Source organism: Pseudomonas sp. ADAK7 (genome assembly GCF_012935675.1).
GTDB lineage: Bacteria > Pseudomonadota > Gammaproteobacteria > Pseudomonadales > Pseudomonadaceae > Aquipseudomonas.
The window spans coordinates 1-56,899 of record NZ_CP052861.1 but is presented as its reverse complement, the minus strand read 5'-3'; the positions used below and the strand labels follow the sequence as shown (position 1 = coordinate 56,899).

Below are 56,899 nucleotides of genomic sequence, written 5' to 3'. Positions count from 1 at the left end.
CGGTGCGCGCCTTGAATCGCCGCTGTATCGCCTGGCCGGGGTCACGCCCGAAGCGCAGATGAGTTGGCTGCAATACGCCCTCGCCCTGATCCTGTTCAACGCGCTGGGATTGCTGCTGGTCTACGCGCTGCAACGCTTGCAAGGCGTGCTGCCATTCAACCCGCAAGGCTTCGGCGCCGTGACGCCGGACTCCTCGTTCAACACCGCCGCCAGTTTCGTCACCAACACTGACTGGCAAGGTTATGGCGGTGAATCGACGATGAGCTACCTGACACAAATGCTCGCGCTGACTGTGCAGAATTTCCTCTCGGCGGCTACCGGCATCGTCGTGGCGGTGGCGCTGATTCGCGGCTTCGCCCGCCACAGCGCCAGCAGCATCGGCAATGCCTGGGCCGACCTGACTCGCATCACCTTGTGGGTGCTGCTGCCGCTGTCGCTGATCTTCGCGCTGTTCCTGGTCAGCCAGGGCGCCATCCAGAATCTTGACCCCTACAAGGAAGTCACGACGATGGAAGTCATGCAGTACCAGGCACCGGTATTGAACGACGCCGGCCAACCGAAGCTCGATGCCCAAGGCAGCCCCGTTACCGTGGCCGCCAACACCGACAAGCAGACCATCGCCATGGGCCCGGTCGCCTCGCAAGAAGCGATCAAGATGCTCGGCACCAATGGCGGCGGATTCTTCAATGCCAACTCGGCGCACCCTTACGAAAACCCCACCGCCCTGACCAATTTCTTGCAACTGATCGCGATCTTCCTGATCCCGACCGCGCTGTGCTTCGTCTTCGGCCACGTCGTCGGTGACATCCGCCAAGGCTGGGCGCTGCTGGCGACGATGACCATCATCTTCGTCATTGCGGTGGTCGCGGTCACTCACTACGAACAACTGGGCAATCCACAGTTTTCCTCGCTGGGCATCGACACGGCGGCGGGCAACATGGAGGGCAAGGAACTGCGCTTCGGCATCAGCGCCTCCAGCCTGTTCGCCGCCGTGACCACCGCCGCTTCCTGCGGTGCGGTCAACGCCATGCATGACTCGTTTACCCCACTGGGCGGCGCGGTGCCGCTGATATTGATGCAACTGGGCGAAGTGGTGTTCGGCGGCACCGGCTCGGGGCTGTACGGCATGTTGGTGTTCGCGATTCTTGCGGTGTTTATCGCCGGGTTGATGATCGGCCGCACCCCCGAATACCTGGGCAAGAAGATCGAAGCCTACGAGATGAAAATGGTCGCCATCGCGATTCTGGTGACGCCATTGCTGGTGCTGTTCGGCACCGCCATCGCGGTCATGGCCGAGGCCGGCCGGCTGGGGATCGCCAACCCGGGTGCCCACGGGTTTTCGGAAATCCTCTACGCCCTCTCCTCGGCCGCTAACAACAACGGCAGCGCCTTCGCCGGGTTGTCGGCCAACACGCCGTTCTACAACACGATGCTGGCGATCGTCGCCTGGTTCGGCCGCTTCGGCGTGATCGTGCCGGTGCTCGCCATCGCTGGCAGCCTGGCGGCGAAGAAACGCCTGGCGGTCACCGGCGGCACCATGCCCACCCACGGGATGCTGTTCGTGGCGCTGCTGATCGGCACGGTGTTGCTGGTCGGTTTGCTGAACTACGTGCCGGCGCTGGCGCTCGGGCCGGTCGTCGAACACCTCAACCTGATCAAGTGAGACCACGACCATGACCCGCCAAGCGTTCTCCTTGTTCGACCCCAAACTCATCACCCCAGCCATGCTCGAGTCGGTTCGTAAACTCAGCCCCAGAATCCAGTGGCGCAACCCGGTGATGTTCGTCGTCTACATCGGCGCAATCATCACCAGTGCCTTGTGGGTCCAGGCCTTGCGTGGACAGGGCGAGGCCAGCAGCGGATTCATCCTGGCGATTGCCTTGTGGCTGTGGTTCACCGTGCTGTTCGCCAACTTTGCCGAAGCCCTGGCCGAGGGTCGCAGCAAGGCCCAGGCCGCTTCGTTGCGCGACCTGAAAAAGGAAACATGGGCCAAAAAACTTCGCGAGCCGCACTACGGCGCCGAGTGGCAATTGGCGCAATCGAGCGGCTTGTGCAAAGGCGATGTGGTGGTGGTCGAGGCCGGCGATCTCGGCGACTCGATCATCCCCGCCGACGGCGAAGTGATCGAAGGCGCGGCCTCGGTGGATGAGTCGGCGATCACCGGCGAATCGGCGCCGGTGATTCGCGAATGTGGCGGCGACTTTTCGGCCGTGACCGGCGGCACCCGCGTGCTCTCGGACTGGATCGTGGTGCGCGTCACCACCAACCCCGGCGAAACCTTCGTCGACCGCATGATCGCCATGGTCGAGAACGCCAAACGGCAAAAAACCCCGAATGAAATCGCCCTCTCCATCCTCTTGGTGGCGCTGACTATCGTGTTCCTCGGCGTGACCGTGACGCTGCTGCCCTTCTCGCTGTTCGGAGTCGCGGTGGCCCAGGCTGGGACGCCGGTTTCCATTACCGTGCTGATTTCGCTGTTGGTGTGCCTGATCCCCACCACCATTGCTGGTTTGCTGTCGGCGGTCGGCGTGGCGGGCATGAGCCGCATGATGGAAGCCAATGTCATCGCCACCTCCGGCCGTGCGGTGGAGGCTGCCGGTGATGTGGACGTTCTGCTGCTCGACAAGACCGGCACCATCACCCTCGGCAATCGTCATGCCTCGGCGTTTTTACCGGCGCCGGGGATCAAGGAAGCGGAACTGGTGGACGTGGCGCAACTCGCCTCCCTGGCCGATGAAACCCCTGAAGGCCGCAGCATCGTGGTGCTGGCCAAACAACGTTTCAACCTGCGCGAACGCGATATCGGCGCACTTGACGCTCACTTCGTGCACTTCTCGGCCCAGACCCGCATGAGCGGCGTCGACATGGGCGCGCGTCAACTGCGCAAGGGCGCCGGTGAAGCGATCCTGCGCCATGTGCAAAGTCTCGGCGGCCACTTCCCCGACGCGGTGCAAACCATCGTCGAAGACGTGGCACGCCGGGGCAGTACGCCGCTGGTGGTGGCCGATGGCGCCAAGGTGTTGGGCGTGATCGAGCTCAAGGACATCGTCAAGGGCGGGATCAAGGAGCGTTTTGTCGAACTGCGGCGCATGGGGATCAAGACCGTGATGGTCACCGGCGACAACCGCGTCACTGCTGCGGCCATCGCCGCCGAGGCCGGGGTCGATGACTTTCTGGCGGAGGCCACGCCGGAGCAAAAACTCGAGCTGATCCGCCGCTACCAGGCCGAAGGTCGCTTGGTGGCGATGACCGGCGACGGTACCAACGACGCCCCGGCGCTGGCCCAGGCCGATGTCGCGGTGGCAATGAACTCAGGGACCCAAGCGGCGAAGGAAGCCGGGAACATGGTCGATCTGGACAGCAACCCGACGAAACTGATCGAGGTGGTGGAAACCGGTAAACAAATGCTGATGACCCGGGGCTCGCTGACCACGTTCTCGATTGCCAACGACGTGGCCAAGTATTTCGCCATCGTGCCAGCGGCGTTTGTCACCACTTATCCTTCGCTCGCGGCGCTGAACATCATGGGCCTGACCAGTCCGAATTCGGCGGTGCTGTCGGCGGTGATTTTTAATGCGCTGATCATCATTTTCCTGATTCCCCTGGCACTTAAAGGCGTCAAATACCGCCCGGTCGGCGCCGCCCTGTTGCTGCGGCGCAACCTGTTGATCTACGGGCTGGGCGGGGTTGTCGTTCCATTCATCGGCATCAAAATCATCGACATGGCCCTGGCCGCTGTCGGTCTGGTTTGAGGGAGCACTGTCATGACCACTCTGTTGCGTCCGGCGTTGACCCTGTTGATTGTCTTTTCCCTGCTCACCGGTTTGGCTTATCCCTTGGTGACTACCGGCATTGCGCGGCTGGTGTTTCCGCATCAGGCCGCTGGCAGCCTGATCGAACGCGACGGCAAAACCGTGGGTTCGCTGTTGATCGGTCAGGGCTTCAGCGATCCGAAATACTTCTGGAGCCGCCCGTCTGCCACCAGCCCCATGCCCTATAACGCGCAAGCCTCCAGCGGTTCGAATCTTGGCCCGTCGAACCCGGCGTTGGCGGAGGCTATCAAGGGGCGGATCGCGGCGTTGCAAGCGGCCGATCCCGGCAACACCGCCACGGTGCCCGCCGACCTGGTCTACAGTTCCGCCAGTGGTCTTGATCCGCAGATCAGCCTCGCGGCCGCGTTGTATCAGGCCGGGCGCGTGGCGCGGGTGCGCAATCTGCCGGTCGAGAAGGTCCGGCAGCTTATCGGCGAGTATGCTCAAGGCACGCTGCTCGGGTTCCTCGGCGAACCCCGAGTCAACGTGCTGGCCCTGAACCTGGCGCTCGACGCCGCCCGCTGAGCGGCAACTCACACACGGTGAGCGTGATGGCCGAACAACGTCCTGACCCGGACCAACTACTGGCCCGGATTCGCGAAGAGGAAGCGCAAGCCAAACGCGGTCGGCTGAAGATATTTTTCGGCGCCAGCGCCGGGGTCGGCAAGACCTACGCCATGCTCGCCGCCGCCCATACTGCGAAGTTGCAGGACATCGAGGTGCTGATTGGCGTGATCGAAACCCACGGTCGCGCCGAAACCCAGGCCTTGACCGAAGGCCTTGAGCTGCTGCCGCTCAAGCGCATCCTCGACAAACAGCGCACCGTCAGCGAATTCGACCTCGACGCCGCCCTCGCCCGTGCCCCGGGCCTGATCCTGATCGACGAATTGGCCCACTCCAACGCCGTCGGCTCGCGGCATCCAAAACGCTGGCAAGACGTGGAAGAGTTGCTCAGCGCCGGGATCGATGTCTGGTCGACGATGAACGTCCAGCACCTGGAAAGCCTCAACGACATTGTCGGCGGCATCACCGGCATTCGCGTCTGGGAAACCGTGCCCGACCATGTGTTCGATACCGCCGACGAAGTGGTGATCGTCGACTTGCCGCCCGACGATCTGTTGCAGCGCTTGAAGGAAGGCAAGGTCTACCTGGCGCAACAGGCCGAGCGTGCGGTGCAGAATTTCTTCCGCAAAGGCAACCTGATCGCCCTGCGCGAACTGGCGCTGCGCCGCACCGCCGACCGGGTCGACAGCGACATGTTGCAGTACCGCCAAAGCAGCGCGGTGAAACCGGTGTGGGGCACCCGCGACTCGTTGCTCGCCTGTATCGGGCCCCATGAACAGGCGGAGAAAACCGTGCGTTCGACGGCGCGCCTGGCCGCTCAGTTGAATGTGCCGTGGCATGCGGTGTTTGTCGAAACCCCGGCCTTGCAGCGCCTGCCAGAAGCTAAGCGTCGTCGGGTGTTGGCAACCTTGAAACTGGCCCAGGACATGGGCGCGCAGATCTCGACCCTGGCGGGCCAGGACATTGCCGAAGCGCTGGTGAAATATGCGCGCATGCACAATCTGTCCAAGGTGGTGCTGGGACGTGACGAACGTCCTCGGCGTAAGTTTTGGCGCCAGGTGCTGGCGGATCGGATTGGTGTGCTGGGCGCGGATCTGGATGTGATTCAAGTGTCGTTGCCTGCTTCCAGCCAGCGCCCCGAGAGCCAGCCTGAAACCCGCGAAAGCCCGATCCTGTGGTCGGCGTATCTGTGGAGCGCCGGGATCTGTGCGGTGACGACGTTGATCGCCCTGCCGCTGGCAGGCGTACTCGAACAGGCCAATATCGTCATGCTGTTCCTGCTGGCGGTCGTCGCTGTTGCGGTGCGCTTTGGTCGTGGCCCGGCGGTGATGGCGGCGTTCATGTCCGTTGGCGCCTTCGATTTTTTCTTTGTCTCACCGCGTTTTTCCTTCGCGTTTGCCGATGTGCAGTACCTGGTGACCTTCGTCGTCATGTTGGTGGTCGCGTTGGTGATCGGGCAGATGACCGCCGGCCTGACGTACCAGGCGCGGGTGGCGCAACGGCGCGAAGACCGCATGCGCGCGCTCTACGATATGTCGCGCCTGCTGTCCGCCGCGTTGCTCACCGAACAGGTGGCCGAGATCAGCGCGCAGTTTCTGTCCGCCGAATTCGGCGCCCGCTCGGCCTTGCTGGTGGCCGATGACAACAACAAATTGCTGGCGCCGATGGTCACTGGCGATGCCCCGCAGGTCGATCTGGCGATTGCGCAGTGGTCATTCGATAAAACCGAGCCGGCCGGGTATGGCACCGACACCCTGCCCTCCAGTTCAACGCTGTACCTGCCGTTGTCGGCGCCGATGCGCGTGCGCGGCATCCTCGCCGTGCAGCCCCGGGACACGACGCGCTTGGTGGTGCCGGAACAGCGGCGTTTGCTCGATACCTGCGCCTCGTTGCTGGCCATCTCCCTCGAACGGATTCACTACATCAACGTGGCCCAGGACACGACCGTGCAAATGGAATCCGAGCGCTTGCGCAATTCGCTGCTGTCCGCCATTTCCCACGATCTGCGCACGCCGCTGTCGGTGATGGTCGGGCTCGCCGAAGCGCTCAAGCTGACCCAGCCAGCGCTGACCGGCGAAGCCGCCGAGATCGCCACGGCGGTGGGCGAATCGGCGCTGCGCATGAACACCTTGGTCAACAACCTGCTGGACATGGCGCGACTGGAGTCCGGCAAAGTGGTGTTGAATCGTCAGTGGCAACCGGTGGAAGACGTGGTCGGCAGTGCCTTGCGTGCGGTGCAGCCGATACTCGGTGGACGTTTGGTGCATGTCGCGCTGGATGATGATTTGCCGCCGGTGCGCATCGACGCAGTACTGATCGAACGCATCCTGATCAACCTGATTGAAAACGCCGTCAAATACACCCCACTTGCTACCACCATCAATCTGGGCGCCTCGGCGACACCGGACACAATCGAAGTGTGGGTCGCTGACGAAGGACCGGGGCTGCCCCAGGGTCACGAAGAAGCGATCTTCAGCAAATTCATGCGCGGTAAAAAGGAAAGTTCGATCCCCGGCGTCGGCCTGGGTTTGGCCATCTGCCGGGCCATCGCCCAGGCCCATGACGGCACCATTGTCGGCGCCACCCGGCCCGAAGGCGGCGCGCGCTTCACGTTGCGCCTGCCCCGCGAAACCCCGCCCGTCATCGAATCCTTCGCCCCGCAGACTGACGAGGAACAGCCATGACCGACTCTGTGCCCCACGTCCTGATCATCGAGGACGAAAAGGAAATCCGCCGCTTCGTGCGCATGGCCCTGCAAGCCGAGGGCCTGGACGTGCATGAAGCCGACACCTTCCACCGTGGCCTGATCGACGCCGGCACCCGCCGCCCCGACCTGATCATCCTCGACCTGGGCCTGCCCGACGGCGACGGCATCGACCTGATCCGTGATGTGCGCAACTGGTCACCGGTGCCCATCATCGTCTTGTCCGCCCGGGGTGCCGAAGCGGACAAAATCCTCGCCCTCGACACCGGCGCTGACGATTATCTGGTGAAGCCGTTTGGCACTGGCGAACTGCTCGCCCGGGTGCGCGCCTTACTACGCCGGCAGGCGAAAGAGGCCGATAACAGTTCAGTGCTGAGCTTTGGCGACGTGCGCATCGATGTAGAACGCCGGGTGGTGGAACGCTCGGGTGCGCCGCTGCATTTGACGCCGCTGGAGTATCGGTTACTGGTACACCTTTGCTCGCATCCGAATCGGGTGTTGACGCATTTGCAACTGCTGAAAGCGGTGTGGGGGCCGTCGCATACGACGGATACGCCGTATTTGCGGGTGTTTATGGGCGGGTTGAGGAAGAAGGTCGAGGTGGACCCTTCGCAGCCGAGGCATCTAGTGACGGAGACGGGGGTTGGGTATCGGTTTATTCCGTGACCCTGTAGGAGCGAGGCTTGCCCGCGAAGAACGATGACGCGGTGTGTCAGGTCCGACGCCTTCGCGAGCAAGCTTCGCTCCTACAATGCCCGGTGCCTACCCAGGCTTGTGGTTGTCCAGTACCCGATTGACCGCCAGCGCACTCAACATGATCACCCGTTGCAGCACCAGCATCGTGTAGCGTCGCGGGCCGTCCGTCAGGTCAACGAGGTCGTTGACCATCTCGCGGGCCGAGGCCAACGATTCGGAGGCGTCGACGAGCAACGTTTCGTCATCCACCGCTGCGTCGATGGTGTAGAAGTTGCTGGATTTGCGGGGCGGTATCTGCGTTTTCGTCGCCCTCGGGTTGAGGTAGAAGTCGAGCGCGCGGTCGGCTGCTTCTTTCATTTTCTTGGGATCAAGATCAAAAGAGGCGTCATAGGGTATCGGATCGATATCCGGGGGGTTGGGCGTAACTTTGAACATAGATGAAACTCCAGTACTGGTTAAATAGGAGCCATCACTTTCGCTACCAAACGAAGAGGTGGAGGCCATACACAGGTTGGTAGACCGGAGTACTGGAACCGGCGCCCCGAGGGGACCCTGCGCATGGCCACCATAAAGCATTGACCTGAAAAAGCGTCTGCATTCGGCTATGCGCCAGTACAACGGGCTACCAAACCCGATCGCTGTTTTTCAGCGACGGGGAAACGATAAAGTCCCGGACCTGGACGCACAAGCCGGCGGATTCTGGCGTACGCGTAGGCAACGGCGCAAGGCGTTGTAGCCGCTTATGACGTAACACCGAGTGTCGTTAAACGCGCCATTAAACACCCGCCTTGGTGGGAGCGAGCGGTGCGGCGATCCGACTTGCCCGCGAAGAACGATAACGCGGGGCACCAGGCCTGACGCCTTCGCGAGCAAGCTCGCTCCCACAGGGGACCTGCGGCGACCACAAATCTTGCGAATGACTCTGAACAAAATGTGGGAGCGGGCTTGCTCGCGATGACAGCGGCACATTCAGCATCTATGTAACTGTCAAAGGCCTCGACACCCATCACTCCTTGACCGCCGCTATTGAATCAGTGGAGTGATAACCACCGCCCAACGCCTTGATCAAGGCCACCTCGCTTTCCAGTCGCTGCCCCTGCAACAGGACCAGGCCGCTGTGCTCGGCCAGCAGTGGCAGGTTCGCTTCCAGTGCCACGACCCGCCCCAACAGGCCGCGCTGGTAATGCGCCTCGGCGCTGTCGCGGTTGAAACGCATGTTGCCGATTCGACTCTGCTGCAACACCTCCTGCGCGTCCAGGCCCTGCAACTTGCTACCGGCCACGGCGACATCGCGTACGGCGTCAAGTACCGCTTGGTTGTATTGCTGCACAAGGCTGTTGCTCAGGCTGCGGGCGTTGGCCAGTTCGGCATTGAGGCGGCCACCGTCAAAAATCGGCAGAGTCATCCCCGGGATAAGGTTGATTTGTCGGCTGCCGTGGTCCCACAAATCCCCCATGTGCAGCGCATCGGCACCGAAAAACGCCTTGATATCGAAGCTTGGATAAAAAGCGGCTTTGGCCGCATCGATGTTCGAATAGGACGACTGCACCAGCCAACGCATGGCCTGTAAATCCGGGCGACGCGCCAGCAGTTCATAACCCAGGCTCTGCGGCACACCATAAGGGTGTTCCGGCAGGGCTCGCGGCGCCAGTGGCAGGGAGTCTTCGGCGCCGGCTCCAAGCAGCGCCCGCATCGCCTCGCGCAGTTGTTGCGACTGGCTGCGCAGGGCGACGATTTGACGATCGATCAGCGCCTGATTGCTCAACGCCTGCTGCCGTTGTGGCTGCGACTCCAGGCCACGTTCGATGAGCGCCTGATGCGCGGCCACCACTTCGGCGGCGATGGTCGACATTTGTTGCAAGTCAGCCAGCAGTTGCTGCGCCGTCTGGATCTGGAAATACAGCAGGGTCACGCCGCTGGACACTTCCAGTTCGACCCACGCCGCTTCGGCCTGACGCGCGTTGCGCACGCCCAGGGCGGCGTCCACTTGCGCGCGCTGCCGCCCCCAGAGATCGAGTTGGTACGCGCCGCCGAGGCCCACGATGCCCTCGGTATACCAAGGGCCGGTGAGGCCGAGCGATGGTTCGTTTTCAGCGAACGGGCCGAGGAAACCATTAGCGGAAACGTGCTGGCGGTTGACCAGGCCAATCAGGTCGACCTGCACGCCGGACAGGGATTTCACCGAGGCGGCCTGGGCGCGAGCCTGATCGATATGGCTGCGGGCGATGGCGATGCTTGTCGACTGGGCGAAGGCCATATCGATCAACTGGTCGAGTTGCGGGTCTTGATAACGTGCCCACCAACGCGATTCGGGCCAACCCTCGCGGGCCAGGTGCAGGTCGTCGGCGAGACGGATGCTGGCCGGGTCACGTTGGGCCGTCAGGGTGCCGTCTTCGCGGATCAACGCGCATCCGCCGACGATCAGGCACAGGCAGAGAAACGCGCACAAACGCGTGCCAGCGTTCATGGCCGCACCGCCGCCAGGGTACCGGTTTCAAACGATTGCCAATCTGGCAGCGAGCCTGCCAAACGACGTAGCTCACGCAGCTCCCGGAGTAATCCATCAGCGCCCGGCCCACCTTCCGCTGGCGGATCGATTGGCGGCAAGCCTTCCACCACAACCGCCTGATCTTGCAGTCGCGCCGCGTAGCTGGTCAGCCAAACCCCCAACCGCTCCTGCTGCCCGTCCAGCCAGTCTCGCAGCGGCATTGGCAATTGAGCATCGATCGCCGCACGGTTGCGTTGCAACTGCCCGGTGAGCAGAAGGATCTGCCGAGCCTTGGCCAGCACCGTCTGAGTGAACAGCGTCAGTTCTTCATGCTCGCCCTGTTGCCAACCAGGCTCCAGAGCGACCCGGGCGAGCATAGCCTCGCAATCGGCGAGCTGACCCCAATTGCGCACACTCTGCTCGTGCAGGTGATCGGTCGATCCGCCAGACGTTGGCGCGCGCAATAATCCGCCGATGCCCTGCAAGGTGGCGCAAAGGCGTCGACGCAAACTGTCACCCTCGCCTTCCGGCCACAACAGGCCATGCACCAGCGTGCTGACCACCACACCGAGAACGATCCCCACCAAGCGGTCGCGGATTTCCGTCAGATCGACGCTCGGGCCGAACTGTTCGAGCAAGGCCAGGGCGAAGCAGAACATGATCTGCAACCCGGCATAACTGATGCGCTCGGAGCCCGCCGCGACCCAGGCACCGAGGCCAATCACTGGCAGGCTCATGGCCAACAGACCGACCAGCGTTTCGAGGCCCGGAATGACAAAGACCATGCACAGCAGCGCCAAGGCACTCCCCACCAGACAACCGCCAATGCGCAGCAGGCCTTTCTGGGTCGAGGCGCCGAGGCTGGGCAAGGCGATGATCACGCAGGTCAGCATCACCGTGTGGATGCCGGGCCAGTCCACTGCGTTGTAGAACACATAGCAGAGCATCGCCGCCAGCCAGGTCTTGAGGGCAAATAGCAGGTAATTGGGATTGCTGAAGGCGTCACTGGCCAGCATCGGCTCTTTCACCGGTGTTTTACTGGCCGGGGTCACGCTGTCGCTGGCGGCCAGGGTGCGCAAAGCGTCGCGCATCTCCTCCAGCGCCGCCGGAACCAGCGGCCGCAACAAGGCCTCGCTGTGCAATGGCGGCAACGCCATGGGATCAAGGTCAATGGACCTGGCCAGCGCCGCACAATCCTCGCGTAACGCCGCCAGTGCCTCGACGTCCGGGACTGGCGTGCTCAAAGATGCAGTCGCGGCATACAGTCGGGACACGCCGGTGATCAGCGCCAGATGCTGCACCTCGCGGGCTCGATAGACAGCATCGCGCATGCTGGCGAACTTCAGCAGTTTATGCAGGCTCAGTACGCCGTGCTGCACGTCAGTCGGGTTGATCACGGGGAGCTTTGCGCGCCCCTCTTCCAGCGCGGCCAGGCATGCGTCGATCTGCGCCAACTGACGCTGCATCGCTTGGCGCAGCAGTTGTTGCGGCTCTTGCGGCAGCAGCAAGGTGTTGACCAGTACGGTCACCAGCGTCGGGTAGACCACGGCCATCCACACCCACAAACAGGCGCGCAGCAACAACTCGGGTTGCGCCACGCTGTCCACCAGGCTCTGCACGTAAATAGTGACGATAGCGACCACGAAAAACAGCGGGCCGAGACGCGTGGCGCGCATGCCGAACATGCTCACCAGGAACACCACGCTGGCCAACAGGATGCGCAGCAGCGGATAGCCGTAGGTGAACTTGAGCAAAAGGATGGCAATACCGATCGCGAGCGTGGCGCTGACGATGAACAAAATGCCGGCCATGCGCGTCAGCACCACGTTGGTCTGGCTGACGAAAAACACCATGATCAGCGACAGCGCCAGCAACGGCAGCTCCAGGCTCATCGCGAGGATGATCACCAGGGTGCAGGCCACCACATTGCGCAACAGCGCATTACCACGTCCGGGAAAAGGTGCCAGCTCCGCAGCAAGGAAGCGCCACTGACGCCCAGGCCCGCCCTCCACCGCTGTCATTGCCGCTGACCTTCAGCGCTGTCGGCATGGATCACCGCCACCGCCGATGCGCCGATGCGGAACAGTTGCGGATCAGGCTGATCGACGCGGATGCGCACAGGGAAACGCTGGGCCACCCGCACCCAGTTGATGGTTCGCGCGACCTTCGGCAGCCCACTGACCTGGGCGCCGCCATCGTCCGGGAAGACGCCGAAGCCAATGGAATCCACGGTGCCACTGAAGGCACGTCGGCTGTCGCTCATCAAGTAGAGGGTGCTGCGGCTGCCGGGATGGATGTGGAACAGTTCGGTCTCGCGAAAATTCGCCACCACGTACCAGCGCCGCGTATCGATCAGGCTGAACAGTGGATGCCCGGCAGCGGCGAACTGACCGTCGGACGTGGTCAGGCCGACGATCAATCCGTCGAAGGGCGCGCGCACAACACTGTGTTCAAGATCCAGTTCAGCACGGGAAACCTGCGCCTGGATCACGGCGCGTTTGGCGACCAACGCATCAACCCCACTGACCGCCGCGGCGGCTTGCTTGACCTGGAGCTGCGCGGCATTCAATTCGGCACGGGCGCTTTTGGCGGCGGTGCGTGCCTGGTCCACCTGCTCTTCGGAAACATAGCCGCGCGACAACAGCGGCTCCATCCGGCGCAAGGTGTCGGCGGTCTGGGTCGCTGCCGCTTTGGCCCGGTCGATACTGGCTTTTACCGCGTCAGAGTTGAACTGCTGGGCATCGACCTGGCGTTGGCTGAGGATGATTTCCTGGTTCAGCGCGATCAGTGACGCCTGGGTCTGGTCCAGAACATCCTGGTAGGGTCGAGCATCGATACGCAGGAGCACGTCGCCCTGCTTCACCTGCTGGTTCTCGTGCACCGGCAGTTCGATAATGCTGCCGCTGACCTCGGGAGTGACGTTGATGGTGTCGGCGTAGGCATAGGCGTCATCGGTGCGCGGCGCATTATCGAGCCGCCAGATAACCCAAACCAGCAACACCAGCGTGAGCCCCAAAAGCAGCAATAGCAGGAGGCGTCGGGGCAGCGTCTTCACAACATTGCTCATAACGGGCGACTCCCGGTCAGGACTGGAAGAACAGCAGCCAGGTGCACAGGGCAAACAGTACGGTCAGCAAGGGGTAGGTCAGCGCGGGTGGCGCCAGCCAGGCACCGAAACCACGCCGAGCCAGCAGTGCGTGGAGCACAAAGGCCAGCAGCACGGCACCGAGGATGCAGAACAACCAGTCGGGGAAATACGCGCCCAGCACGGGCACCGATGGCGCATTGGCACAGGCTGATAGTGCCAGGGTCAGCAGTACGATTCCCCACCGACTCATCAACATCCCTCCATCAAAGGGAATTTATCCGGCTCGATCCGAGTGATTCTTTATAGCCCACAAAAGCCGGAAGTTCATAGCCGTAGCCAGCCGAGAACCGTAAAGGGAGCGTATTTGTTTTTGCTGATCGAACACGATCCCCCGCAAGAGCCAAGCGGCGGCCCGACTTGCCCGCGAAGAACGATGATGCGGTGTACCAAGTCTGACGCCTTCGCGAGCAAGCCCGCTCCCACAGGGACCTGCGTCGGCCATACATCTTGCAAACGACATCAAACCAATGTGGGAGCGAGCCTGCTCGCGAAGCCGGTGGCACAGTCAGCATCCATGTCGCTGACATCCACAGGTTAACGCCCCAAAGCCGCCTCAATCGCCGCAATGTCGATTTTGCCCATCGTCATCATGGCGTCGAACGCGCGCTTGGCTTTCGCTTGATCGGGGTCGGTGACCGCAGCGGTCAGGATGCGTGGGGTGATCTGCCACGACAGTCCCCATTTGTCCTGGCACCAGCCGCAGACGTTTTCCTTACCGCCATTTCCGACAATCGCGTGCCACAAGCGGTCCGTTTCAGCCTGGTCGTCGGTCGCCACCTGGAACGAAAACGCCTCGTTGTGCTTGACCCCGGAGCCGCCATTGAGCCCGAGGCACGGGATACCCATCACAGTGAATTCGACCGTCAGGACGTCGCCCTGCTTGCCCGCCGGATAGTCGCCCGGCGCGCGATGCACCGCGTCTACCGTGCTGTCCGGGAAGGTTTTGGCGTAGAACGTCGCGGCCTCCAGCGCGGCGCCGTCGTACCAGAGGCAAATGATGTTTTTGCTGACCATTTCGGTTCTCCAACATTGAGACTGACCCCGATCATTCTAGCTGCGCATTTTCCGCACCGATGGTCACCGGTCCGGGCCAGTCGCCAAGGGCGATCTATACTCTTCAGTTGGTTATCGCTTTGTCATGCAATACGTCGACACCCGTGCGCTGTGGGCGCACCCGTGCCAATCGCCAACGTAACCAGCCCGAGTCCGTGCGTCGTGTCGCCCAGGATCGAACGACCGGTCGTACTCAATGGCTTTGTGGCTGATGGGTTATGGAGAACATCATGAAATATAAGTTTTTTTCAGGCGTTGTATTGGCGCTCGCGGCGACGGTGGTAATGCCCGGTGCCTGGGCTGCACAGCCGCAAGCCTTGGCGGCGGATGGGTCGGATCGTGTTGGTGCTAGAGCGGTGGCTGCTGATGGTTCGGATCGAGTTGGTGCTGGAGCAGTGGCAGCAGACGGTTCGGATCGAGTCGGTGCTGGTGCAGTTGCCGCTGATGGCTCGGATCGCGTTGGCGCCGGTGCAGTGGCAGCTGATGGCTCGGATCGCGTTGGCGCCGGTGCAGTGGCAGCAGACGGTTCGGATCGAGTCGGTGCTGGTGCAGTTGCCGCTGACGGCGCTGATCGAGTCGGTGCTGGCGCTGTTGCTGCGGATGGCTCAGATCGCGTTGGCGCCGGAGCGGTAGCCGCTGATGGTTCAGATCGTGTCGGCGCCGGAGCGGTGGCCGCTGATGGTTCAGATCGTGTCGGCGCCGGAGCGGTGGCCGCTGATGGTTCAGATCGTGTCGGCGCCGGAGGGGTAGCCGCCGATGGCGCGGATCGTGTGGGTGCTGGTGCAGTTGCCGCTGATGGCGCGGATCGTGTGGGAGCCGGGGCGGTTGCCGCTGATGGCTCGGATCATGTTGGCGCTGGTGCGGTTGCCGCCGATGGCTCGGATCGTGTTGGCGCTGGCGCGGTTGCCGCTGATGGCGCGGATCGCGTTGGTGCCGGGGCAGTGGCCGCTGATGGTTCGGATCATGTCGGTGTCGGGGCGGTTGCGGCTGATGGTTCGGATCGTGTGGGTGCCGGGGCGGTTGCCGCCGACGGCTCAGATCACGTTGGCGCTGGTGCAGTGGCGGCGGATGGTTCGGATCATGTCGGTGCCGGCGCGCTCGCCGCAGATGGCGCAGATCACGTCAACGCCGCTCGCCTCGCCTATTCCCGCAGTGGCATCGGTTCGGATCGAGTGGCATCCTCGCTGATGGACGGTAGTTACTCCGACCAGTTCAACGCTCCGATCAACCAGTAACGGACTCTTTCACTGAGGGAAATGACCGCTTATGACGACGCAAACCGAAACCGCCATCCTGGCCGGTGGCTGCTTCTGGGGCATGCAGGATCTGCTGCGACGCTACCCCGGCGTGTTGTCCACGCGGGTGGGTTATTCCGGTGGCGATGTGCCGAACGCGACCTATCGCAACCACGGTAACCACGCGGAAGCGATCGAGATCGTGTTCGACCCGCAGCAGATCAGCTACCGCCAGATCCTCGAGTTTTTCTTCCAGATCCATGACCCGACGACCCAGAATCGCCAGGGCAACGATATCGGCGCCAGCTATCGCTCCGCCCTCTTCTACCTCAACGATGAGCAGAAACGGGTGGCCGAGGACACCGTAGCCGACGTCGAAGCCTCCGGCCTCTGGCCCGGCAAGGTGGTCACTGAAATCACCCCGGCCGGGCCGTTCTGGGAAGCCGAACCGGAACACCAGGACTACCTCGAACGCTTACCCAACGGTTACACCTGCCACTTCATCCGCCCAGGCTGGAAACTGCCCACGCGCGGGTAATCACTGAACAGAGGCGGCTCAAATGAGCCGCCTCTTTGGTTTTACGCTTCGGCTTGGGCAACCCGTCAATCCAGCGGACGCCAGGCAGCGCCGCTCACGCTCAACGTCATGCATTAAAAAGAACGCCACAGGGATTGGGTTCAATATTTTAAACTGACACCCTTCAAGACCTGACAGGCCGAGTAACAACATGAATCGTCGTAAAAAAATAACCCAGTTATTAAAGGCGCACGCCAAAAAGGCCAGTGCCAAATTGGCACCGGCAAACAAGTCCAAATACATCAGCAAAGCCGACCGGTTGAAACTGGCTGCCGAGCCCGGCCAAGACGCAATTGTTCCAGCCAACGACGCTGTCGAGTGAAATCGCGTCCGCATAAAGAACGTGAAATTTTCAGGGCCGTGTCCGCGTTATCGAACGCTGCCTGGACAGGCGCAATACCGGCTAATCTAAATAGACACGCCCACCAACTCGCCGCCAGCCTGTTGATCCAGGGGGACATGGCATGACCGGAAAAACAGCGCGCCACGGCTTGTCATGGGGCCTTCCCTTCCTGCTCGCCATCACCCTTGCACTGATAGCAGGATGTAGCGGCCATCGCCATTCGGCCGCCAGCCTCGGCTCAAGCTGCTATGCAAAAGCGCTACCGACTTCCGGCGAAGGCGGCCTGGCCTGGGGCGACACCCTGAGCATGGCGCGCAAAAAGTCGCTGAATAATTGCATGCGTTATGCCGGCCGATCCGGTGGCACGCCGAGTACTTGCCAGGTGGTGTTGGCGGAGTGCAAAAAATAACAGCGCTCGATCCGGCAGCGACCGCTCATTGAACGGCGCCTCCGGATAACCCGCTGACTCAGGCCTTGGCCGCCATCGCGGTCACTTCCACCCGCATGCCTTCGACCGCCAACGCAGCGACGCCCACTGCGGCGCGGACCGGCCACGGCTTGGCGAAGAAGCGCTTGTAAACCTCATTGAAGGCGGCGCGGTCGGCCATGTCGGTGAGGTAGATGGTCAGGTGCAACACCCGATCCATCGAACTGCCCGCGCCTTCCAGCGCCACCTTCAGCGCCTGCAAGGTGCATTCACTCTGCTCAACGATACCGCCCAGCTCCAGGCTGCCATCCGCGTGGGTCGGAATCTGCGTGGAAACCAGCAGGCCGCCAAAACCGGCGACGTCGGAGGAGATGGATTCGGCGTCTGGATCGGGGGTGAAAGCGATGTCTTGGTTGGCCATGGGGATCTCTTGTTCGAAGTGATAAAGGGCCGCCAGTTTACAGCTCATCGACGGCTTGTTCGCTGATTGGCGCAAAAAGCGCAGTCCCGACCACTCGTCGGCCAGCACCCAACGCCCCTATTGACACCCCTTTGCGTCTGCGCGACTATTATTTCCATCGGATGCGATATAAACGTATACGATAACAAAATCACACCTAATGCAATTTTGAGGATTCATCCCATGAGCAAGATCGAAAAAGTCCTGGCCAGCGGCAAAACCCACACCACCCTGAGCAGCGCTGGCACCACTTCGCGCGGTCATAACGGCAGCGTCGACATTCAGCTCTCCTCGCCGGGCAGCGCCAAACTGGTGCACGAGTTCAAGGCCATCCAGCCGCACCCGACTGCCGAGCAATTGTTCGCCGGCGCCTGGTCCGCCTGTTTCATCGCCGCCGTCGGCCTCGCGTCCAAGCAATTGAATATCGAGTTGCCGGCCGATCATGCCGTCGACATCGAAGTCGATCTGGGCCAGACCGGCCAGGCCTACTTCCTCCAGGCTCGCTTGACCCTGCGCGTACCGGGCCTGTCGCACGATGACGCGAGCGCACTGGTGCATGCCGCCGACAGCATCTGCCCGTACTCGAAAGCGATCAAAGGCAACATCGACGTGGCCCTGAACGTGCTCACGGCTTGAGGCCCTGTGTGGGCTTGAGAACAACCGACCTCTTAAAAGCACCATATATATCGCATGCGATATAAGCGCATACGAAAACAAATCGAACCTTTCAGGAATCATCATGAGCAAGATTGAAAAAGTACTGGCCAGCGGCAAAACCCACACTACCGCCAGCAGCGCCGGCACGACTTCGCGCGGTCATAACGGCAGCCTCGACATTCAGTTGTCCTCGCCCGGCAACGCGAAACCGGCCCACGTGTTCTCGGCCGTCCAGCCGCACCCGCATGCCGAGCAACTGTTCGCTGGCGCCTGGTCGGCCTGCTACACCGCCGCTGTCGGGCTGGTGGCCGGTGAGATGAACGTGGTGCTGCCGTCCGATTTTTCGGTCGACATTGAAGTCGATCTCGGCCAGACCGGCGACGCCTACTTCCTCCAGGCGCGCTTGACCCTGCGTGTGCCGGGCCTGGCGCACGATGTGGCGACGACGCTGGCGCACACCGCCGACCAGATCTGCCCGTACTCGAAAGCGACACGAGGCAACATCGACGTGGCCCTGAACGTTCTGACGGCGTAATACTCCGGGCCGGTTTGGCGAGACTCTGCTCGTCAAACCGGCTTGCCGCCACGAACTTGAGCACTTCCGACACAATCGCACCCGATGTATATTCCACGCATTCGAGCCATCAACCGACGGCCAAAGAGGATGCCCATGAAATCCAAAGACACCACGCTGGCCGCTGACCTGAAGCTCTCCGACTTCCTGTGTTTCGCGGTCTATTCCACCAATCTGGCGTTCGGCAAAGCCTATAAGCCAGTCCTCGAGCGGGTCGGGCTGACCTACACGCAATACATCACCATTGTGGCGTTGTGGGAGGAAGATAATCAGACCGTCGGCAGCCTCGGCGAAAAGTTGTTCCTGGAATCGAACACGCTCACGCCGATCCTGAAAAAGCTCGAAGCGATGGGTTATTTACAGCGCCAACGCGACCCCGAGGACGAGCGCCAAGTGCGGATCAACCTGACGCAGGCCGGTCGCGATTTGCGTGAAGACCAGCCGCAATTGAGCCCGGACACCACGGGGCTGACCCAAGACGAATTTACCCAACTGCAGAAAGCGATCGTGCGGCTGCGCAGTAACGTCATCAAGTCGACGAAAGACGAGTGACCGCTCACCGCCCTGCCCTGACCGCCCGCGAGGTGTGCCAGTTATTGCGCGATGCCGCGCTGGGCATTCGCGCTTTGCAGTGCCTCGATCAACCCTGCGCCTCCGGCCACGTAACGGTTGATATCGAGGGTTGGCGCCTGACCCTCGACTTCGACGGCAATCATCTGCGCCACTGCCAAAGCTGTCGGGCCCCGGACGGCCGTGAAGGTGCTTTCGACACCTGGCAACGTTACGGCACCGACCCGGTCAGCTTGCTCAGCACCTGGGAATTGGCGCAGATCGAGCGCTTGCTGGCGCCTGACTAAGCGTAAGCCCCGACCACCCACTTCACTTTTTCCAGGGCCAGACGCAGTGCGCCCATTTCTGCCGAGCCCAGCGCCAGGCGGATGGCATGGGGCACATGAGCGGAAATCGCAAACGGCTCGGCGGTCGACACTGACACCTGTTCATGCATCAACTCCACGACAATCTGCTCTGCCCGCGCATCCTCGGGCAGCGGCAACCAAAGAAAATAGGATGATGGATGACCCACCCACGGCAGCCCCGCCAGCACCTCCCGGGCCATCGATTGCCTGGCTTGCGCGTCCAGACGCTTTTCCGCTTCCAGCTGTGTGACGGTGCCGTCGTCGAGCCATGTGCTCGCGATGGCCGTCAATACGCCGGGGGTGTTCCAGGTGGTCGCCCGGATCGCTCGTTCCAGTGCGGGCACCTTTTCAACGGGCGCGGCAATGAAGCCGACGCGCAGCCCGGTGGCGACACTTTTCGACAGCCCGGACACGTAAACCGTCCGCTCGGGAGCCAGGTGCGCCAACGGTGCCGGCGGGTTTTCGGCGAGAAAAGCGTACGCCGCATCTTCAATAATCAGCAGGTCATGCTGGCGCGCAATCGTCACCAGGCCTTCACGCTGAGTAGCGTCCATCACCCATCCCAGCGGGTTGTGAATCGTCGGCATCGTGTAAACGGCGCGCACCCGTCTTTGGCGGCACAGACGCTCCAGGGCTTGCAGATCAGGTCCGTGGTCGAGCACCGGAATCGGCAGCACTTCCAGATGCAGCGACTCGGCCAATACCTTGAACCCCGAATAGGTCAGCGCATCGGCGGCAATCACGTCACCGGGTTGCAGCAGCGCCATCATCGTCACCGCCAACCCATGCTGGGCACCGCTGACCACCAGCACTTGCTCGGCCTCCACCGTCAGCCCTCGCGTGCGCAGATGCCGGGCGACCGAAGCGCGTTCATGCAGACGCCCCGCGTGGGGTTGGTAGCGCAGCAACGACTCAAGATCACCGGACGACGCGAGCTGACGCAGCGCACCGCGCAGCAGGTCGGCCTGGCCGGGAAGCGAGGGGTAGTTGAAGTTGAGATCGGTCATGCCCACGGCAACGACTTTCTGGTCCATGCCCAAGCCCGGCGGCAATGAGGTTTCCCGCACGAATGTGCCGCGCCCGGTTTCCCCACTGACCAGGCCCATCGCTTCGAGCTCTGCGTAAACCCGAGACGCGGTCACCAGCGCGAGCCCTTCCGTCGTCGCCAATTGGCGGTGCGTCGGCAATCGCGTACCCGGCAACAGTTTTCCCGACCTGATATCAGCCGCAAAAGCATCCACTAATGTCTTGTACCGTGAGCGAGGCATGCGGAAATGTATCCATGACGATTTTTTGATTGTCGTGATATTCGATCATACGATGAATATCCGCAAATTGAGCCGGACCTCGCCATGGAACAGACATCGAAGCTGCAAACCCCGTTCACCGAAAGGACCGCGAGCGGATGGCTCAATGGGCTGATCGGCGTGATCATTTTCAGCGCCTCGCTGCCCGCGACACGCCTGGCCGTGCTGGAATTCGATCCGGTGTTCCTGACCGTTGCCCGGGCGACCATTGCCGGGCTGCTGGCGCTTTGTCTGTTGGTGCTGTTCAAGGAAAAGCGCCCCGCCAGACATCAACTGCTGCCCTTGGCCATCGTCGCCATCGGCGTCGTGGTGGGGTTTCCGCTGCTGACCGCGCTGGCGTTGCAATACGTGACCTCGGCGCATTCCATCGTTTTCGTCGGCCTGTTGCCGCTCGCCACCGCGGTGTTTGGCGTGTTGCGCGGCGGTGAGCGGCCGCGGCCGGTGTTCTGGTTTTTCTCTGTATTGGGAAGCCTGTTGGTGGTGGGTTTCGCGGTGTCCCAGGGGCTGACGGCTTCCCCGGCCGGCGACCTGCTCATGCTGCTGGCGATCATCGTCTGCGGCCTCGGCTATGCGGAAGGCGCGAAGCTTTCAAAAACACTGGGCGGCTGGCAGGTGATCAGTTGGGCGCTGGTGCTGTCGCTGCCGGTCATGGCGTTGCTGACCGTGCTCATGGCCCCGCCTTCGTTCGCCACCATTTCGACACCGGCGTGGCTGAGCCTGGCTTATGTATCGGTCTTCAGCATGCTGATCGGTTTTGTATTCTGGTATCGCGGGCTGGCTCAAGGCGGGATTGCCGCAGTCGGCCAGCTTCAGTTGCTGCAACCGTTTTTTGGCTTGGCGCTGGCGGCTACGCTGCTGCATGAGCAGGTCAGCCTGGGCATGCTCGGGGTGACGGTGGCGGTGATTCTTTGTGTGGCTGGGGCGAGGAAATTTTCTAAATAGACACCGGGTGCAGCCCCCCCGTATGAGCGTCATCAGAGGTTATCTATTGCTCTCTAACCCGGCGGATGCGGTAGCATTGCCCGTTTGCAGCAAAGGGAAATGCTGATGCAGCGCATCGTGATACTGGGTAACTCGGGGAGTGGCAAATCCACCTTGGCGCGTGAAATAGGCAAGCGTCTTGATGTGCCGGTGGTCCACCTCGATACGCTGTTTTGGGAACCCGATTGGGTCGAAGCGGATACCGACATTTTCCGCGCACGGGTTCGGCAAGCTGTCGCCGGGGACGCCTGGATTTGTGAGGGCAATTATTCCACGAAGACCTTCGCGCTAAGGCTGCCTCGGGCGGAGCTCATCATCTGGCTCGATACACCGCGCACCACCTGCTTACGGCGAGTCATACTGCGCAGCGTGCTGAACCGGCCACGCGCCGATCTTCCGGCAGGCTGCACCGAGAGACTGGACAAGGCATTTTTCGGTTTTCTGAAGTATGTCTGGGATTTTGACCGCACGAGACGCCCCCGCACCGAGGCTTTACGCCTGGCCATCGGGCCGCTGATTCCGGTTGTTCACCTTCGCAGTGCGGCACAGATTTCTGAGTTTCTGGTTGGTCTGGATCGACGTAGAGCTGGAGGCGCGGGCCCATTGGGACAGCTTCTCACTGCGGCTGAAAGAGCGAGTATTCAGATCGCGCTGGCTGAAGCGTTTGTGGACAGCGCTGTCGATTACGCGTCTATCGCTGAGCGAATCCGCGGCTATGACCTGAACGTCGTGGAAGACATCCTCTACTCGGAAGTCGCTCCGGTATGTTTCAGCAACCTTGAAACGCCTGTCCCCCCGGTCTGGACAGGCTTCAAGGATGAATGGCTATTAGGTGAAATTGAAACGACACTGCAAGCACGGGCACGCAGTGGTACGCGCCGCGCATTGGCCAAACTGAAAATCACTTGGCTGCGCTATAGCTACGGTTATGTCTGGAAAGAAATCATGAGATTCATAGACTGAAATCCTCAAGGGCTCTGCTTGATTCGTTGGGATAAGCGATTACTTCAAGAGCATGATTTGATCCATGAAAGATGACTTCTACACCCAGTACATGCGCTTTCAGACACCTGACGCCGCGATTGCCCCACGCGAACAGGCGCCGATGCTCGCTCAGGAGCAAGCCTGGGCGCAGCAGCACGCATCCATGCACCGCTTCAGCTGGATCACCGTGTTAGTGCCGCCGCTGTGCTTTGGCCCTATTCTGCCGGGCATCGCGTTTGTACTGGGCCTGTTGCTCTATCGAACAATATTCGCCCCCGACCTGGATATCGACCGGATCGTCGGTGCTTCCTTTGGCTGGCTCGCGCTCGCGACGCTGCTCTTCATGACTGCCTGGGGATTGCGCAACTTCTTGCGCGACACCCACGACCCAACCAAACGCTACTGGCAATCCATGCCGGATCAAGGGCTGGTCGAACTTGAGCGTCATACCCTGATATCCGGTTTCAGCCTCTGGTCGAACGATTATGATCCGGACTGCAACGCCATCATGCAATGGAGCAACGGCAAGCTTGAAAGCGTGCAAGACAGCGGCGTGGCGCAATGGCTCCTGGCCAAGACCGCTACGGGTCACTGGCTGGTGCTCAAGGAACAATATCCGGGCGACTTCAGCTACGCCCGGGTCGGAAAAATGCCCCCGCCGGACAAGCACATGCAACCCGGCCAGGAACTGGCGATCGCCTTCGCCCCCGGCACCAACCTCCCCCTCGGCCGACGTTTTGGCGGCGCGCCGATGCCCTTGATCGACACGTCGTATTGGGTGTCTGCCGATGAGCTCAAACGCCTTGTCGAGGTGGCTCATCACTGGACGTTTTTTCCGCCGGATCGCTATGCCGTGGTTAATGAGCAGGATGCCGGGTGGGTGCAACGGTTGGTGGACAAGGCACAAACCAGCGTCAGCCCCCCGCCGGAGTTGCGCGCGCCGACGGTGGTTTAGCGATGCGGAGTTAGTTGGGGGGGGGTCAGGCTCGTGACAGGTAGCAATCGGCCCTGAGCGGACAGTTGTTCCACTGCACAATTATGCAAGTGGTTCTACCCGCAAGGAGAGCTACCTTATGAAACCGTCAGAATTCGTACCCTACAAAGTACTATGCTGAGGCGTTGCTGACATTCGAACTGGACAATCGTGAATGGTTCGAGCGCCACATTGACGCACGCGGTTCTGCTTTTTACTTGGTGCAGGGCGTCACCGACTACATTGCGGCCTATTTAGCTGATTTTGCAGCCGGAACCTGGCACCCATTCATCATCGAAGATGCGACGGAAAAATAGTGGGTAGGCGTTCAATGGACAGCAAGCGATCGCCGTCGTCGTAGGTGTAATCCTAACGCGCATCGGCGTTGAGCTTGGCCAGCAGTCGACCGATGGGGTCGCGCTCGAATTCAGTGTGGCGCTGTGGCCGTTCGGCGCGGTCAGGCGAATGGCCTGGTCATATTCATAACAGATGCGCTGGCCCTTAGCGTCGGTGTGCTTCAGCACCTGGCCGAGGGGGTTGTAGGTAAACGACTCGGCGCTGCCGTCCGGGTGCTGGATGCGCAGCACTTCGCCGTCGGGTTTGCGTTCAAGGGGGGTGGTCTGGTTCAGGGCGTCGGTGACGGCGTTCGTCGAAGCGGTAATGGCTGTTTTTGCCTGAGCAATCCTGGAAACGTTCGACTTGGGCCAGGGTATTCCACCACAGGTATTATTTAATTGTTCACATTATTAAAGAGCACATCAGACACCACTATAAAATCAAAAAAAATTCATTGCTGGCAAAGATCAGAACACCCTAGACTTTCCAGACTCAAATAACGACCAACTTATTCTTGCAAAAGCCAACGGGCCAATGGCCTTTATAATACACCTCCACTATCTTTACCCACTTATCGCCTAAACCATAATACTCTTCAGACACATATTGCCTAAAGACGAAACACACACCATTTCTTGCCGCAAGGCTAAAATCATGCGGAACACATGTAAATTTATTTTTATCAAGATTTTTAGTAGCAGCCATTACCGCCTTATTTACCTTCATTCGCATAGCGACAAGATCGGAAGGCGGCTTTGGCAAATTATAAAAAGGATCTGGCTGGGTTGGAGAGGTAGGCAGCCATTCGACATCATCATAGTACCCCTCGAACTCAGACATCGACGGTTCCACGAAAACCTTTCGGACGTCTCCTATATATATTAACGCACTATCCGTTAAGCCGGCAGTTCCCATATTTGAGAAAAAATCACCTCTTTCGATTTTTATGAGCTCTTCATCAATATCAATCATACTAAAATCTCATATCAGTTATTGTTCCAGGTGGCAGAGCCTTTCTTCCTTGTTGAATCGTACTCCGAAGAACGCCGCCGGCCGCGTGTGGACCTGGGATTCCTGGCAAAGAATAATTAGGTAGCGCACCGTGTGTCGGCATCAGGTTCCACCACTTGTTCGCTCCACCACTTTCTAAAGAAATGATGTGGTGAGGAGTTGTACCCGATGGCCAAACTCTACCGGTACTTGCCTCCCATTACTTCATCAAATAATTCTGACTCCCTACAAATTCTTTTCTCGCCATCTGGTTCTGAAATACAGTGCGTCGTTGAACGACAGGTAGATTACCTTTCAGTATCTGCGCCTGTTTGGCCGTTATTTCCACTCCCGTATAGGCAATCTTGTTTGCATCATGAACTACCCGTTAATGGAGTGATGTACATCTAATCCTAATGGATCTATCCAACCTAACGGATTACTACCATATTGATAGAGGTTATCCCCTCCATTCAACCCAATCGGATCCTGCTTAACAAACCGCCCCACCTCCGGATCGTAATACCGAAACGTGTTGTAGTGCAGCCCCGTCTCGTCGTCGAAATACTGCCCCTGAAATCGCAGGTTTTGTTCGACCTTTCACTTCAAGCTTTTCTATCGCACCCCACGTCTTGTAAATCGTCTATCCCACCAAAAATTTGTTTATCGTCGAGTTTGACTTTGTAATCTCTATGTTGCCGATCCGCCGACTATTAAGTCTACGAAGTGGTCCGCGTTGAGCTTACTCAAATCGGGCGCTTACCCGAACATCCGCTCAAAGCGAGTAGATACTATGTTAGTCTCGAATAAAAGAGGTGATCAACTCCTAGTAGCCACTAACGCAACTCCGATTTTTTAAAGAGCAACAACATGACTAACCTTGACCTACAACAGCCGATGCGAGCCAAAAAAACTCAACTACTAACCCTATGGATTACTTATTAACCTCCAGACACCTCAACACCAACAGACTACAAAAGCGCTACTTAGAATTGTAAATATCATGCAAATCACCATTAGAATTCAACTTGACAGTTGTTCCACCCTCATAATAAAGAGACAGCACACCTCTATCATCGAAATCTTCGATCGCACGCACACCATCTAAAACACAAAAAAAACCAAACACTGCCTCTTCAACTGATTTTTTTATTATCATATCAACACATGCTTTATCGCCAAAACTTTGCTTATTGTAAAATTCAGACATTTCAAGAAGAAACTTGCTGGGTTTTCTACCGGGAGGTGAAGTTAAAACCGAAACTGTATCTGTGATAGCAGAATCGCTAACAACGAGTTTTATCAGTTCTACAAACTCTTGAGAATTCATTTACAACTCCTATTTTATAAAGGCGCCCGGAAACATCTCTTTATTTAAGTCTATCATTTGCTTAATAGCTGAAGGAGGTGCATTGGTGTAATCCTGAGATCTTTTGCATCTTTTGCCAAAAGGTCTCTTGGGGTTCCAGTAAATGGCCCTTTCACTGTCGGAATCAATTTGTGCTCTGCCCTAGGGAGGGCAATTGATGGAGCTGTTTTTGGATCGTAGCCCATAATTATCTGACCTGCTGGGTGTTTTTGTGCGGCATGATGAATATCCAGACCATCACCTACCTTAGAATTTTTTTGTAAGGTGTCGAATTTTCCAACTTCATATTTCTTAGTTGGCTCACAACTCAACCCCAAAGAATCGAGCCAGCCAATTGGACTAGGGGCGTACTGGTAAAGATTGTCCCCTCCCATCAACCCAATCGGATCCTGCGTAACAAACCGCCCCACCTCCGGATCGTAATACCGAAACGTGTTGTAGTGCAGTCCCGTCTCGTCGTCGAAATACTGCCCCTGAAACCTCAGATTCTGTTCGACTTTGTTGACGTCCAACCGCTCCAGCGAGCCCCACACCTTGTACGTCGCCTGCCAGACGATCTGCCCTTCCCGGTCAGTCATCTCCAGCGGCGTACCAATCTGGTCGGTATGAAAGTAGTAAAGCTTCTGTTCTTCTCCTTCGCTCTGATCGACTCTGGCTAAAGGTGCATAGCTCCCCGGCTCGTAAATGTACAGGCTACTCTGCCCCGGCGTTTCCTCACGCAACATGCGCAAGCCCTGCCACAGAAAATGCTTTTGTTGGGTTATCCCGTTAATCTGCGACACCTTGGCCATCCCACTGCGCTTTTCAATCAGGTTGCCCCACGCATCGTAGGTATATTCCTGATCCCGCCACTGCTTGATCCGGTTGTCCTTCACGTGATCGAACTGGCTGGTGTTGAAGTTCAGCCGGTTCGCCGCCGCGTCGTAGCGGAACTCTTCACTGTCCACCAACTTGCCGGTATCACGGCTGTGCAATTGGCCGTTGGCTTCGTAGTCGTACTTGATCTCGCCGCGCAATTTGTCGAGGGTGCGGGTGAGTTCGCCGGCGGGGTCGTATTGATGACGGCGGTGGATCGGGTTGTAGGCGTGCTCCACCAGCAGGTCGGGCTGGATGCCGGGGTTGTGCAGTTGCGAGAGTTTTTCCGCCGGCAGGCGCGAGGCGAACTGCCAGGCCTTGCGGCCCATGGCGTCGTAGCCGAAGCAACTGGTGAGCTGGCCCTGGGTGCGCAGGACTTCGCGGTGCAGGTCGTCGCGTTCCATGTCGCTGATCAGTTGGCCGTCGAGGTTGAGTTGGTGCAGGTGGCCGTTGCCGTAATACAGGTGATTCAAATGCTGACCAGTCGGCAGGGTCAGCGTGGTCAGGTTGCTCAGCGGATCGTAGTCGTAGGACAAGGCGCCTTGCGGCGTGGTTTCCTTGATCAGGCGGCCCAGCAGGTCGTAGGAGAAATCGAGTGTTTCTTCACTGACGCCGAGTTTTTTGCCGTGGGCGGTGGGCAGGCGCTCGATGGTGAGCAAGCGGTCTGCGTCGTCGTAGGTGTAGTCCTGGCGGGCATCGGCATTGAGTTTGGCCAGTAGGCGGCCGATGGAATCGCGTTCGAATTCGGTATGGCGCTGCGGGCGTTCAGCGCGCTCGCCGTAGCCGATTTCGTTGACCCGTGTCAGGTGCCCGCCCAGGTTGTAGCTGAACCGGCGGGTCAAGTTGTCGATGCGTTTTTCTTCAACCAACCGGTCGGACGCGTCATAGGCAAACTGGTAAGCCGCGTTGTTCTCGTTGACCAGCGCGGTCAGGCGAATGGCCCGGTCATATTCATAGCGGATGCGTTGGCCCTTGGCGTCCTGACGGCTGCTCGGCAGGCCGCGGGCGGTGCGCAGCAGGCGCGTGGTCTGGCCTTTGCCGTCGGTGTGCGTCAGCACCTGGCCGAGGGCGTTGTAGGTAAACGACTCGGCGCTGCCGTCCGGGTGCTGGATGCGCAGCACTTCGCCGTCGGGTTTGCGTTCCAGGATGGTGGTCTGGTTCAGCGCGTCGGTGACGGCGATCAGGTGATGGCGTTCGTCGAAACGGTAGTGGGTGTTTTTACCCGAGCAATCCTGGAGACGTTCGACCTGGGCCAGGGTGTTCCACCACAGGTATTTTTACTTGTGCGTTGCGTCGATGAGGGCGTGCGGCAGGCCGTCATCGCTGTTGAGGTATTCGGTTTTGTTGCCCAACGCGTCGACTTCGGCGATGAGGCAAAGCAGGTGATCTTGTTCCCCTGCGAGCCACCGTGCCATTGATGTAAACGCTGGTCGAACCCTCTGCAATTGCACCGCCCCGGATGCTTGTATCAGAAGCCAATGAGTTTACCTTGATTGTTCAGATCTCACGGATAAACACATTGCATGCGTAATCACTTAAGCTTTGAAATCCGACTTTTGAATTAGCACATCATTGCATGATTGAGTGTCTTCGAGAAAAATAGAAATCCATGTATCCATTATTTCAAATACGTCTACATCCATCGTCGGGTCCATCGGCTGCTCATGCCACCAGATAACGCCTTTATCCTGAGCCTGATTATTTAGATCTATGGCTAAATAATCCCCGCCCCCATTAGAGAAAACCGTCACCCAATTTTCGGCAAAGCTCGTTTCTTCTTCATCAATTAAATCAGCGACACATGAAATATCCTCTATTTTTTGAGGCCCCATAGATTGTGCAGGAAAAAAGGTAAATCCATTGTGCACATGGGAATAAAACCGTGAAAGCTCCCCCTTAACAGAGCTAACTTTATCTTCTTTCAACGGGCAGCTATTTAGAGGCATCCCACCGATATAATAATAGAGCCCATTTGCATCATGAAAGATATACGCTAACTCAACATTGGCCCCACCCAAGACGACTGTTCCGATCAAACAGGTTTCTAACAACGACAAAACCCAAGGCAGTTTTTCTTTAAAGGAATACCATACCAGCGGAAATTTTGGGTATTCCAGAGTGCCAATACCAAACTCCATCCACTCCACAGGTATAACTATATTTGCTGGCAACTCGCTTGGTGTGAAATACACATCCCGACCAACGAAATGCGCTCTAGCTAAAACAACAACATCATCCATAGTAATCATATCGACTCCTTCTAGGGCAAAAAGGCCATAAAATTTCTCCTGTAACTCAACCTCCAGCAACCGCCCCTGTTGAAACTCAATAATAAATCACCGAGAGTATTTCGATTACCTCTTCAGTTTTTTTATTATAAAAAAACCACTCTCCGCCTCAAAACTATCCAGCGGAAGATAGTCCAGAGGAAGTCCCAGCGTTTCGTGGGTTCGTCTTAGTGGCCTAAGCGCGCATTCTATAGTGTGCATCCATTAGCGGCAATAAACGCAGAGTTGAGTGGCTGAGGCGGTACTCCATCCACTCCAAAAACTAAATGTTAAAGAGCCTAATCGTAACATCACAGAAATCCCTACCAACAAACCTGGTTTACCCCGTTGCTCAGCGACACCCTTTTAAGTTTCCTCAATAAAACTCGGAACACCACTTACACACCCAACAACTAAATCGTAAAACTCATCGAAACTTCCAGAAACAAAGAACAAATCCCCACAATCATTTTGCTCTGGAATGTCAAAGTTATTTTTCGAGTCAGACTGGTGAAGATGAGCTCTATCCCAATAATAAACCCCTTGCTCCCCCCGCTTGCCAATCATCACGTAGGGATTTCCTCCTCCATCCTCCCCAATAGCTACAGCCTCCTTGAGGAAATCGAGTTCATCAATAAATTCATTATTAAAAAAAACCACATCATTGCACTCTTCTTCAGGCAGGAGCCCAAAAAAAACGATCGAAACTTATAGCACCTTGATCAACAGAGCTTAATGGTATCTGAACGTAGTCAGGAACTGTTAAGTAAAAGCCGTTCATTCCAGACAAGAACTTCCTATATTCAACAGAGAAAACCCTATTAAGTTCGATCTCAATATAATCGACTTCCGTTGATTTCAGACCTGGCTTATATACTATTGGCATGACCTACCTCAGCATGTGGCTTCAGCGCCATCCTCGGCGTCCTCAGCTTTGAAAGCGTTCAATCAATACAAAAGTCCCAGTCATCTGTTGTAGCATCACTTGAAAGCATTGGAAGACTTTCAACAGGTTTAAACTCGAACTCGTAACCTAGCGAAACAAATGGTCCACTCAGCCTCTTAAATCCGCTGATACTCAACGCATATGAGTCGCTTAGTATATCTAAATAATCATTATTTCCAAGACTTTCAGCATACGTATTTCTACAGTCTATAAAAAAGCACTATTCCAATCCATCAAGGCATTTAAATCAGCAACAACCAGACCAGACACTACTGTTAAAGGGATACCCGAATAACAAAATGCGTTCTTTGCACCATTAAAACTCGACCTCAGGCCTTCCCCTTTTAGAAAAATGCTGTATTCCATTTCAGGGATTTGATAGAGAGGAAAAATCACCCCATTTTCTACTGCGCTTAGCCCAACCTCTTCGTTATTAAGAATAATAATCGAACAAATCACTAGACTCTACACCATTACTTTCAACAAAATCATTTAATGCGACCGGATCAAAAATAACAATCCCAGGCTCAAATACTTCAATTTTTCTAAACTTTTCATCCATAACCTACCTCAGCCTTTAGATTGGAGATCTTTACCGATAAACTTATTCAGCGTCTCACCTACTGTGACATCCTTAGCAAGGCAAGCACTTCGCCCTACTAAATATTCTCAGCGCCTCTTATCTAGGGGATTTCATAGGCTTTGTTTAGCTCACTACCAATTTTTAAGGAGTACTGAAAAACATTTACTGAATGGCACGCCTCCTTTTTATCGAATCATGAATCCTAGTAAATCACGATCCGAACGTGCTGGCTATCTCCGATAGCGACAGGAGTAAAAACAGTAATTTTCAAAGCCTTAAACATATAAAATTTTAAATATCGATATCCGACTCATCTTTTAACCCTTTTAAGAAAACATCAAACGAATTTGCAAGCCATCGATACGCCTTAGCATGATTGGCGGCAAAACTACTTTCCGGATCAAATGAATCAGTCGTATAAAAACATACGTTACCATCAGTCAAATCCAAGCAAAAAAAGTTACCTCCATCGTCGATGGCGAAGGGCAACAAGGTCTGCGGGATAATATCTTTAGAAGTCATGGCAACATAGCACCCGCCTAAAAATCGTGTGTCTGCAGCGTCGTCCGTACCCGACACTGCAACTGATTTGAATTTTTTTACTCTTACAGGTTCGTATTCGTCACCGCTGTCCCACCAATCTTTATCGGATGCTCCGCCATTTTGCTCCACATAAAAATCTTTAAAAAATTCTGGTAATGGGTGTCCAATGTCATTTTCCAACAACTTCAAATCAGACATACAAACAGTCGGCTCGGATTTATACAGTTTAATTAAAGTCATTTTTAATTCCTATTTAACAAGTCGATGAAGCAGTCCTAGGTGCGCGCCCGTTGAGCCATCCCTTAGATTGAGATACGCCTACAGTATCATCGGTACCATATGCCTCCAGGGTGGTGGTTTGGTTTAGGGCATCGGTGACGGCGATCAGATGATGGGCTTAGAAAATTCCGGCAGTCACGTTATTTTTCGAGGAGTTATAAAAGAGCGGAGGACGTCGATAAAGAAAACTAACGCGAAGCTTGACCTACACAAGAAGCCAAAACAATTTAATAAAAACCTAATCACCTACATTTAATAGCTACCCGTAAACATTTTTCTCTTGAGCCTTTTCAATAAAAATATCCATAAGGTCACCTTGAATTTCTTCCTCGTCATAAGCGACGATAAAATTCCCGTCTATATCATCAGGAAAATGCACTCCATCCAGTGTGCCTAATATCACAGAAGCACTGTCCGCGATAACAACTTTAAAAAAAGCGAACAGATCCGCCTTGGAATCATGGTTCAACGTAGCCAAAGCATTCCTGGCTTTTGCATAAGGGTCACTATCAGTATTGAGCGGCTTACTCAACGACTCCACATACTGCTCAAGATTCTTGCCAAACAACTCATTAAAAATGGCGGTCACAAATTTTTGATCCAAGCTCATAAAAATCCTCACCAACACATTCTGACCCCATTAGAACATCACGCAGATTAGTAAAAGACAATCCTTTTTTTCCGTTGCAAAATAGAACGAGACAATGTTGCCAGCCGCTTAATATTTTTTGAAAATTTTATAAGAGCGGTTGTCGATTGGTAAACCAACCATTGCGGAATTTGCCCTCCCCAAAACAGGCCGAAAATAGGCGACTCAATCGCTGATCTCTACCCGGCGGCTAAGTATTGAACTCTTTGAAATCATCATTAATAAGATAATACAAAACCGCTTCCAAATATGTTTCTAAGTCGGCCGTACTTGCTCGCTTATCTACAACTCTTTTTATATCCAGCATCGTTGGACATTCAACAAATACGCGCTTAGAATTTTCAAAAAAAACCTCTTCCGCATCATCTTCCGCAGTATAAAATACAGCAGACTTTACAGAGTCCTTTGACGCTCTATCCATCGTAGAATCAACGAACAGCCAGCCAACATCGGGTAGGCGATCGATGTTATCCAACAGACTAGCAAAACCTTTATACTCCTTCATAACACGCTCCTATTATAGACAGACATTACCACCACTTTCTTCGCCCATCAGCTTTGGCCACTCGCGATAGTGCCTTTTAGCTGTCCAGCTCATAGTCATATGAGACGGTTGTGCCTTCGATAGCGTGCTTAATCAGAACAACCGCCGATATCACTTCGTTCAACCTCTCTAAAATTAAGTCCTTTAAGACCACTTAACTCAACAGCATCCTTGAACACTTGGCTTACATATAATAATTGCGGGCTTTCAGAAATACGAAATATTTCGCCCCTGTAACTTTCTGGAATTTTTAAAACAGCCTTATAAACCACATACCCGCCCTCCCCTTTATCATAATCGGATTTTTCAAAATCAAATACATCTGGAAGCAATTCCGTAATATATAATGCCACGTCCTCAAAACGCGGGCCGGATATCTTAACGCGAGGGAGAACACGCAAAAAGCCAAGCGCTGCATATGCTTTTTCCGAGACCACCAGGACAGGTCTGAAAAAGGTATGAAAGTCCGAAACTGCTGCCTTTTTTTCATCATCGCTGTTATATACGATGCGATACTCTCGACCATCAGACTCCAAGCTGGTCTCACCGTACGCTAGCTTTGTAGCAAAGTCCTGCAGACCTCCCACTTGATCCGCATCAATCAGAGTTTTGTATTTGTCATTTTGCGTTATCGAATAAAACTTCATAAATCACCCAAATAATCCGGACCACTGCGCATCGCGCGGACTTGCAAGTAATGTATTACGAATTCTATCAATGGTTTTCAACACCATCGGCTTACCACCGGCCTTATCTGCACTAATAATGAGCTAATTAACACTCTCGAAGTAAGAATTTGGATGCTTACCATTATGCAAAATCCCTGAAACGCCGGAGTCTACATTATTACGGTTAGGCAGAAACGCTCCATTAACCGCATCATCTACATGAATATCATGCTTTGCCAATACCGCTCTCGCAGGAGCTGCTAGCTTAGCGGTATCGCCAACAATATGATGAGCGGCGGAGTTTAAAGGTCGCGGAGTTCCACCCTTAGTCATATTGTTACTTAACGCTTTGGAACAAAGCCCTAATGGATCGACCCATCCGACTGCGCTCGGTGCATATTTATAGAGGTTGTTACCGCCAGCCAACCCAATCGGATCCTGCGTAACAAACCGCCCCACCTCCGGATCGTAATACCGAAACGTGTTGTAGTGTAGCCCTGTCTCGTCGTCGAAATACTGCCCCTGAAACCGCAGATTCTGCTCGACTTCGTTCACTTCAAGCTTTTCTACCGAACCCCACGCCTCGTACGTCGCCTGCCAGACGATCTGCCCTTCCCGGTCAGTCATCTCCAGCGGCGTACCAATCTGGTCGATGTGGAAGTAATAGAGCTGCTGCTCCCCACCTTCCGCCTGATCCACCCGCGCCAACGGCGCATAACTACCCGGCTCTTAGAGGTAGAGGCTGCTCTGCCCCGGCATCTCCTCGCGCAACATGCGCAAGCCTTGCCACAGGAAATTCTTCTGTTCGGTGACGCCGTTGACCGCTGACACCTTGGCCACACGACGCCCCAGGCTGTCATAACGATAAGCGCCACTACTTTCCAGCTTCCCGCCCACCAACGTCTCAGCCCGAACCAGCCGATTCTCACAGTCATACGTGAACGTCTGCAGCTTGCTCATGCCACTGCGTTTTTCAATCAGGTTGCCCTACGCATCGTAGGTATATTCCTGATCCCGCCACTGCTTGAGTCGGTTGTCCTTCACGTGATCAAACTGACTGGTGTTGAAGTTCAACCGGTTCGCCGCCGCGTCGTAGCGGAACTCTTCACTGTCCACCAACTTGCCGGTGTCACGACTGTGCAGTTGGCCGTTGGCTTCGTAGTCGTACTTGATCTCGCCGCGCAACTTGTCGAGGGTGCGGGTCAGTTCGCCGGCCGGGTCGTACTGGTGGCGGCGGTGGATCGGGTTGTAGGCGTGCTCCACCAGCAGTTCGGGCTGGATGCCGGGGTTGTGCAGTTGCGAGAGTTTTCCCGCCGGCAGGCTCGAGGCGAACTGCCAGGCTTTGCGGCCCATGGCGTCGTAGCCGAAGCAGCTGGTGAGCTGGCCTTGGGTGCGCAGGACTTCGCGGTGCAGGTCGTCGCGTTCCAGGTCGCTGATGAGCTGGCCGTCGAGGTTGAGCTGGTGCAGGTGGCCGCTGCCGTAATACAGGTGGTTCAGGTGTTGGCCGGTCGGCAGTATGAGTTATTAAAGAATTTAAAGCATGCATAGAAGTCGCAGAAATTTATGTGATAGCGCTAACAACCCCGCAAAACCTTATAAAACCACCAATCCGAGACAAGGCACTTATTACTTCACCATGACCATTTTCGGTTAACATATAAAATTATTTTGCACATTTTTAAAAACTCACTACCCGCCCCAAAAATAACGTTAGCGTCGCGACTGTCACAGAACTACAGACCAGACTCATACTCCAGCCCCTCAATAAAACCTTCGAAAGATATCGCGATTATTTTTTGTGCAGCAACTTGATTTGCAGCCATGCTTACATCGGAACGAAAAGTATCAACCGCGTAAAACATGACGGCACCACTCAACAAATCCAAACAAAAAAAGTTACCTCCATCATCGACCGCAAACGGAAGTAGCGTATGAGGAATTATTTGGCGCTCACACATAAGCTTGTAGCATCCACCAATGAACTGTGTGTCATCCGGATTTCCCGCCCCATCCGCATATACATTTTTAAAGTCAGCAACCTGCATCGGATCGTAACCATCGTCCGTGATAACCCAACTGCAATTAGGAACACCACCATTACTTACAAAGTAAAGCGCTTTAAATGCACTCGGCAAACTAAAGCCAATATCTTTTTCAAGCCGAGAAATATCTGCAGACTTCAACTGCAAACCAGGATGCATCAGAGAAAAATTTTTCATAGAACCACCAGTTTTAACAAGTTGAACTTGATGTGCTTGGGGCACGTCCCTTTAGCCAGCCTTTAGATTGTGAAATCCCTACTGCGTCTTTGCCCCCATAAGCCCCAGATTGTAGACCAAAATGCTTTTCAAATTGAGCTACTGATCCGGTGTGAGGCAGAGAGGCCTCATGCGCAGACCTTGTGACTAGCTGCATGGTTGTTTTTCCTGTAGCTGGATCAAAATCGTCAAGGTGATGCCAAGTGAATTTCCCTTGCGCTTTCACATCAGCCTCTTTCAACCCTGCCTGTCTATATGCTTCTGTAAAATCTCGTCCTCGAGATCCTTGCATTTGAATAGACACAATGTTTTTTTGATTTCCTAATACCGGAAATAACTCTTTTGAACCCTCAAAGTTAACGCTTTTGAAAGCTAAACCCCAAGGATCGACCCAACTGGTGGAGTTAGGAGCATATTGATATAGATTAGTCCCACCGCTGAGCCCAATCGGATCCTGCGTAATAAACCGCCCCACCTCCGGATCGTAATACCGAAACGTGTTGTAGTGCAGCCCCGTCTCGTCGTCGAAATACTGCCCCTGAAACCGCAGATTCTGTTCGACGTCGTTGACGTCCAATCGCTCCAGCGAGCCTCACGCCTTGTACGTCGCTTGCCAGACGATCTGCCCTTCCCGGTCAGTCATCTCCAACGGCGTACCAATCTGGTCGGTATGAAAGTAGTAGAGCTTCTGTTCTTCTCCTTCGCTCTGATCGACTCTGGCTAAAGGTGCATAGCTCCCCGGCTCGTAAATGTACAGGCTGCTCTGCCCCGGACTTTCCTCGCGCAACAGGCGCAAGCCTTGCCACAGAAAATTCTTCTGTTCGGTAACCCCGTTGACCGCTGACACCTTGGCCACGCGACGCCCCAGGCTGTCGTAACGATAAGTGCCGCTGCTTTCCAGCTTGCCGTTCACCAACGTCTCGGCTTTGACCAGCCGATTCTCACCGTCATAGCTGAACGTCTGCAGCCGGTTCATGCCGCTACGCTTTTCAATCAGGTTGCCCCACGCATCGTAGGTGTACTCCTGATCCCGCCACTGCTTGAGCCGGTTGTCCTTCACATGATCAAACTGACTGGTGTTGAAGTTCAGCCGGTTCGCCGCCGCGTCGTAGCGGAACTCCTCACTGTCCACCAACTTGCCGGTATCACGGCTGTGCAACTGGCCGTTGGCTTCGTACTCGTACTTGATCTCGCCGAGCAGTTTGTCGAGGGTGCGGGTCAGTTCGCCGGCTGGGTCGTATTGATGACGGCGGTGGATCGGGTAGGCGTGTTCTACAAGCAGTTCGGGCTGGATGCCGGGGTTGTGCAGTTGCGAGAGTTTTTCCGTCGGCAGGCGCGAGGCGAACTGCCAGCTCTTGCGGCCCATCGCGTCGTAGCCGAAGCAGCTGGTGAGCGTGCCTTGGGCGCGTAGGACGTCGTCACGCTCGATGTCGCTGATGAGCTGGCCGTCGAGGTTGAGTTGGCTGCGACTTTACTCTAACGAATCTATTCAGTAGCAAAATTCACCTCACGTCCCGCCCCTGTATCTGGTGGCCTATCAGGTCGTGGGTGAATTAGATTTTTTCTTAGACATTGCCAGATTGTTGTTAACCGGTTGACTTTCAGCAGCCGATCCGTATCGCCAAAAGCTAACAGGGAAATTCACCTTTGCGGTACAAATCAAGTAACTTCGCTATCCATTCACTCACATGTCCTTTTGCTATGGCCTCCCCAATCATTCCGATATCATCAGACACATAGCTTGCGGCTTCGGAATTTTGCGTTAGACGGAACACTTTCTTGAAAGAAAACTCTCTTAACGCTGAAATTTCCATTTCATCAGTAGGGATTTTATAGTCTAGTTTCTTCAAATACTCATTACTTTCAACCCACGACGCATCAAACTCCCCCCTATCTCTTTGGTCTAACGCCTCGTCCCAGTCTTTAACAGCCAAAGCAACCACTTCAAAAAAATTTTCTTCATGGATTAAAATCGATAGCTCTTTTATAGATTCAGTAGTCATCTCAAGCCACTCTCCCTCAGCCAGTTCTCAATAAGGTCTACTGCCGTACGCGGTGTCACGTTTTCGCCTAATACATGCGTTCCATTAGGTGAAACCACATCAACCTTTATATGATCCATATTTTCATATGCTTTTCTGTAAGCCGCAAACAATTCATCATCTGTTCCTGAAAAATCACCTTGGCGGGGTCCGATATGAGGTCGCTCAGCTTCATGCAAAAGCCAATGTGAATGCTCTGGATTTTTTCCACGTGGAAATATGGTGGGTCTAGTCTTATCAGATCTTGCAATCTCAAATGGTCGACCTACTGACTTTCTCACAGCGGGGACATGGTGCCCCGATTTACTGACTCCCATACCCTTTGTTTCACACCACCCCCACGGGTCGATCCTAGAAAAAGGATTCGACAAATAACCATAAAGATTGTGCCCACCCAACAACCCAATCGGATCCTGCGTAACAAACCGCCCCACCTCCGGATCGTAATACCGAAACGTGTTGTAGTGCAGCCCTGTCTCGTCGTCGAAATACTGCCCCTGAAACCGCAGGTTCTGTTCGACCTCATTCACTTCAAGCTTTTCTAACGAGCCCCACGCCTTGTACGTCACCTGCTAGACGATTTGCCCTTCCCGGTCAGTCATCTCCAGCGGCGTACCAATCTGATCGGTGTGGAAGTAGTAAAGCTTCTGCTCCCCGCCCTCAGCCTCATCCACCCGCGCCAACGGCGCATAACTACCCGGCTCGTAAACGTACAGGCTGCTCTGCCCCGGCGTTTCCTCGCGCAGCATACGCAAACCTTGCCACAGGAAATTCTTCTGTTCGGCGACGCCGTTGACCGCTGACACCTTGGCCACACGACGCCCTAGGCTGTCGTAACGATAAGCGCCTGTACTTTCCAGCTTGCCGTTGACCAACGTCTCAGCCGCTGAGAGCTCTCTATTAGTCTCCACCACAGTATAATTGATGCACTTAGATTGCAGACCTAACTTGTAACTATTGGCATATCGCGACCAATATCAGCATGAGGAGTATATTGCGTATAGAACCCTCAAACATCACCCATAATATAAATATAGTTCACATCTAATAGGAAGGAACTAACTTTCCAATCGCTCCCGATACCACATCAAACGTAAATCTAAAGTCCTGATTATTTATATTAACAAAAAAACACAGCTGCCCTGACACATAATAAACATCAGAATAAATTCCTCCACCAACGATGGATTTAGCGATCACCCCGACATCCCACATTACGTCTCCGTCAGGTTTAATAATCAGCGCCTTGTTTTCTTTAAGATTAAATGGAGAAATAACCACAGCGATACCAACGCTCCCCAGCAATAGTTTTGGGATGAGCTTTTCTAAACTTTCAACTTTATACGGGCACCCCAAAAACGACCATGAAACTCCCGTTGGAAGCAATTCCCAGACGCTTAACCCCTGAGGATTGGCGTCGCGATCATACGACCCGAGATTGTCGATTACCATAAAATCCTGGATACAACCCATTTAACCTCCACAACCACTAGAATGTATTGATCTCGGTTTCCCCACCGGCTTCATTTTAGCTCTATCCTGATAATTTAATATCTGAATTTGACTTCCTCCACCAGGATAGATTCTTCCTCCAGAAGTTTGCGGCCCAACTGGACCAACTTGAACATGAACACCTTCTGGAATATGAAATTTTTGTACATGTGATATATCCGGTTTAAATTCCGGAATTACGGCCAACTGATTCCTAACATAATCCACATTGGGTATGTGGTCCAAGGTCGCCCACCCACCCGGCTTCGTCTGTCCAGGGGACATGGCCATCTCAACCACAATCCCTCCTTTTGGTACAGGGAAAGACTCTAGTCGAGCTCCTGCTCCCCAAGGATCCAATGATGTTGGTGCGGGCAACGCCAACGGGCTTAGACCAAATGGGTCAATATAGGTAAACGGATTACTAACATAGCTATAAAGGTTTACCCCACCCAACAACCCAATCGGATCCTGCGTAATAAACCGCCCCACCTCCGGATCGTAATACCGAAAGGTGTTGTAGTGCAGCCCCGTCTCGTCGTCGAAATACTGTCCCTGAAACCGTAGATTCTGCTCGACTTCATTGACATCCAATCGCTCCAGCGAGCCCCACGCCTTGTACGTCGCCTGCCAGACGATCTGCCCTTCCCGGTCAGTCATCTCCAGCGGCGTACCAATCTGATCGGTATGGAAATAGTAGAGTTTCTGCTCCTCGCCTTCGGCCTGATCCACCCGCGCCAACGGCGCATAACTACCCGGCTCGTAAATGTACAGGCTGCTCTGCCCCGGACTTTCCTCGCGCAACAGGCGCAAGCCTTGCCACAGAAAATTCTTCTGTTCGGTAACCCCGTTGACCGCTGACACCTTGGCCACACGACGCCCCAGGCTGTCATAGCGATAGTCGCCGCTGCTTTCCAGCTTCCCGCCCACCAACGTTTCAGCCTTGACCAGTCGATTCTCACTGTCATAGCTGAACGTCTGCAGCCGGCTCATGCCACTACGCTTTTCAATCAGGTTGCCCCACGCATCGTAGGTATATTCCTGATCCCGCCACTGCTTGAGCCGGTTGTCCTTCACGTGATCAAACTGACTGGTGTTGAAGTTCAGCCGGTTCGCCGCCGCGTCGTAGCGGAACTCTTCACTGTCCACCAACTTGCCGGTATCACGGCTGTGCAACTGGCCGTTGGCTTCGTACTCGTACTTGATCTCGCCGCGCAGTTTGTCGAGGGTGCGGATGAGTTCGCCGGCGGGGTCGTATTGGTGACGGCGGTGGATCGGGTTGTAGGCGTGCTCCACCAGCAGTTCGGGCTGGATACCGGGGTTGTGCAGTTGCGAGAGTTTTTCCGCCGGCAGGCTCGAGGCGAACTGCCAGGCCTTGCGGTCCATGGCGTCGTAGCCGAAGCAACTGGTGAGCTGGCCTTGAGTGCGTAACACCTCGCGGTGCAGGTCATCGCGTTCCAGGTCGCTGATGAGCTGGCCGTCGAGGTTGAGCTTGTGCAGGTGCTGGCCGGTCGGCAGGGTCAGCGTGGTCAGGTTGCTGAGCTCGTCGTAGTTATAGGACAAGGCGCCTTGTGGTGTGGTCTCTTTGATCAGGCGTCCCAGCACGTCTTAGGAAAAATCGAGTTTCTCTTCGCTGACGCCGAGTTTTTTGCCGTGGGCGGTGGGCAGGCGCTCGATGGTCAGCAAGCGGTCTGCGTCGTCGTAGGTGTAGTCCTGACGGGCATCGGCGTTGAGTTTGGCCAACAGTCGGCCGATGCGGTCGCGCTCAAATTCCGTGGGGCGCTCTGGACGTTCGGTCCGTTCGCCGTAGCCGGTTTCCTCAACCTGAGTCAGATGCCCACCCACGTTGTAGGCGAAACGTCGGGTCAGGTTGTCGATGCGTTTTTCTTCAACCAACCGGTCGGACGCGTCATAGGCAAACTGGTAAGCCGCGTTGTTCTCGTTGACCAGCGCGGTCAGGCGAATGGCCCGGTCATATTCATAGCGGATGCGCTGGCCTTTGGCGTCCTGGCGGCTGCTCGGCAGGCCGCGGGCGGTGCGCAGCAGACGCGTGGTCTGGCCTTTGCCGTCGGTGTGCGTCAGCACCTGGCCGAGGGCGTTGTAGGTAAACGAGTCGGCGCTGCCGTCCGGGTGCTGGATACGCAGCACTTCGCCGTCGGGTTTGCGTTCCAGGGTGGTGGTCTGGTTCAAGGCATCGGTGACGGCGATCAGGTGATGGCGTTCGTCGAAGCGGTAATGGGTGTTTTTGCCCGAGCAATCCTGGAAACGTTCGACCTGGGCCAGGGTGTTCCACCACAGGTATTTTGACTTGTGCGTGGCGTCGATAATGGTGTGCGGCAGACCGTCGTCGCTGTTGAGGTATTCGGTTTTGTTGCCCAGCGCGTCGACTTCAGCGATGAGGTTGCCCTTGGCGTCGTAGCGGGCTTTCCAGGTGCTGCCGTGGGGCTAATCGACAAGGATGGTGAGAGTGGCAGAAAAATACTCACCGCCACTCCCAAACTCGAATTATTAAAGAACAAAATAGCGTAGCACGCACATATGAAAAAAACAGTCCAGCGCACACTACTATAGGCTACAACCACAAATTTCTTATACTGCAATCAACTTATAAAATCTTCAACTCGCACTCACTATGAGTCAAACCGAATTAGATGGTTGTACGCCTTCACTATCGCTTCATATTTAACAATTTTAACATCTGATAGAATTACCTCATTTCTCTTCTCAAGCTTCCCCTTCAGATCTGTTATTGAAAAACTTAATCCCAGCCCTTTCTTGATAGCTAGCACTTCTTGCGGAGTTGGTTTGTCGCTTGCAATAGCCACTATATTAAACGTAGCCGACAGATCAGTTTCCTCGCCAGAAATATTATCCATCAGTTCGTCAATCGAATGAAATATGACGGCATCACCTAAGAATGGATCACCAGAATCGATTAGATAGAAAACATCTGAAATAGCTTTATCAATTAAAATAAGTCTGCCTCCAGAGTCATCGCCTATCAAAACCTGCTCTGGAAAATTGATACCTACTTCATACGTTTGATTGCGTTCAACTATGTCATCTGTTGAGTACATCAAAACCTGATCATTAAGCAATGCACCGTCGTAGCGTGACCAAAATTTTACAATCCAGACGTCTCTATCTACTCCGAGCGTTTGGATAATGTCATTTACGGATTTCGCTGATGCGGCGTGTTTTGTTTCTGTATATTTTATAGTCATTTAAACGCCCCTAGCGAATCAAAATATTTGTATGACTTGCTTGCAGCTTTTTTAGCTGCATCAGGATTAACACCTGCATCAAGTAGCTCTTTGTATGCTGTTCCAAACTCCTCCTTGATAGTCCCACCAAACCCAGAGAGCCTACGCCTAGTTCGCTGAAGGGATGAAACAACAGCATGAGGCTCTCCAGAAGAACTTTTCAGAAGAACAGCAGGTGCATCATTTCTCTTGTATCCAGTAACGTTTCTTTTTGCCCACTCATCTTGTATAAAATGGTGCGACTGCACGAGTTTATCTTCCGAAATATTTTTGTGACCCGACGCTCTGTTAACACCGGGTGACAAGTTACCGTGAGCATCAACATCACCAGCCTTATAGCCGCCCGGACGATTGCAACTCCAGCCCCAAGGGTCGGTCCAGCCAGTAGAGTTTGGTGCATATTGGTATAGGTTATCCCCACCCACCAGTCCAATCGGATCCTGCGTAACAAACCGCCCCACCTCCGGATCGTAATACCGAAACGTGTTGTAGTGCAGCCCCGTCTCATCATCAAAATACTGCCCTTGGAACCTCAGGTTCTGCTCTACCTCATTCACCGCCAGCGTTTCGAGGGCGCCCCAGGCTTTGTACGTCGCCTGCCAGACGATCTGCCCTTCCCGGTCCGTCATCTCCAACGGCGTACCAATCTGGTCGGTGTGGAAGTAGTAAAGCGTCTGCTCTTCCCCTTCGCTTTGATCAACGCGGGCCAATGGCGCGTAGCTACCTGGCTCGTAGATGTACAGGCTGCTCTGCCCCGGCGTTTCCTCGCGCAACAGGCGCAAGCTTTGCCACAGAAAATGCTTCTGTTCGGTGACGCCGTTGACCGCTGACACCTTGGCCACACGCCGCCCCAGGCTGTCATAACGATAAGCGCCACTACTTTCCAGCTTGCCGTTGACCAACGTTTCAGCCTTGACCAGCCGATTCTCACCGTCATAACTGAACGTCTGCAGCCGGTTCATGCCGCTACGCTTTTCAATCAGGTTGCCCCACGCATCGTAGGCATATTCCTGATCCCGCCACTGCTTGAGCCGGTTGTCCTTCACGTGATCAAACTGGCTGGTGTTGAAGTTCAGCCGGTTCGCCGCCGCGTCGTAGCGGAACTCTTCACTGTCCACCAACTTGCCGGTGTCACGACTGTGCAATTGGCCGTTGGCTTCGTAGTCGTACTTGATCTCGCCGCGCAGTTTGTCGAGGGTGCGGATGAGTTCGCCGGCAGGATCGTATTGGTGACGGCGGTGAATCGGGTTGTAGGCGTGTTCTACCAACAGCTCAGGCTGGATGCCGGGATTGAGAATCTGCGAGAGTTTCTCTGCCGGCAACGTCGAGGCGAACTGCCAGGCCTTGCGGCCCATGGCGTCGTAGCCGAAGCAACTGGTGAGCTGGCCCTGGGTGCGCAGGACTTCGCGGTGCAGGTCGTCGCGTTCCATGTCGCTGATCAGTTGGCCGTCGAGGTTGAGCTGGTGCAGGTGGCCGCTGCCGTAATACAGGTGGTTCAGGTGTTGGCCGGTCGGCAGGGTCAGCGTGGTCAGGTTGCTGAGCGGATCGTAGTCGTAGGACAGAGCACCTTGCGGCGTGGTCTCTTTGATCAGGCGTCCCAGCAGGTCGTAGGAGAAATCGAGTGTCTCTTCACTGACGCCGAGTTTTTTGCCGTGGGCGGTGGGCAGGCGCTCGATGCTGAGCAAGCGGTCTGCGTCGTCGTAGGTGTAGTCCTGGCGGGCATCGGCGTTGAGTTTGGCCAACAGTCGGCCGATAGTGTCGCGCTCAAATTCCGAGGTGCGCCGTGGGCGTTCGGCGCGCTCGCCGTAGCCGATTTCGTCAACCCGCGTCAGGTGTCCGCCCAGGTTGTAGCTGAACCGGCGGGTCAAGTTGTCGATGCGTTTTTCTTCGATCAGGCGATCGGACGCGTCATAGGCAAACTGGTAAGCCGCGTTGTTCTCGTTGACCAGCGCGGTCAGGCGAATGGCCCGGTCATATTCGTAGCGGATGCGTTGGCCTTTGGCGTCCTGGCGGCTGCTCGGCAGGCCGCGAGCGGTGCGCAGTAGGCGCGTGGTCTGGCCTTTGCCGTCGGTGTGCGTCAGGACCTGGCCGAGGGCATTGTAGGTGAAGGACTCGGCGCTGCCGTCCGGGTGCTAGATGCGCAGCACTTCACCGCCGGGTTTGCGTTCAAGGGTTGTTGTCTGATTCAGCGCATCCGTAACGGCGACCAAATGCTGACGCTCGTCATAGCGGTAACACGTATTCTTGCCCGAGCAATCCTGAAACCGCTCGACCTGTGCCAACGCGTTCCACCACAGGTATTTGGATTTATGGGTAGCGTCGATGATGGTGTGCGGCAGACCGTCGTCGCTGTTGAGGTATTCGGTTTTGTGGCCCAGCGCGTCGACTTCGGCGATGAGGTTGCCCTTGGCGTCGTAGCGGGCTTTCCAAATTCTGTCCACTACACATAACTTATGGGAACTGCCGAACAAAGTTTAAAACGAGTAATAAACTATTGCCCATCATCGCCAGATGGGGGTACTTCCGGCGCCTGCTGCCATCGAGTGATTTTTTGATTGAAAACAGAATAATCAACCCACTCATAGCCTCTGAACTAGACACACTATCAATTATCCATCTGCCGCTCTACTTCCTTATCTGCGGCATCCAAAATGTTTATTACTATCGACGCATCAATTTCCCACATTTTCAAATTTTGATTTCCAGCATATTTCTCACCGAAAGGAATCTCGTAAAATCTTGCGCCCAAATTTTCCTCGTCAATAATTTTTAAAACCAACCTTATATCTTTCGATTTTTGCTGATAATCTCCTTCAAAAATCTCTAACTCGACCACAGGGTGACCGTGTATCCAAGAATCCCGCACGGACTGCAATGAAAGCCCTAGTGCTTTATGAAATTTTAAAAGAGCTTGCGGCGGCGCAACCTTCTCATCAAGCACAATTGCAATTATAGACATCAGAATTCCTCCGGAAATTTCGTGTTTAGCGGCTTGCCAAAGGAGTCATTTCTCCAGCTACCACCATGCCACCGTTCAAAGTGCTCAGTACGAGTTGCAGGGTAAATATTTTAGGATCACTAGCAAGCTGCGGATGGTCCAAAGCATTATATTTATGATGTCCTTGAATAGGCTCGTTATTAGATTTTGGGATTCTACTTGCCAATATATCCGTTTTTTGCTCAACAGACCAACTTCTTGTAGTCGGCTCGCCAAACTTTAATTTAGCACGCTCATCAGCCCAAAAACGAGAAACACCTTTTGCTCTTTTGTTTGCGAACCTCCTATCCCACTCCATCCGTTTATATTCGTTCTTGGTAAGAGTTCTGTTCTCCAGCTTCGCTTTCAAACTTACTCTCTGATTTTTGGTAACCGGCGAATGAGGAACCTTGTAAGATGGGACTTTGTCACCAACTTTACCCGGTCCTGCTCTGCTCTGAATTTTCACATTGCCAAAGTTCGACCCAACTCCCTGAACCTTAACCTCATACCGCGCATCAAACCACTTACCGCCCTTCGCACCCAGTCCGCCCCCCAAGAACGCACCGCCAAACGCCATCAACTTCTGCTCATCAGAGCCTTCACCAAACAACTTACCACCAGCCCAATTACCTCCAAGGCCACCTGCAACACCTCCTACCAACCCCGCGATGACAACTACCGGACTGGCCAGTACAAAAGCACTAGCCAAACCCACCACCAATACCGCCCGCTCAAGCCAGGCCGGCACTTCTGGACTAATGGCGTCTGTTGTCTCAGTACCTCCGCCGATAAACACGTTACCGGATCCGGCGCTGATCTTGGCGTCGCAAACTGTTCTGTCACCTACACGAGCAGCGGGCAGGCCGTTGATGTAAACCGAATCACTGCCCTGAGCCAAAATCTGAGGGGCAGACCCATGCTGGTCACACGTCGCGGTATCAACATGCGCTCTGGCCGCCGGCTTGCCATTGGTAAAGACATTCGCAGAGCCCGTCTTGATCTGTCCAGCATCATGGGTGGCAAAAGACAAACTGCCGAGCAATTGGCCGATGCCTGCACCGGTCGCCGCCCCCGCGCCAACCATCGCACACAGTGCAACTGCACCCAAGCCGCCTGTGCCGACGATGGCAATACCTACCAACACTGCACCAGCGCCAATAGCAAGCCCGGCTAGCAGCCCACCTAATGCGCTCGAATGCTCAATCGGGTCATCCATGCGCGCCGCGGCTTCGCTCATGAAGGCAGAACCTCGTCGACGATCTCCTCCATGTCGATTTCAGGTGGGGAGCGCAACTCAAGCGTCTCAACCAATGCGTCAAACTGACGGCGCTCTTCGGAAGTCATGCCTTTCGGGTTGTTGCTGGTCCCCGTTATTTGCATGAGCAATGGCTGTTGATGTTCATCTTGATGCAAAAAAATCAATTGCAGCTGATGAACTGGTTGCCCCTGTTGCCTCCAGCGAAATTCGACACGCCGCGCATCTACGCCCGCGACCTTTACTGGTGTAACCGGTTCGATCCATTCGACATGCGACAAGGACTTTTTCAGTTCACCCAGTAATTGTTGGGCCATGGTCTCAAGATCGGAGCCTAATTCAACTTGTGAACGCCCAACCACCAAAGAAAAAGGGCTTGGCCCTATGTCCGTCAGAGTGAATACGTGAAAAGTTTTGTCTTTGAGATTGGTCGGTCGAACAAAACTCAACTCATTGGTATGAAAACGCTCAGGAGGCGGTGGCACCGCATCAGCAATCTCCTGCTCGACACGCGCTTGCTCTTGCTCTCGAATACGCCGTTCAGAAAGGCGGTCGTAAATATTCCGGCGCATACGGGAATTCCTTGTCCGTAGGAGTTGTTAGTTAAGGTTGATTTTCGTGCTGCCAACAACGTCGATGTTCACGCCAGATAGCGTGATGGTGCCATCCGATTTCATGACCAATTTGCTGGCACCCACTTCGAGCGTGATCGATGTCGCTGCACTGATCTTTACTTCACCGCTATCAACGGTGACGTAATAGGAGCCTTCCTTAACCGCGATACTGGTTTCAAGCTTGATCGTCTCGGTGTGTTTCCCGTCGACTTTGATTTCGCGATTGCCACCGACCGTGTGGCTTTCGTCAGCCTCAATCTCGGTATCCAGGTTACGTTCGGCGTGAAGGCTAACTTGCTCGGCACCTGTCTTGTCTTCAAAGCGGAAAAAGTTGGCATTGGCGCCCTTCCCTTTAACCGACCGCGTCAAAAACCCCCTCTGCGTCTTGTTCGCCGGCAGCGACCACGGCGGCGTGTTCTGGCTGTTGTAGAGGCTGCCCATGATCAACGGACGATCAGGGTTGCCGTCCAGAAAGACCACGACAACTTCATCGCCAACCCGGGGAATGAGGATGCTGCCGAAGCCGCCGCTGGCTTCGGATTGGGCCACGCGGACCCAGCACGAACTCTTGTCGTTGTGCTCACCTTTGCGGTCCCAGTGGAACTGCACTTTCACGCGGCCGAGTTCGTCGGTGAAGATTTCCTCGCCCGGCGGGCCGACAACGATGGCGGTCTGCGGGCCGGAAATGGTCGGGCGTGGTGTGGTCAGTTGAAGGCGGAACACGATCTTTTTGCGCACGCAGGAGAAGGTGTTGTAGTAACTCGCCGGGTACCCGTTGAGGTAGTTGTTGTGGCCTTCGCTTTCGACGCTCATCAGCAGGAACTGGCGATCGTCGGGTGAGCCTTGATCGTGGTCGTAATGCTGCAGCAGTTCGAAGGTGTAGCCGGGTTTCATCGCGCGGCAGTTGCTGGCGCCTTGAAAGCTTTTGCCTTTCAGCTCCAGCGCTTCAACGCGCAACCGGACCAGCGCCTCGCCTTCGTCGTACGTGCCGTGGGTGTACTGGCCGGGGAAGTCGTAGATCTCGAAATCTTCGACATCGCCCTGCTTGTTCAGGCTCTTCATAGTGACCGGCAAGCGATTGGTCGGCTGACGGTAATCGAAGGTCTGGACAGCGATCTTTCCGGACTGCAATTGGCGATTACCGCTCCATTGGGTAATGGAGTCGGCTGTTTAGGTCGCCGAGCCGGTCGGAAGCCAGCGTCGTAAAGTCACGAGCGTCGCATATCTACTCAACTCATCACAAACTCGTCTAAATGGGTTTTTAATACATCCTTGGACATAGCAATCTCATCTTCCCTGTTCAGGATAAGAATAAATTCGCTTTTTGCAGGAGATAAAACCTCTACGACCTCACCCTTATAGTTCTCTAACTCAATAAAGCCGTTAGAAACACCTTCAAGATTGTCAACCTCTTGAAGCAGAGTCAAATATTTGACCAGAACACCGCTTTCGTCGGCGCCTGCGCCAGTTTTAGGATTGTCAAAATAAACTTTAACTCTAGGACGGATCGTGCGCTTCCAATCGAGAACAGGCACAAAATGTACACGCATACTCATAAACTCTTCAACGCTTTCCTCGCCAGAAAACTCACAACGGAAAATAGGAACACACCAATAGAGATCACCTCGATCTATACCTGCATCCTTCATATACCCATGGTAATTTTGTGGAAAAACAATTATATGAGTAAACAAACTAGAAGAGTGCCCACCAGCGTTGATCGGGAATATTAACGGTTTATCTGTTAAAGAAAGGACAGGAACTGAGTCAACAATAATTTCCGCCAATGCGTCATCGATAACGTCCTGAGAGATAACGAGTAATTTAGAATTATCTTCTCGCGCTTTTAGCCAGTAGTTAATCACATATGTTTTGGTTTCATGCTGAACAAAAAACATATCATGACTTTTCTTCACTACATCACCATACTCATCTTCAAGCAGATCTTTAATACTCATAAGCCCTCCATCACTCATAATTTGAACCGATATCTATGCAAAAAGCAATTAAGGCATACGCAGCGCACAAATTACCTTCTCTGGCGGAATATTACCAACGACTGATCCTTACTAATTTAGTACCCTAAAAACTTCATTTTCAGCACCACCTTGTGCATCGTATCTTATATCAACTATTAAGCTGCCGCTCCACTTCTTCATCAGCAACATCCAATATACCAACTAATAGCCGAGCATCAATCTCCCATGTCTTTAATTTCTGATTACCAAAATGTTGCTCACCGAACGGAAGTTCGTAAAACCTCGCGCTTAAATTTTCTCCCTGGATAATTTTCAGCAACAATCTTATATCTTTCGATTTTTGCTGATAGTCACCTTCAAAAATTTCCACCTCAACGATCGGACGGCCGCTAATCCAAGAGTCGCGCAGGGACTGCAAGGAAATACTTAGGGCTTGATGGAATTTTAAAAGAGCTTGCGGTTGAGCTACCTTTCCATCAAGCACGATTGCAATTACGGACATCAGAATTCCTCCGGGAATTTTACATTTAATAGCTCTCGTCAAGCCTTCTAAAAAACGTTCGTTATCAGTGCGACATCTAATTTTTTATCCATTGCTAAATGACACAGTACTGCTACAGCAAAAGCTTACACACAAAGCGAATACAACCGCCCACGAACATAACTTCGACCTCATCAGAACAAACAAAATCTTTAACTACCTAGCATTACTTATTGAGAAATCCTGAAACCTCAAGCTCGCTCAATTATCAAATCAAGCATGAACCCCAACAAACCATCAAACGTATCAAACTCCTCAAAAACGTTATCAATAGCTTGTTTATCTCCAACTTGATAACTATCATTTGCAACATCCAAAACATACTCATCTTGGTCACTTTCGCCAAAAACCAAGAACGCTTCCATAAACTCAAGATCTCGAGAAATTAAATTTTTGCTCTATAAAGGCGTGACTAAAACCATCGCTATCCGAATACTTATGCGGCCGACTCGAATATATAAAAACACCGCTATAAACCAACCCGTCATGTGCTTTCAAAAATTCCAGATATTGCTCAGGCACACTTTGAAAAAGCGTATCCTTAGCTTCTGAAACAAGGCCTATTATATCTTCATCCCGTGCGGGCTCGCCAAGAAACATGTCTGCCTCATCAAGCTGCTGCCGCAGCCCCACAATCTTATTTTCAACTTCAGGATTCATCTTTACATTCCTGGAGGAGGATAAAATCACCACCGACTGTATCTTCTCCTGCGCCAATAAATACCTGCCCCGATGGAAATCCAAGATATAGAGCCCCAAAGCCATCTGTTATGTCTTCGACGATAATTACCCTATAACTACCGTCTTGTCCCACACCCAAAAAAGCTATGTTCCCATCATTTATCTCTTGAACTTCATCCTTGATAAGGCTCCACCAGTCCGGCGCATAATAGATCCTGCGCCTAATAACTGCGAGATCAAATACTGCGATGGTTGCGGTATCTGTACTGATAGAAAATTCTTGAATCATAACAGATCTCAATCAAAAATTATTAAACTAAGCCTAACCCTACTGATGATGCATTAGAAAAACCATTATCTAAATATCTTCAATAAAATCTGGAGCACCAGATACGCATCCAACAACTAAATCGTAAAACTCAGTGAAGCTTCCAGAGATAAGAAATAAATTCCCAAAATCATTCTGTACTGGAATGTCAAAATTATTTGTTGAACTGGATTCATGGAGATGAGTTCTATCCCAATAATAAACCCCTTGCTCCCCCCGCCTGCCAATCATCACGTAGGGATTTCCTCCTCCATCCTCACCAATAGCTACAGCCTCCTCGAAGATATCGAGTTCATCAATAAATTCCTTATTAAAACAAACCACATCGTTGCATTCTTCTTCAGGCAAGAGCCCAAAAAAACGATCAAAATTTATAGTGCCCTCATCAATAGTGCTTAATGGTATCTTCACGTAGTCAGGAGCTGTTAAGTAAAAGCCGTTCATTCCAGACAGGAACTTTCTATACTCAACTGAGAAAACCCTATTAAGTTCCATCTCAATATAATCAACCTCTGCTGACTTCAAACCTGGCTGATATACTATTGGCATATCTGGACCTACCTCAGCATGTGGGCTTCAGTGCCATACTCGGCTTCCTCAACTTCGAAAGCGTTCAGTCAAAGCAAAATTCCAATCATCTGTTGTAGCATGACTTGAAAGCACCGGAAGCCTCTCAACAGGGTTGAACTCCAACTCATAACCTAGTGAAAAAAATGGATCACTCAAACCCTTAAAACCGCAAATACTCAATGCATAAGAGCCACTCAGCACATCTAAATAATCATTATTTCCAAGACTTTCATCGCACGTGTTTCTATAGTCTATAAAAAAATCACGATCCCAATCCATCAAGGCATTTAAATCAGCAACAACAATCAAGCCAGAAACAACTGTTAGAGGGATGCCCGAATAACAAAATGCTTTCTCTGCAGTATTAAAGCTCGAATCCGGGCCTCCTCCTTTTAGAAAAATGCTGTATTCCATTTCAGGGATTTGATAGAGAGGGAAAATCACCCCATTTTCTACTGCGCTTAGTCCAACCTCTTCATTATTAAGAAAATAATCGAATAAATCACTAGACTCTATGCCATTGTTTTTAACAAAAGCATTTAATGCGACCGGGTCAAAAATAGCAATTCCAGGCTCAAATATTTCAATTTTTGCTATACTTTTCATCCACAACCTCCTGCCGCCTTCAGATTAGACCCCTTACCAATAGACTTATTCAGCGCCTCACCCACAGTAACATTTTTAGCAAGAACTTCGCCTGTTCTAGGTATTTTCAGCGTGCCTTTTTGAGGGGATTTTTCATAAGCTTTATTTAGCTTGCCTATTAACTCTTCAGGAGTGCCAGTAAACTTCTTATTGAAAGGCACACCTTCTTTTTTAATTGCGTCATGAAAATCCTTGTGAAGAGTGTCTGAACCGTCCACTTCATTCGGAAACCATGATGGCGAGTCAAGCTTCGTGCCTAATTCTGGGAATCCACGGGTATTAGCATACGCACGGGGAAAAGGATGATGCCCCATTCCATCAGACTTAGGCGGCTTCCAAAAAGCCATCCAGCCCCAGGGATCAATCCATCCGTAAGGATTTGGCGCATAGTGATATAGATTAGTCCCACCGCTGAGCCCAATCGGATCCTGCGTAACAAACCGCCCCTCCTCCGGATCGTAATACCGAAACGTGTTGTAGTGCAGCCCCGTTTCGTCGTCGAGATACTGCCCCTGAAACCGCAGATTCTGTTCGACTTCGTTCACTTCCAGCTTTTCTACCGAGCCCCATGCCTTGTATGTCGCCTGCCAGACAATCCGCCCCTCACGGTGCGTCATCTCCAGCGGAGTACCAATCTGGTCGGTATGGAAGTAGTAGAACTGCTCAGTAAAATCATCTGTAGTTTAGCATTCGGCGTATCCGGATAGACGCGCCGACGCGCTCTAATATCACGTATCGCGCGCCAGCACATCTCATGTACCAGTGAAGAGTAGACCTGCTTTAAAATTCATACAAATACAAAAGCGACAGGTATTCAAACCCGCCGCAACAAGGAATTATTGAATAAACCTGCCCCTTCACCCCTGTAACTTTATTTAAGTCACCTCATAAAAATCATCATTTTCAAGGTAATAGTTTATTGCACGAATATAGTCATTAGCGTTTGACTTCGAGTTATTTTTTCTTTGCAAATCAATGACACTCTGAAATATCTCCACATCAAAAAAATAGCTAGCACCATATTTATTGGCCAATACCGGGTTGCCACGCTCATCTAAATCTTCAAGCTCATCATCGCCTAGCAATAATAATATTTCAGTATTACTAGGATCTTCAGCCCAGCCACTTTTACTCGAATATAACGTCCCGAACTTGTCCAGATCGTCAACTTCAGCAAGGAGAGAGTTTAAATTTTTATATCTAATCATAATTAAATTCCTCTATTTATCTGCAAGAACTTCCGCCGCCCCAGCCCTTACGGCCACCAACACCTTTCGCATGATAATCCGTATGTCGTGATTTATGATCCTTCATGTCGACCAGCTGTAGGAGACCTCCAACTTGGCCATGATGGTGCCATGTAGTTCCAGGGAAAGCTTTTCCTCGGAAGGTTCCTCGTGTAGTAGGCGAGACGTGGGATTCAATTCCGGGATATTTCCCCTCTAGGTGAGACCTTAGGGTCGGGTCATTTTTCATCGCATAGTGAAGCTGTCTATTCGATTCACTAAAGTGCACAGGGTCCGACAACCTATACATTTCACGTGTAGGTAATCTTGCTTCAAAAAATACGTCGTACACCCCAGGATTTGAGCTTGCAAGACCCAAAACATCAGTCCATCCAATAGGATTCTCTACATATCTGTAGAGATTATCCCCCCCGAACAACCCAATCGGATCCTGCGTAACAAACCGCCCCACCTCCGGATCGTAATACCGAAACGTGTTGTAGTGCAGCCCCGTCTCATCGTCGAAATACTGCCCCTGAAAGCGCAGATTCTGTTCGACTGCGTTGACGTCCAACCGCTCCAGCGAGCCCCACGCCTTGTATGTCGCTTGCCAGACGATCTGCCCTTCCCGGTCAGTCATCTCCAGCGGCGTACCAATCTGGTCGGTATGAAAGTAGTAGAGCTTCTGTTCTTCTCCTTCGCTCTGATCGACTCTGGCTAAAGGTGCATAGCTCCCCGGCTCGTAAATGTACAGGCTGCTCTGCCCCGGACTTTCCTCGCGCAACAGGCGCAAGCCTTGCCACAGAAAATGCTTCTGTTCGGTAACCCCGTTGACCGCTGACACCTTGGCCACCCGTCGTCCCAGGCTGTCGTAACGATAGGCCCCGGTACTTTCCAGCTTGCCGCCCACCAACGTCTCGGCCTTAACCAGCCGATTCTCACCGTCGTAACTGAACGTCTGCAGCCCGTTCATGCCGCTACGCTTTTCAATCAGGTTGCCCCACGCATCGTAGGTGTACTCCTGATCCCGCCACTGCTTGAGCCGGTTGTCTTTGACGTGATCGAACTGACTGGTGTTGAAGTTCAGCCGGTTCGCCGCCGCGTCGTAGCGGAACTCTTCACTGTCCACCAGCCTGCCCGTGTCACGGCTGTGCAGTTGGCCGTTGGCTTCGTACTCGTACTTGATCTCGCCGCGCAATTTGTCGAGGGTGCGGGTGAGTTCGCCGGCGGGGTCGTATTGATGACGGCGGTGGATCGGGTTGTAGGCGTGCTCCACCAGCAGGTCGGGCTGGATGCCGGGGTTGTGCAGTTGCGAGAGTTTTTCCGCCGGCAGGCGCGAGGCGAACTGCCAGGCCTTGCGGCCCATGGCGTCGTAGCCGAAGCAACTGGTGAGCTGGCCCTGGGTGCGCAGGACTTCGCGGTGCAGGTCGTCGCGTTCCATGTCGCTGATCAGTTGGCCGTCGAGGTTGAGTTGGTGCAGGTGGCCGCTGCCGTAATACAGGTGGTTCAGGTGCTGGCCGGTGGGCAGGGTCAGTGTGGTCAGGTTGCTCAGCGGATCGTAGTCGTAGGACAGAGCGCCTTGCGGCGTGGTCTCTTTGATCAGGCGTCCCAGCAGGTCGTAGGAGAAATCGAGTGTCTCTTCACTGACGCCGAGTTTTTTGCCGTGGGCGGTGGGCAGGCGCTCGATGGTGAGCAAGCGGTCTGCGTCGTCGTAGGTGTAAGCATGACGGGCATCGGCGTTGAGCTTGGCCAACAGTCGGCCGATGGGGTCGCGCTCAAATTCCGAGGTGCGCTGTGGGCGCTCGGCGCGCTCGCCGTAGCCGATTTCGTCAACCCGCGTCAGGTGCCCGCCCAGGTTGTAGCTGAACCGGCGGGTCAAGTTGTCGATGCGTTTTTCTTCGATCAGGCGATCGGACGCGTCGTAGGCAAACTGGTAAGCCGCGTTGTTCTCGTTGACCAGCGCGGTCAGGCGGATGGCCTGGTCGTATTCGTAGCGGATGCGCTGGCCTTTGGCGTCCTGGCGGCTGCTCGGCAGGCCGCGAGCGGTGCGCAGCAGGCGCGTGGTCTGGCCTTTGCCGTCGGTGTGCGTCAGCACCTGGCCGAGGGCGTTGTAGGTAAACGACTCGGCGCTGCCGTCCGGGTGCTGGATGCGCAGCACTTCGCCGTCGGGTTTGCGTTCCAGGGTGGTAGTCTGGTTCAGGGCATCGGTGACGGCGATCAGGTGATGGCGTTCGTCGAAACGGTAGTGGGTGTTTTTACCCGAGCAATCCTGGAAACGTTCGACCTGGGCCAGGGTGTTCCACCACAGGTATTTTGACTTGTGCGTGGCGTCGATGATGGTGTGCGGCAGACCGTCGTCGCTGTTGAGGTATTCGGTTTTGTTGCCCAGCGCGTCGACTTCAGCGATGAGGTTGCCCTTGGCGTCGTAGCGGGCTTTCCAGGTGCTGCCGTCGAGGAAGGTGGTCTCGGTGACCAGCGTGGTGCTGAGGTGGTACTTGTATTTGATCTTGCGGCCCAGCGGGTCGGTTTCTTCGATCAAACGGGAAAAGTCATCGTACTTGAACGCCAGCTGATTGCCGTCGGGCAGCGTCAGGCCGGTCATGTTGCCAGCCTCATCAAGGTCGATGCCGTAGCGTTCACCGCCGACATCACGACTGGCGATGACGCGACGATCTTCGTTGTAGTGAATTTCCAGCTCACGTCCCAGCGCGTCAGTGGCCCAGGAAGTGCGCTGCTTGAAGTCGTAGCGCAAGTGATAGTGTTCGCCGTCGCTGGTCCAGTGCTCCACCACACGGGGTTGGTCATCAATGGTTTGCCAGCGGTAATGGCAGCTCAGACCCAGGGCATTGCTGTGGCTGGCCATGACGCCGTCGGCGTAGCTGAAGCGGCGGACCGAATCGTTATTGCGATTGATCACCTCGATGAGCTGGCCATTGTCGTCGTAGCGATATTGCACCAGGGTTTCGACGGCCAGGTTATCGACGATGCGTTTGACATCGGTCAGGCGACCCAACGGGTTGTCGTAGTGCAGGTGAACACGTACGCCGCCGGTGGCGCTGATGTCGGTCAGCGTGCCGTCGACCGTGCGGGTGAAATG

The 56,899-nt window shown here is 54.7% G+C and carries 55 protein-coding genes and 11 pseudogenes (1 of these 66 cut by a window edge); 21 read left to right on the top strand and 45 right to left on the bottom strand.

Translation table 11 applies throughout. The features are described 5' to 3' along the window. The 5 genes in view from kdpA to HKK53_RS00315 are tightly spaced (at most 26 nt apart) and all read left to right on the top strand, a layout consistent with a single transcriptional unit that may run on beyond the window. Positions 1-1,663, top strand: partial view of a potassium-transporting ATPase subunit KdpA gene (gene kdpA / locus HKK53_RS00335; RefSeq protein WP_169368795.1) — the 3' portion only. Its footprint begins 110 nt before the window's first position; 1,663 of the gene's 1,773 nt are visible here — the last part of the coding sequence; its start codon lies beyond the left edge, outside the window; the stop codon is at positions 1,661-1,663. Between the two features lie 10 nt (positions 1,664-1,673). Continuing rightward, positions 1,674-3,752, top strand: coding sequence for a potassium-transporting ATPase subunit KdpB (gene kdpB / locus HKK53_RS00330; protein WP_169368794.1), 2,079 nt, complete (start codon positions 1,674-1,676; stop codon positions 3,750-3,752). A 12-nt stretch (positions 3,753-3,764) separates the two neighbouring features. After that, complete coding sequence (gene kdpC / locus HKK53_RS00325; protein ID WP_169368793.1) at positions 3,765-4,337, top strand: potassium-transporting ATPase subunit KdpC; 573 nt, start codon at positions 3,765-3,767, stop codon at positions 4,335-4,337. A 26-nt stretch (positions 4,338-4,363) separates the two neighbouring features. After that, positions 4,364-7,060, top strand: a complete 2,697-nt coding sequence (gene kdpD / locus HKK53_RS00320) for a two-component system sensor histidine kinase KdpD (protein ID WP_169368792.1) — start codon at positions 4,364-4,366, stop codon at positions 7,058-7,060. Beyond that, positions 7,057-7,746, top strand: a complete 690-nt coding sequence (locus HKK53_RS00315) for a response regulator (protein WP_169368791.1) — start codon at positions 7,057-7,059, stop codon at positions 7,744-7,746. Before kdpD ends, HKK53_RS00315 begins: the two co-directional genes overlap by 4 nt. Before the next feature lie 96 nt (positions 7,747-7,842). On the opposite strand, the gene HKK53_RS00310 is transcribed toward HKK53_RS00315, so the two are convergent. From HKK53_RS00310 to HKK53_RS00285, 6 genes are all read right to left on the bottom strand, one after another. Then, positions 7,843-8,211, bottom strand: coding sequence for a DUF6124 family protein (locus HKK53_RS00310; protein ID WP_169368790.1), 369 nt, complete (start codon positions 8,209-8,211; stop codon positions 7,843-7,845). A 571-nt stretch (positions 8,212-8,782) separates the two neighbouring features. Then, positions 8,783-10,243, bottom strand: a complete 1,461-nt coding sequence (locus tag HKK53_RS00305; RefSeq protein ID WP_169368789.1) for an MdtP family multidrug efflux transporter outer membrane subunit — start codon at positions 10,241-10,243, stop codon at positions 8,783-8,785. Further along, positions 10,240-12,285, bottom strand: coding sequence for an FUSC family protein (locus tag HKK53_RS00300; RefSeq protein WP_169368788.1), 2,046 nt, complete (start codon positions 12,283-12,285; stop codon positions 10,240-10,242). The genes HKK53_RS00305 and HKK53_RS00300 overlap by 4 nt, the downstream gene beginning before the upstream one ends. Then, on the bottom strand, positions 12,282-13,331 hold the full coding sequence (gene mdtN / locus HKK53_RS00295) for a multidrug transporter subunit MdtN (RefSeq protein WP_169368787.1): 1,050 nt from the start codon (positions 13,329-13,331) through the stop codon (positions 12,282-12,284). The genes HKK53_RS00300 and mdtN overlap by 4 nt, the downstream gene beginning before the upstream one ends. Positions 13,332-13,347: 16 nt before the next feature. Beyond that, on the bottom strand, positions 13,348-13,602 hold the full coding sequence (locus HKK53_RS00290; RefSeq protein WP_169368786.1) for a YtcA family lipoprotein: 255 nt from the start codon (positions 13,600-13,602) through the stop codon (positions 13,348-13,350). A 344-nt stretch (positions 13,603-13,946) separates the two neighbouring features. Further along, the gene (locus HKK53_RS00285) at positions 13,947-14,426 is read right to left on the bottom strand and encodes a VOC family protein (RefSeq protein ID WP_169368785.1); all 480 of its coding nucleotides are present in this window, start codon (positions 14,424-14,426) and stop codon (positions 13,947-13,949) included. A 405-nt stretch (positions 14,427-14,831) separates the two neighbouring features. On the opposite strand from HKK53_RS00285, the gene HKK53_RS00280 reads away from it, so the two are divergent. From HKK53_RS00280 to HKK53_RS00260, 5 genes are all read left to right on the top strand, one after another. Further along, positions 14,832-15,098 (top strand): hypothetical protein, encoded by a 267-nt coding sequence (locus tag HKK53_RS00280; RefSeq protein WP_169368784.1) that lies wholly within the window; start codon positions 14,832-14,834, stop codon positions 15,096-15,098. Between the two features lie 123 nt (positions 15,099-15,221). Further along, complete coding sequence (locus HKK53_RS00275; RefSeq protein WP_169368783.1) at positions 15,222-15,653, top strand: hypothetical protein; 432 nt, start codon at positions 15,222-15,224, stop codon at positions 15,651-15,653. Between the two features lie 78 nt (positions 15,654-15,731). Further along, positions 15,732-16,238 (top strand): peptide-methionine (S)-S-oxide reductase MsrA, encoded by a 507-nt coding sequence (gene msrA, locus HKK53_RS00270; RefSeq protein ID WP_169368782.1) that lies wholly within the window; start codon positions 15,732-15,734, stop codon positions 16,236-16,238. A gap of 190 nt (positions 16,239-16,428) precedes the next feature. After that, complete coding sequence (locus HKK53_RS00265; RefSeq protein WP_169368781.1) at positions 16,429-16,599, top strand: DUF2986 domain-containing protein; 171 nt, start codon at positions 16,429-16,431, stop codon at positions 16,597-16,599. 142 nt (positions 16,600-16,741) lie between these two features. Further along, positions 16,742-17,029, top strand: coding sequence for a hypothetical protein (locus tag HKK53_RS00260; protein WP_169368780.1), 288 nt, complete (start codon positions 16,742-16,744; stop codon positions 17,027-17,029). A 58-nt stretch (positions 17,030-17,087) separates the two neighbouring features. On the opposite strand, the gene HKK53_RS00255 is transcribed toward HKK53_RS00260, so the two are convergent. After that, positions 17,088-17,468, bottom strand: a complete 381-nt coding sequence (locus tag HKK53_RS00255) for a RidA family protein (protein WP_169368779.1) — start codon at positions 17,466-17,468, stop codon at positions 17,088-17,090. A 222-nt stretch (positions 17,469-17,690) separates the two neighbouring features. Between HKK53_RS00255 and HKK53_RS00250 the strand changes: the two genes are divergently transcribed. From HKK53_RS00250 to HKK53_RS00235, 4 genes are all read left to right on the top strand, one after another. Then, positions 17,691-18,143, top strand: coding sequence for an Ohr family peroxiredoxin (locus HKK53_RS00250; RefSeq protein ID WP_169368778.1), 453 nt, complete (start codon positions 17,691-17,693; stop codon positions 18,141-18,143). 103 nt (positions 18,144-18,246) lie between these two features. Then, a complete protein-coding gene (locus HKK53_RS00245; protein WP_133839824.1) occupies positions 18,247-18,699 on the top strand; it encodes an Ohr family peroxiredoxin in 453 nt (150 codons plus the stop codon). 135 nt (positions 18,700-18,834) lie between these two features. Further along, a complete protein-coding gene (locus HKK53_RS00240; protein ID WP_169368777.1) occupies positions 18,835-19,290 on the top strand; it encodes a MarR family winged helix-turn-helix transcriptional regulator in 456 nt (151 codons plus the stop codon). After that, positions 19,287-19,595, top strand: coding sequence for a DUF7693 family protein (locus HKK53_RS00235; protein ID WP_169368776.1), 309 nt, complete (start codon positions 19,287-19,289; stop codon positions 19,593-19,595). Before HKK53_RS00240 ends, HKK53_RS00235 begins: the two co-directional genes overlap by 4 nt. Here the strand turns inward: HKK53_RS00235 and HKK53_RS00230 are convergent. Continuing rightward, on the bottom strand, positions 19,592-20,923 hold the full coding sequence (locus HKK53_RS00230; RefSeq protein ID WP_169368775.1) for an aminotransferase-like domain-containing protein: 1,332 nt from the start codon (positions 20,921-20,923) through the stop codon (positions 19,592-19,594). The two genes, HKK53_RS00235 and HKK53_RS00230, sit on opposite strands and share 4 nt — an antisense overlap. 84 nt (positions 20,924-21,007) lie before the next feature. On the opposite strand from HKK53_RS00230, the gene HKK53_RS00225 reads away from it, so the two are divergent. The 5 genes and pseudogenes from HKK53_RS00225 to HKK53_RS00205 form a co-directional block, all read left to right on the top strand. Then, on the top strand, positions 21,008-21,904 hold the full coding sequence (locus HKK53_RS00225) for a DMT family transporter (protein WP_169368774.1): 897 nt from the start codon (positions 21,008-21,010) through the stop codon (positions 21,902-21,904). Between the two features lie 105 nt (positions 21,905-22,009). Then, positions 22,010-22,516: pseudogene (locus HKK53_RS00220) on the top strand (AAA family ATPase); the annotation flags it as partial. A 30-nt stretch (positions 22,517-22,546) separates the two neighbouring features. Further along, positions 22,547-22,906, top strand: coding sequence for a DUF7079 family protein (locus HKK53_RS32905; RefSeq protein WP_169374137.1), 360 nt, complete (start codon positions 22,547-22,549; stop codon positions 22,904-22,906). Between the two features lie 64 nt (positions 22,907-22,970). Further along, complete coding sequence (locus tag HKK53_RS00210; protein WP_169368773.1) at positions 22,971-23,882, top strand: hypothetical protein; 912 nt, start codon at positions 22,971-22,973, stop codon at positions 23,880-23,882. A 132-nt stretch (positions 23,883-24,014) separates the two neighbouring features. Next, positions 24,015-24,234, top strand: a pseudogene (locus tag HKK53_RS00205) (GNAT family N-acetyltransferase); the annotation flags it as partial. A 38-nt stretch (positions 24,235-24,272) separates the two neighbouring features. Here HKK53_RS00205 and HKK53_RS00200 read toward each other — a convergent pair. The 5 genes and pseudogenes from HKK53_RS00200 to HKK53_RS00175 all read right to left on the bottom strand — a co-directional run. Further along, a pseudogene (locus tag HKK53_RS00200) lies at positions 24,273-24,626 on the bottom strand (RHS repeat protein); the annotation flags it as partial. A gap of 102 nt (positions 24,627-24,728) precedes the next feature. Then, positions 24,729-25,208, bottom strand: a complete 480-nt coding sequence (locus tag HKK53_RS00195; RefSeq protein ID WP_237150644.1) for a hypothetical protein — start codon at positions 25,206-25,208, stop codon at positions 24,729-24,731. Between the two features lie 426 nt (positions 25,209-25,634). Continuing rightward, positions 25,635-25,863 (bottom strand): annotated as a pseudogene (locus HKK53_RS32900) (RHS repeat-associated core domain-containing protein); the annotation flags it as partial. Between the two features lie 345 nt (positions 25,864-26,208). Further along, positions 26,209-26,556: a hypothetical protein gene (locus HKK53_RS00185; RefSeq protein WP_169368771.1), complete on the bottom strand. Its 348-nt coding sequence runs from the start codon at positions 26,554-26,556 to the stop codon at positions 26,209-26,211. A 53-nt stretch (positions 26,557-26,609) separates the two neighbouring features. Further along, positions 26,610-28,508, bottom strand: coding sequence for an RHS repeat domain-containing protein (locus HKK53_RS00175; RefSeq protein ID WP_442962299.1), 1,899 nt, complete (start codon positions 28,506-28,508; stop codon positions 26,610-26,612). 45 nt (positions 28,509-28,553) lie between these two features. Here HKK53_RS00175 and HKK53_RS32895 point away from each other — a divergent pair, with 45 nt between their 5' ends. Next, complete coding sequence (locus tag HKK53_RS32895) at positions 28,554-28,868, top strand: hypothetical protein (protein ID WP_169368770.1); 315 nt, start codon at positions 28,554-28,556, stop codon at positions 28,866-28,868. A 117-nt stretch (positions 28,869-28,985) separates the two neighbouring features. On the opposite strand, the gene HKK53_RS00165 is transcribed toward HKK53_RS32895, so the two are convergent. From HKK53_RS00165 to HKK53_RS00095, 15 genes and pseudogenes are all read right to left on the bottom strand, one after another. Continuing rightward, the gene (locus tag HKK53_RS00165) at positions 28,986-29,699 is read right to left on the bottom strand and encodes an SMI1/KNR4 family protein (protein ID WP_169368769.1); all 714 of its coding nucleotides are present in this window, start codon (positions 29,697-29,699) and stop codon (positions 28,986-28,988) included. Between the two features lie 384 nt (positions 29,700-30,083). Then, on the bottom strand, positions 30,084-30,377 hold the full coding sequence (locus HKK53_RS00160) for an SMI1/KNR4 family protein (protein ID WP_237150642.1): 294 nt from the start codon (positions 30,375-30,377) through the stop codon (positions 30,084-30,086). 493 nt (positions 30,378-30,870) lie between these two features. Next, complete coding sequence (locus HKK53_RS32480) at positions 30,871-31,122, bottom strand: hypothetical protein (RefSeq protein WP_237150640.1); 252 nt, start codon at positions 31,120-31,122, stop codon at positions 30,871-30,873. Positions 31,123-31,537: 415 nt separating this feature from the next. Further along, the gene (locus HKK53_RS00150; protein WP_169368768.1) at positions 31,538-32,029 is read right to left on the bottom strand and encodes an SMI1/KNR4 family protein; all 492 of its coding nucleotides are present in this window, start codon (positions 32,027-32,029) and stop codon (positions 31,538-31,540) included. A gap of 298 nt (positions 32,030-32,327) precedes the next feature. Beyond that, a complete protein-coding gene (locus HKK53_RS00145) occupies positions 32,328-32,678 on the bottom strand; it encodes a hypothetical protein (RefSeq protein WP_169368767.1) in 351 nt (116 codons plus the stop codon). 229 nt (positions 32,679-32,907) lie between these two features. Further along, complete coding sequence (locus HKK53_RS00140; protein ID WP_169368766.1) at positions 32,908-33,222, bottom strand: hypothetical protein; 315 nt, start codon at positions 33,220-33,222, stop codon at positions 32,908-32,910. Positions 33,223-33,350: 128 nt separating this feature from the next. Beyond that, the gene (locus tag HKK53_RS00135) at positions 33,351-33,908 is read right to left on the bottom strand and encodes a hypothetical protein (RefSeq protein ID WP_169368765.1); all 558 of its coding nucleotides are present in this window, start codon (positions 33,906-33,908) and stop codon (positions 33,351-33,353) included. 123 nt (positions 33,909-34,031) lie between these two features. Next, a pseudogene (locus tag HKK53_RS00130) lies at positions 34,032-35,450 on the bottom strand (RHS repeat domain-containing protein); the annotation flags it as partial. Positions 35,451-35,662: 212 nt separating this feature from the next. Beyond that, positions 35,663-36,148, bottom strand: a complete 486-nt coding sequence (locus tag HKK53_RS00125; protein WP_169368764.1) for an SMI1/KNR4 family protein — start codon at positions 36,146-36,148, stop codon at positions 35,663-35,665. A 13-nt stretch (positions 36,149-36,161) separates the two neighbouring features. Beyond that, on the bottom strand, positions 36,162-36,479 hold the full coding sequence (locus tag HKK53_RS32475) for an HNH endonuclease (protein ID WP_224791004.1): 318 nt from the start codon (positions 36,477-36,479) through the stop codon (positions 36,162-36,164). A gap of 81 nt (positions 36,480-36,560) precedes the next feature. After that, positions 36,561-37,649, bottom strand: a pseudogene (locus tag HKK53_RS32450) (RHS repeat domain-containing protein); the annotation flags it as partial. Between the two features lie 166 nt (positions 37,650-37,815). Further along, positions 37,816-38,190, bottom strand: a complete 375-nt coding sequence (locus tag HKK53_RS00115; RefSeq protein WP_169368763.1) for a hypothetical protein — start codon at positions 38,188-38,190, stop codon at positions 37,816-37,818. A 364-nt stretch (positions 38,191-38,554) separates the two neighbouring features. Then, positions 38,555-39,122, bottom strand: a pseudogene (locus tag HKK53_RS32470) (RHS repeat domain-containing protein); the annotation flags it as partial. 151 nt (positions 39,123-39,273) lie between these two features. Further along, the gene (locus HKK53_RS00100; RefSeq protein WP_169368760.1) at positions 39,274-39,702 is read right to left on the bottom strand and encodes a hypothetical protein; all 429 of its coding nucleotides are present in this window, start codon (positions 39,700-39,702) and stop codon (positions 39,274-39,276) included. 405 nt (positions 39,703-40,107) lie between these two features. Then, positions 40,108-41,766 (bottom strand): annotated as a pseudogene (locus HKK53_RS00095) (RHS repeat-associated core domain-containing protein); the annotation flags it as partial. Positions 41,767-42,030: 264 nt separating this feature from the next. On the opposite strand from HKK53_RS00095, the gene HKK53_RS32890 reads away from it, so the two are divergent. Then, on the top strand, positions 42,031-42,249 hold the full coding sequence (locus HKK53_RS32890) for a hypothetical protein (protein WP_442962276.1): 219 nt from the start codon (positions 42,031-42,033) through the stop codon (positions 42,247-42,249). Positions 42,250-42,350: 101 nt separating this feature from the next. Here HKK53_RS32890 and HKK53_RS00085 read toward each other — a convergent pair whose 3' ends face one another. From HKK53_RS00085 to HKK53_RS00005, 17 genes and pseudogenes are all read right to left on the bottom strand, one after another. After that, entirely contained in the window at positions 42,351-42,944 is a 594-nt protein-coding gene (locus HKK53_RS00085; protein ID WP_169368759.1) for an SMI1/KNR4 family protein, read from the bottom strand. Further along, positions 42,941-45,025 (bottom strand): RHS repeat-associated core domain-containing protein, encoded by a 2,085-nt coding sequence (locus HKK53_RS00080; protein WP_442962298.1) that lies wholly within the window; start codon positions 45,023-45,025, stop codon positions 42,941-42,943. The genes HKK53_RS00085 and HKK53_RS00080 overlap by 4 nt, the downstream gene beginning before the upstream one ends. 90 nt (positions 45,026-45,115) lie before the next feature. Beyond that, positions 45,116-45,424 (bottom strand): hypothetical protein, encoded by a 309-nt coding sequence (locus HKK53_RS32885; RefSeq protein WP_169368757.1) that lies wholly within the window; start codon positions 45,422-45,424, stop codon positions 45,116-45,118. A 164-nt stretch (positions 45,425-45,588) separates the two neighbouring features. Continuing rightward, positions 45,589-45,942: a hypothetical protein gene (locus HKK53_RS00070; RefSeq protein ID WP_169368756.1), complete on the bottom strand. Its 354-nt coding sequence runs from the start codon at positions 45,940-45,942 to the stop codon at positions 45,589-45,591. A gap of 25 nt (positions 45,943-45,967) precedes the next feature. Beyond that, positions 45,968-47,200: a PAAR domain-containing protein gene (locus tag HKK53_RS00065; protein ID WP_237150638.1), complete on the bottom strand. Its 1,233-nt coding sequence runs from the start codon at positions 47,198-47,200 to the stop codon at positions 45,968-45,970. Continuing rightward, entirely contained in the window at positions 47,197-47,790 is a 594-nt protein-coding gene (locus HKK53_RS00060; RefSeq protein WP_149658783.1) for a DcrB-related protein, read from the bottom strand. Before HKK53_RS00060 ends, HKK53_RS00065 begins: the two co-directional genes overlap by 4 nt. Before the next feature lie 27 nt (positions 47,791-47,817). After that, positions 47,818-49,002, bottom strand: a pseudogene (gene tssI, locus HKK53_RS00055) (type VI secretion system tip protein TssI/VgrG); the annotation flags it as partial. 59 nt (positions 49,003-49,061) lie between these two features. Further along, positions 49,062-49,790, bottom strand: coding sequence for a hypothetical protein (locus tag HKK53_RS00050; protein WP_169368755.1), 729 nt, complete (start codon positions 49,788-49,790; stop codon positions 49,062-49,064). Positions 49,791-49,959: 169 nt separating this feature from the next. Beyond that, entirely contained in the window at positions 49,960-50,313 is a 354-nt protein-coding gene (locus tag HKK53_RS00045; protein ID WP_169368754.1) for a hypothetical protein, read from the bottom strand. A gap of 230 nt (positions 50,314-50,543) precedes the next feature. After that, positions 50,544-50,717 carry a hypothetical protein gene (locus HKK53_RS00040; protein ID WP_169368753.1) on the bottom strand — a complete coding sequence of 58 codons (174 nt, stop codon included), beginning with the start codon at positions 50,715-50,717 and terminating at the stop codon, positions 50,544-50,546. A 4-nt stretch (positions 50,718-50,721) separates the two neighbouring features. Further along, positions 50,722-51,012, bottom strand: a complete 291-nt coding sequence (locus tag HKK53_RS00035; protein WP_169368752.1) for a hypothetical protein — start codon at positions 51,010-51,012, stop codon at positions 50,722-50,724. Next, on the bottom strand, positions 51,002-51,322 hold the full coding sequence (locus tag HKK53_RS00030; RefSeq protein WP_169368751.1) for a DUF6386 family protein: 321 nt from the start codon (positions 51,320-51,322) through the stop codon (positions 51,002-51,004). Before HKK53_RS00030 ends, HKK53_RS00035 begins: the two co-directional genes overlap by 11 nt. Positions 51,323-51,391: 69 nt before the next feature. Continuing rightward, positions 51,392-51,910 (bottom strand): SMI1/KNR4 family protein, encoded by a 519-nt coding sequence (locus tag HKK53_RS00025; protein WP_169368750.1) that lies wholly within the window; start codon positions 51,908-51,910, stop codon positions 51,392-51,394. A 48-nt stretch (positions 51,911-51,958) separates the two neighbouring features. Beyond that, positions 51,959-52,537 carry a hypothetical protein gene (locus HKK53_RS00020; RefSeq protein ID WP_169368749.1) on the bottom strand — a complete coding sequence of 193 codons (579 nt, stop codon included), beginning with the start codon at positions 52,535-52,537 and terminating at the stop codon, positions 51,959-51,961. Next, positions 52,534-53,238 (bottom strand): annotated as a pseudogene (locus HKK53_RS00015) (RHS repeat domain-containing protein); the annotation flags it as partial. The pseudogene HKK53_RS00015 and the gene HKK53_RS00020, both read right to left, overlap by 4 nt. Positions 53,239-53,451: 213 nt before the next feature. Beyond that, on the bottom strand, positions 53,452-53,784 hold the full coding sequence (locus tag HKK53_RS00010) for a DUF7716 domain-containing protein (RefSeq protein ID WP_169368748.1): 333 nt from the start codon (positions 53,782-53,784) through the stop codon (positions 53,452-53,454). A 385-nt stretch (positions 53,785-54,169) separates the two neighbouring features. Beyond that, positions 54,170-56,899 (bottom strand): annotated as a pseudogene (locus HKK53_RS00005) (RHS repeat-associated core domain-containing protein); the annotation flags it as partial.

Coding starts and splice junctions, on each gene's coding strand:
- kdpB (WP_169368794.1), top strand. CDS start 1,674: ATGACCCGCCAAGCGTTCTCCTTGTTCGACCCCAAACTCATCACCCCA.
- kdpC (WP_169368793.1), top strand. CDS start 3,765: ATGACCACTCTGTTGCGTCCGGCGTTGACCCTGTTGATTGTCTTTTCC.
- kdpD (WP_169368792.1), top strand. CDS start 4,364: ATGGCCGAACAACGTCCTGACCCGGACCAACTACTGGCCCGGATTCGC.
- HKK53_RS00315 (WP_169368791.1), top strand. CDS start 7,057: ATGACCGACTCTGTGCCCCACGTCCTGATCATCGAGGACGAAAAGGAA.
- HKK53_RS00310 (WP_169368790.1), bottom strand. CDS start 8,211: ATGTTCAAAGTTACGCCCAACCCCCCGGATATCGATCCGATACCCTAT.
- HKK53_RS00305 (WP_169368789.1), bottom strand. CDS start 10,243: ATGAACGCTGGCACGCGTTTGTGCGCGTTTCTCTGCCTGTGCCTGATC.
- HKK53_RS00300 (WP_169368788.1), bottom strand. CDS start 12,285: ATGACAGCGGTGGAGGGCGGGCCTGGGCGTCAGTGGCGCTTCCTTGCT.
- mdtN (WP_169368787.1), bottom strand. CDS start 13,331: ATGAGCAATGTTGTGAAGACGCTGCCCCGACGCCTCCTGCTATTGCTG.
- HKK53_RS00290 (WP_169368786.1), bottom strand. CDS start 13,602: ATGAGTCGGTGGGGAATCGTACTGCTGACCCTGGCACTATCAGCCTGT.
- HKK53_RS00285 (WP_169368785.1), bottom strand. CDS start 14,426: ATGGTCAGCAAAAACATCATTTGCCTCTGGTACGACGGCGCCGCGCTG.
- HKK53_RS00280 (WP_169368784.1), top strand. CDS start 14,832: ATGGTTCGGATCGAGTTGGTGCTGGAGCAGTGGCAGCAGACGGTTCGG.
- HKK53_RS00275 (WP_169368783.1), top strand. CDS start 15,222: ATGGCGCGGATCGTGTGGGTGCTGGTGCAGTTGCCGCTGATGGCGCGG.
- msrA (WP_169368782.1), top strand. CDS start 15,732: ATGACGACGCAAACCGAAACCGCCATCCTGGCCGGTGGCTGCTTCTGG.
- HKK53_RS00265 (WP_169368781.1), top strand. CDS start 16,429: ATGAATCGTCGTAAAAAAATAACCCAGTTATTAAAGGCGCACGCCAAA.
- HKK53_RS00260 (WP_169368780.1), top strand. CDS start 16,742: ATGACCGGAAAAACAGCGCGCCACGGCTTGTCATGGGGCCTTCCCTTC.
- HKK53_RS00255 (WP_169368779.1), bottom strand. CDS start 17,468: ATGGCCAACCAAGACATCGCTTTCACCCCCGATCCAGACGCCGAATCC.
- HKK53_RS00250 (WP_169368778.1), top strand. CDS start 17,691: ATGAGCAAGATCGAAAAAGTCCTGGCCAGCGGCAAAACCCACACCACC.
- HKK53_RS00245 (WP_133839824.1), top strand. CDS start 18,247: ATGAGCAAGATTGAAAAAGTACTGGCCAGCGGCAAAACCCACACTACC.
- HKK53_RS00240 (WP_169368777.1), top strand. CDS start 18,835: ATGAAATCCAAAGACACCACGCTGGCCGCTGACCTGAAGCTCTCCGAC.
- HKK53_RS00230 (WP_169368775.1), bottom strand. CDS start 20,923: ATGCCTCGCTCACGGTACAAGACATTAGTGGATGCTTTTGCGGCTGAT.
- HKK53_RS00225 (WP_169368774.1), top strand. CDS start 21,008: ATGGAACAGACATCGAAGCTGCAAACCCCGTTCACCGAAAGGACCGCG.
- HKK53_RS00210 (WP_169368773.1), top strand. CDS start 22,971: ATGAAAGATGACTTCTACACCCAGTACATGCGCTTTCAGACACCTGAC.
- HKK53_RS00195 (WP_237150644.1), bottom strand. CDS start 25,208: ATGATTGATATTGATGAAGAGCTCATAAAAATCGAAAGAGGTGATTTT.
- HKK53_RS00185 (WP_169368771.1), bottom strand. CDS start 26,556: ATGAATTCTCAAGAGTTTGTAGAACTGATAAAACTCGTTGTTAGCGAT.
- HKK53_RS00165 (WP_169368769.1), bottom strand. CDS start 29,699: ATGATTACTATGGATGATGTTGTTGTTTTAGCTAGAGCGCATTTCGTT.
- HKK53_RS00150 (WP_169368768.1), bottom strand. CDS start 32,029: ATGACTTTAATTAAACTGTATAAATCCGAGCCGACTGTTTGTATGTCT.
- HKK53_RS00145 (WP_169368767.1), bottom strand. CDS start 32,678: ATGAGCTTGGATCAAAAATTTGTGACCGCCATTTTTAATGAGTTGTTT.
- HKK53_RS00140 (WP_169368766.1), bottom strand. CDS start 33,222: ATGAAGGAGTATAAAGGTTTTGCTAGTCTGTTGGATAACATCGATCGC.
- HKK53_RS00135 (WP_169368765.1), bottom strand. CDS start 33,908: ATGAAGTTTTATTCGATAACGCAAAATGACAAATACAAAACTCTGATT.
- HKK53_RS00125 (WP_169368764.1), bottom strand. CDS start 36,148: ATGAAAAATTTTTCTCTGATGCATCCTGGTTTGCAGTTGAAGTCTGCA.
- HKK53_RS32475 (WP_224791004.1), bottom strand. CDS start 36,479: ATGCAAGGATCTCGAGGACGAGATTTTACAGAAGCATATAGACAGGCA.
- HKK53_RS00115 (WP_169368763.1), bottom strand. CDS start 38,190: ATGACTACTGAATCTATAAAAGAGCTATCGATTTTAATCCATGAAGAA.
- HKK53_RS00100 (WP_169368760.1), bottom strand. CDS start 39,702: ATGGGTTGTATCCAGGATTTTATGGTAATCGACAATCTCGGGTCGTAT.
- HKK53_RS00085 (WP_169368759.1), bottom strand. CDS start 42,944: ATGACTATAAAATATACAGAAACAAAACACGCCGCATCAGCGAAATCC.
- HKK53_RS00070 (WP_169368756.1), bottom strand. CDS start 45,942: ATGTCTATAATTGCAATTGTGCTTGATGAGAAGGTTGCGCCGCCGCAA.
- HKK53_RS00065 (WP_237150638.1), bottom strand. CDS start 47,200: ATGAGCGAAGCCGCGGCGCGCATGGATGACCCGATTGAGCATTCGAGC.
- HKK53_RS00060 (WP_149658783.1), bottom strand. CDS start 47,790: ATGCGCCGGAATATTTACGACCGCCTTTCTGAACGGCGTATTCGAGAG.
- HKK53_RS00050 (WP_169368755.1), bottom strand. CDS start 49,790: ATGAGTATTAAAGATCTGCTTGAAGATGAGTATGGTGATGTAGTGAAG.
- HKK53_RS00045 (WP_169368754.1), bottom strand. CDS start 50,313: ATGTCCGTAATTGCAATCGTGCTTGATGGAAAGGTAGCTCAACCGCAA.
- HKK53_RS00040 (WP_169368753.1), bottom strand. CDS start 50,717: ATGGAAGCGTTCTTGGTTTTTGGCGAAAGTGACCAAGATGAGTATGTT.
- HKK53_RS00035 (WP_169368752.1), bottom strand. CDS start 51,012: ATGAATCCTGAAGTTGAAAATAAGATTGTGGGGCTGCGGCAGCAGCTT.
- HKK53_RS00030 (WP_169368751.1), bottom strand. CDS start 51,322: ATGATTCAAGAATTTTCTATCAGTACAGATACCGCAACCATCGCAGTA.
- HKK53_RS00025 (WP_169368750.1), bottom strand. CDS start 51,910: ATGCCAATAGTATATCAGCCAGGTTTGAAGTCAGCAGAGGTTGATTAT.
- HKK53_RS00020 (WP_169368749.1), bottom strand. CDS start 52,537: ATGAAAAGTATAGCAAAAATTGAAATATTTGAGCCTGGAATTGCTATT.
- HKK53_RS00010 (WP_169368748.1), bottom strand. CDS start 53,784: ATGATTAGATATAAAAATTTAAACTCTCTCCTTGCTGAAGTTGACGAT.